This window comes from Cryobacterium sp. SO1 (genome assembly GCF_004210215.2).
GTDB lineage: Bacteria > Actinomycetota > Actinomycetes > Actinomycetales > Microbacteriaceae > Cryobacterium.
The window spans coordinates 2160772-2217906 of record NZ_CP067394.1 but is presented as its reverse complement, the minus strand read 5'-3'; the positions used below and the strand labels follow the sequence as shown (position 1 = coordinate 2217906).

The following is a 57135-nucleotide window of genomic DNA, read 5'->3' as shown; positions in this document are numbered from 1 at the left end:
CGGTTATCCGCGGGCGGTGAACAACCTCGCCGTTGCCGCTTTGATCGCGACCTACGCCGCCGATAAAGCGATCGTCGACCTGGCCGCCGCGCAATCGGCGATCACCGAGAACAGCGAGTGAGCCCGCGTCACGGCTGACGACCACCACGTCACCATCCTGACGAAAGCCCTGCCGGAATCCTCCGGCGGGGCTTTTTCATGACCCGGCATCGTCACCAGAGATGACGCCGACATCGTCAAATAACGCGACGGGCGACACTGGGGCTTGGTCTCGTGGTGGGAGCATTGATCTACTACGTCACTGCCGTGGCGGCGACCGTGCAGTTCCCAGGCAACTTTACGATTAACCCTCTGACGTTGGCCATGACCGCTATCGTCGTTGCACTCGCGGTCGCCGTCGGATGGCACTGGCCGATTGTGGGCCTGACTGCCGGAATCGTCATCATCACGGTCGTCGCGTGGGCCGTTACGTGGGTCTTAACCGGACGAGCCGTGTACTCTCCGGCCAATGCCAGTGGGATGAGTCCTTTAAACGCAGTGGCATTCGGCGCGGTGAGCGTTGCACCGATAATCGTCGGGGCCACGATGGTCACCGTTTCCGCCCTGAGATTGCGCTCTCGCCGGACCAGCTAGTGAGGGGAGTATCTGCGAAGTCCGCCGAGCTTCGGCGCCCGTAAGCCGGACGGCCACCGGGACATGTGCACGGTCGATCAACGGCTCTCACTCCGTTCCGCAGAGGGAACGGTGAACGGGCGGTATCGGGGGCGCTGCAAGCCGCACCGCGGGAAATCGCCCATAAGCCAGTGATCGTTTTAAGCCTGGCTCTACTGTTGATAGAGAGCATTCGAAGACGACGACGATGTATTTGCCGTCCTCGACGGCCAGTGACCTGAACTATCCACAGTTTCTTGGGCGCAAGGAAAATGCTCTGCTCAAGAGGAAGTCGGCGGGCAACAGCCCGCGCATTCTGCACCGGCAGCTGGAGGCTGTCACGAATTCTCGCGATATGCGAGATGGCGCAGGGAACAAGGCCTGCCCGATTTAGGAATGAGGGGGAGCTGTGATTAAGACGCTGTCGAGCCGAGAGGCATACCGTAACGCTTGGATGACTGTGCGTGAAGACGTGGTCCTTAGGGCCAACGGCCTTGAGGGCATTTATGGCTATATCGAGAAGCCAGATTTCGCTCTGGTAATTCCGCATTGTGACGACGGGTTCTGGCTCGTGGAGCAGTACCGCTATCCAGTGGCTAGACGTGCCTGGGAGTTCCCACAGGGGTCTTGGGGTACCCAGAAGGAGGGAAGTCAACTCGACTTAGCCCGGACAGAGCTGCAAGAAGAGACCGGGATAGAAGCACACACGATCCGTCATCTTGGGCACCTATATGGGGCATATGGCATGAGTAGTCAAGGCTGTGACGTGTACGTCGCAACATCTCTGACCCAGGGCGTTCCGCAGCGCGAGGATACGGAGCAGGACATGGTCCATAGCTGGTTCAGTGAGATCGACTTCGTGCTGATGATCCAGAGGGGAGACGTCGTTGACGCAGCGACGATAGCGGCCTTTGCCTATTTCACAATTGACAGAAGTAGTCGCCTATCCGTGGAGCGACTGTCGCGCGCCGAGTAAATAGCCCCTGTGTCCTCTTTCCGGATGGCTCGACCTCGTGAGCGAATCGCACGACATCGCCGGCTGGCAGGTCGGGAGCCACCACAACGCCGATCGGCAGGGTCATCTGGTCTCTCCAGACCGGAGGAGCGGTGGAGGGTTCCTGGTGGAAGTTCGGACGACCACAGACCAGTCGTGGGTGCCGGCTTCAGCCCGGTCGCCGAGTGCTAGTCGCGCAGCTGATGCCCCCTGGGCTCGCAGGTCCTGGGCCACGGAGCTCAAGTCATTCTCAGAGGCCGCTTTCGAATCGTCCCATCCGCTAATGGAGAGCGTTTCGGGGATACGGAGAAGCGCGCTGGTCGCAGCCTTCAAGACACCAACTGCCTGTTCGTCGCTCATCGCGGCGATGGCGTCGACCTGATGATCGAGGGTGAGCATCCGTTGGGCGAGCGAGCGGGCTTCGCCCTCATCGTTGGTTGCGGTGGCACCGACAACCACGTCTTTCCAATCGAGCCCCAACGCCTCAACGGCATCTCGATACCCGAGGAGGCGCTGCCGCGTCACGGGGAATTGCACGGTGTCGGGGTCGATACCCGTGACCAGCACCGTCGTGCGCGCAGCGTTGAGGGGGAAGCTGAGGATTGCGGGTCGACGGGCGCCGGCAAAGGTCTTCATGCCCATCGCGCGGGCGGCCGCGCGGTTGTCGATGCTCACAAGCTTGAATCCAGCGCGAGCGGGCCCGCCATGGATGACGGCAGTTCGACCGGTTGCGGAAACCGCGTCGAGCACGGGGCTATCGTCAGTCGTTGTCCAGACGATGAACGCATCGACGGCGGCCCCGGCGACTCTGTGGCTGTCCTCGTCGGTTCCGGTCATAGGCACGATCAAGAGCCCGTAGCCGCGATCCGCACACACATCCGCGATTCCCGCCAGGAACGCTACTGCCTGCGGATTGTCGAACGCGTAGGTGAGGTGCTCACCCAGGATGACCCCGAGGGTGCGGGTGCTGCCATAACGCAGGGACCGTGCCGCGGGGTCAGGTCCCGCGTATCCCAGCTCGGCGGCCGCCTGAAGGACCTTCTCCCGGCTTTCGACCGACACGCGGTCAGCGCGGCTGTAGGTATAGGAAACCGTCATGACCGACACTCCGGCACGCGTCGCAACCTGACTCATTGTGGGACGCCTCGGCGGGTTCGATTGCATAACTCCACTCTACTTGTGTAACGTCACACACATGCCATCTGAAACGCTGTCCATACGAAAGCTGGTGTCGGCCGCCTATCTCGTCGCCGCGTCCTTCGGCTCCTTTTGGGGGGCTTGGGGGGCGAGTATCCCTCGCCTCCGGGTGCAGGCAGGCATCGACGATGGTCAACTGGGCATTGCGCTGCTCTTCGTCGGCGCCGGCGCCCTGCCGGCCATGCTGCTCACCGGCCGGGCGTTGGACAGGTGGGGGCTTCGGTTCGCTGCGGCGGCGATCCTTGCGCTCGGTGTGGCTGGATTCCAAGTGGCGATAATCGCGCACGGGTTCGCGTCCCTCTGCGTGGGGCTCGTCGTCGTCGGTCTGGCCAGTGGAGCCACGGATGTGGCCATGAATTCGATCGCGGGCCGGGCCGAGCAGGCGTCAGGAGTCTCGATCATCATCCGCTCGGGCGGCGTGTTCTCCAGCTTTGTCGTCCTGTCCAGCATTGCAACCGGCCTCTCGTCCTGGATCGGCGCACCAGCCTTCATGCCCTTCCTCGTTGTGGCTGCCTTGTCTCTTGCCGCCAGCGCGAGCGTTCTACGGTCACTTTCGACGCAGATCACTGGGGGCCAGGCGAAGCAGAGGCCCCGGTTGCCTGACGTCAATGCACGACTCCGATACATCCCACTTTTGCTGGTTGGTGTGCTGGGTGCACTCGCGTTTGCGAGCGAGAACGCCCACCAGAGCTGGGGTGCGGTCTTCCTCGAGGATGAGCTCGGTGCCGGCCCAGGCTTCAGCTCAGTAGGGCCAGCCGTCTTCGCTGGTGTCGTCGCCATCGCCCGGTTCTCTGTGGGACGAATTCAACAGGGCAACGAGAGGCCCATCTTGATACTTGGATCGATTACGGCGGCCGTGGGCGCTCTCGTCATCGCGATGTCCCCGACCCTCCCGATCGCCATCCTTGGCCTCATCGTCGCTGCGGCCGGCACCGCAGCGCTGTATCCAACGATGCTCAGCCTCATCTCCCGCGGAGTGGACGAGGCCTATCGCGGCAGGGCCACCGCGATCGTGACCACGGTCTCGTACATCGGTTTTCTCCTCGGGCCGGTCTACGTTGGTCTCTGGTCAGAGGCGACGGGCTTGCGAGGAGCCCTCGTGGCTGTCGCCGGACTCGGAGTTGTCTTGTCCGTTGTGGCGCTGCCTCTCCTGCGCCTGTCGGGGTACACCCACTACCAGGGGGCCAGGGCTCTTATCAAGAGTTAGGCCCGAGTGGCTGGGATCATCGTGCAGCCTCACGCAAGAGGAACCCTCAACGGGCACAATCTGTCAGGGAATGATGCGCTGGTCTCGGAGATCGGTGAAGATTTTCATGAACATGCTCTCCGTTTCGACGTATTCGTGGAATCCCGCGCGCCGAGCCTTTGACCCGTCGGCGAGAACGTCGTAATCCCACGCGAAGACGAAGTCGCCGAACGGCCAGGATGAGACATCGGCGTAGGGCGTCGTCTGGAGTCCGTGCCGGGTGACCATTCGATCCCAGAGGTCCTGTTTGTCGGCCATGATGTCAGTCAAGGACATGGGTAGAGGCGGTGCCACCTCGATGCCGAAGAACGCTGCGATCTTCGGCCACATGCTGCTCCATCGGAAGATGTCGCCGTTCGTGATGTTGAACGCCTGGTTGACCGTGTCGGGGTTGGTGGCCGCCCACACGGTCGCCTTCGCGAGCACTCCGGCGTCGGTCATTTCGATCAGACTGTTATACGCGGCGGGCTTTCCGGGGAAGCGCAGCGGGATGCCGAGTTCTTTACTGATTGAGGCGTAGATGGCGATCACCATTGCCAGGTTCATCGGGTTGCCCAACCCGATCCCGCACACAACGGAGGGGCGCAAGGCGGACCAGGTCCACGCCTTGCCGTTCTGACGGGATTCGAGGAACTGTTGCTGATCCACGTTGAATTCGGGCGGCATGTGGGGCGGATCGTTTTCCTTCGCCGGCGAGGAGAACGGGCCCAGGTGCGCACCGTACACCTTGTACCCCTGCATCAGGCTGACGTGTTCGAGTCCGGTCGCGACCGGTTCGATCGCATCAATCGTGTTGACGAGCATGGCGAGGTTGGGCGGCACAAGTTCCGCCCAGCTCGGACGATCCTGATACGCCGCATAGAACACGTGAGTCACGTCCGAAAGGGTGCTGAGTTTGTCGGTGGTGTCCTGCCTGTTGAGAAGGTCGACAGCGATATGTCTGACTCTGCCGGAGTCGTCACCGCCGCGTCGTGACAGTCCGATGATGTTCCAGCCGCCCTCCGCCTGGAGGTGTTTGATGAGGTTTCCCCCGATCACGCCACGTGCCCCTGCCACCAATGCAGTTCGTGTACTCATGCCCACCCCTATCGTCATATCGTGGTTTTACGATTTAGAGAATATCCTAACATCGGGAAATCGCAAATTTACGATATGCTGAGCCGCATGGACGTGCTATCCGAAGACGATGTCGTGCAGGCGTTCAAAGCGCTGAGCCACCCGACGCGGCTGGCTATCCTGCGATGGTTGAAAGAACCGCAGTCATTCCCGCCGCAAGACCAGCCGGCGGAAGAAGTCGGAGTGTGCCTGAAGCACATCCAGGCGCGGGCAAATGTGTCGCAGTCGACGGCGTCTCAGTTCATGGCGGTTCTCCAGCGCGCGGGACTCGTGACCAGTATCCGAATCGGTCCCTGGACGCACTACAGCCGTAATGAACCACGCATCGCGGCCCTCGGCAGCGTTATGACGAGCCAGCTCTAACCATCCAGGGAAGGCTGAGAAGGCGTTCTTCCGAGTCAGGCCGAGTTCTTTGTGTGGATGGAGGTAGGCGTCGTCCGGGATACGGCGAGGTTGGGGTGAGCGACAATGACGAGAACGCGCATCCTCTCAACAGGCCAGATATTTGTTCGAGTTTTATCGTACTGATGGTAGACTGCGGCCATGTCACGTGTGTCGTCCACATTCCCAGCGGATGTCTTCGGAGAGCCCGATTTTCTGCCTGAGCCTCTCCCCGAACCGGCGACCCAGTCGATCCGGCTGGAGGCCGTCTTTGGTGCTCTCGCCGAACCGCTTCGGTTGACGATCATCCAGCGTCTGCTGCTGGAGTCCGAGTCCTTTGATCACACGTGTGGCTGGTTTGGATTCGATCGGCCCAAGTCATCGCTCACCCACCACTTCAAGGCGCTGCGCGCGGCCGGGCTCATTCGCCAGCGCCAGTACGGGCTCGAGCGTCGCAGCCGAGTTCGCACCGACGACCTCAACGCCCGCTTTCCCGGTCTGCTCGAGCTCGTCGTCGCCTGGACTCCCTGACCCACGCGCACGCTAGTCGCGCTCGAGCCGGCGGTGAACATAGACGAGAGCGGTCGTAGCGGTCGCGACCAGAATGATCGCGAAACCGGAGGCCGCGCGGGCGAGACCGATGGCGTCCACCAGAAAGCCGGTCGCCACCGGAATCAACCCGGCCGGGATGTACCCGCCGATGTTGAGCACGGAGTTCGCCTCGGCCCGCAGATGCCCGGGAATGTGCGCACCGATCAGGGTGAGCCCGCCGAGTTGGCCGAGCCCCTGCCCGGCGCCGGCCAGCAACGCGGCAGCGATCAGAAACCCCGATAGTGAAGCGTTGACCGCCACGGCCAGGGAAAGCATCGAGGCGATTGTGGCGACGCTGCCCAGCATGAAGATTGTGCGCACCCGCAGCCGACCGACCGCCAACTGAACACCGGTCGCGGCCAGGAACATCGCGCAGGCCATGCCGCCGGCGATAAGGGGGCTGGTGATGTTCAGCAGCGTTGACAGCAATGAGGGGCCGAGTGAGAGCACGAATGACGTTGCGGTGATTCCCGGGGCGAACACGGCGATGCCGAGGCCCACATGCATCCGGTATTCACGGGGAACCCGGGGGAGCCGCCAGGTGCGCCCCTCCCGGGTGGCTTCGCTGGCGCGCACATGGTGCTGTTTGAGGGGCAGTGCGATGGCCACGATGAGGGCGGCCACCAAGATGACCAGCTCGGTCAGAAAGAGCGGCACGATTGGTGCTGCCAGAATCTGAGCGAACAGCCCGCCGAGCAGCGGGCCGAGGCCGGCGCCCAGCACCATGGCCACCGACGCGGTCAGCGATGCTTGACGCCGGCGAGTGGGTCCACCCAGGTCGACCACGGCGGCGATTCCGGCCGAGACGATGACGCCGACGGAGATACCGGTCAGAAACCGCGCAAGGACCAGGACCGTGACGGTGTCGGCGACAGCGAACAGAGTGCACGCCGCAATCGCCAGCGTTAGGCCGGGGATGAGCACAGGTTTGCGTCCAAACCGGTCGGCCAGTTGACCGGCGACCAGCAGGGTCAAGAGCAGTCCGGCAATGTACGCGGCAAAGATCAGCGTCAGGGTGCCGTCCGAGAATCCGAGCTGCGCCTGCCACCGCACGTAGAGCGGGGTCGGTGAATTCGAGAGCGCAAAGACCGCGGTAACCAGTGATGCCGCCAGCAGCATCCGCAGCTGCGGCCAGTTGTCTGTGAGCCCGGGGGCGGAGGCAGGTGATTCTTCCTCGATGATGTTCATTAGGGCCTCAGATCCGTTGTACGAGTTTTATCGAACATAGCATGCGAAAAAACTCGAACCGGTACGCTCGAATGCGTACTGTTGCCCAAAATGGCGAGAAACACTGCGGCGCAAGTACGTGAATCTCGGCGCCGGCGAGCTGACTGCGACCGCAACCGTGGCCGTCGTCGCCGCGGCTGTCGCCATGCCGCGTCTGGAGGACCGCCAGGATTCCGTGGCCCTGTGGGCGGCACTTGTCCCGGTGCTCACGGTTCTGGTGCCAGCCGGCGCCTACTGGTTGCTCGCGCGCAATTGGGCCGAACCGATATCGATGCCTCGCCCCCGCGAGTACCCCGCGGACTCGGACGGACTGGCTCTCGACATTGGCTTGGTCGACACGGCGGATACTTGACGTCATGGGATTCAATGAACGCCACCGGGAGATGTACCTGGGCGGCCGACCCGGAGCATCCGCCATGCGAGCCAATCGCACGATGGCCCGCCTCGCGGCGTCCGGACTTACGGGATGGTGGTTGATTCGCCTTGACACCGTCAACCCCAAGTCCGGCACCAGGCTCGCCCTTCCCCTCGTGACGGCCAAAGTCGACGGTCGGCGCTACGTCGTCTCAATGCTCGGCCACGGCGCCCGCTGGGTGCGCAACGTGCTCGCCGCAGATGGCCACGCTGTCATTCGTGCGGGCAGAAGGCGGGACGTCGTTCTGACCATGGTGGACGTGAATCTCCGGGCGCCCATCATCAAGAACTACCTTCGGCGCGCACCAGGGGGACGGCCACATATCCCGGTCGACAAGGACGCCCCGCTCGCGGACTTCGAAGCTGTAGCGGCCGCATACCCGGTATTCGAAATTCGCCCAGCCGAACGGCGGCGCACATCGCGGTGGCGATGACACAGTGTGACCGTAAGCCGGACGGTCAGCGACGCAGGTCGAGCGCGAAAGTCGCCATCCCAGGGTGGAGCTCGTCGAGTGTCACAAGGGAGCCCGTAACGGATCGTCTTCAGCGGTTGAGAAGTTCGTGCGAGAGGACGACGGTGGCGAACTCGTCGTGAAGATTGATAGCGGTGATTCGGGAAAGTTCCGCCGCGCTGATCGTTCCACCTTCGAGGTCTGGCCTGTCAAATGTGTGAGTCGCATCTACAGCAAAGTAGACGGTGTATCCCAGGTTTCCGCCAATGCGTGCTGTTGTTTCGCAGCAGTGATTGGTGGTGATGCCGCAGATCACAATGGTCGAGATAGCGTTTTCTCGAAGCCAGGAGTCAAGGTCGGGTGTGCCGTGAAAACTTGAGTTGACCGTTTTCTGGACCAATAGGTCCGGAGTGCCGGACATGTAGCTTTTCAACGCGTGGCCGAGGTGGCTGGGGTGCAGGGGGGAGAGCGGATTGGAGGAATTATGCTGCACGAAGACGACCGGTCGCGAAAGCCTGTGCCACTCGTTCACTAACGCTGCGATGTTCTGATCACAGTCGGCGTTGTTTCGGGGTCCCCACCATTCGCCTTGGTCAAATCCTTGCTGAGCGTCAACGACGATCAGGGCGGTGTGATCATCGATCGAGGGTAGTTGGATCACGATTTGGGCTCCAAATTAATTTCAGGTCAACGACCAAAATGGTTGGTACAAGACGCTCTCTGGGACTGGGACCGATTCAGACACCATTCAGCATCCCATGACGGCGGCATCGCGCCTCTTTGCGGCCAGCAGATGGGCGCAGACGCTATTTCCAAAACCGGAACTCCAATGTTCCAGAGCAATTGACACGGCCGGCGGCACGCTGGTCTCTCAAAGCTCCCGATGGGGAGCGTCTAACGGGAGGGTTCCGCGACAGACCCTTCGGTAGCCGGGACAGGTTTCGCGGATTTGGAGACGATGACGGCAGAAATCGAGCCCAGCACGATAACGATTCCAGCCACCTGTATGGAGCTGAGACTCTCTCGGGCGATAGTCCAACCAAGGAGTATCGCCACTACTGGGCTGAGTAAGCCGAGAAAAGCTGTGGTGCTTGCGGGAAGTCGAGCGATTCCGCGGAACCACACGACGTAGGCAAATGCGGTGCCGGCCACAGAAAGATAGGCGTAACCGACGATGTTCGTCGTTGTCAGGGGTGTAGCGGGGAGTCCCTCGATCATGAGCAGGACGGGCAGGAGGGTGAGCCCTCCAGCGATGAGCTGCCATGCGGTTGTGGCAAGTGGCGGCGCAGGCTGCCCCCACTTCTTAGAGAGCACGATCCCGGATGCCATGGAGAGGGTGCCGGCGACGGCGGCGAGGATGCCGATGGCGTCAAGTCGTGCTTGCGCCTGAAGCACTATGAGGCAGACACCGAACGATCCAGCCGCACCGGCTGCCAGCACGCGCCCGGTCAGCCGTTCGTGGAGGACACGACTGGCGAGGAGTGCGACAACGAGGGGCTGAAGGCCACCAACGATGGCGGCCACACCGCCAGGGAGCCTGTAGGCCGCGATGAAGAGCAACGCAAAGAACGCCCCAATGTTGAGTACTCCGAGGACCCAGGACTTCCACCACCACTCGCCGCGAGGCAGCCGGCGGCAGAGTATTAGGAGCAGGGCGCCCGCAGGAAGCGCGCGCAAAGTTCCGGCGAGCAGAGGTTGATCCTCGGGTAGGAACAATGTGGTCGTCAGGTATGTGGTGCCCCAGAGTGTGGGAGCCAAAGCGGTGGTTGCCAAAAGATAGGTTCGATTACTAAGCACTTAGGCATCATACCTAAGTGCTTAGCAATTGATAGGTTAGGAAGCATGGAAAACCAGGTGGATCGAATCCTCGAGCAATGGCACGCTGAGAAGCCCAACCTCGATGTCTCGCCAATGGCGATCATCGGGCGGTTGAGTCGCGCGGCCCTCGCAGTCGAATCACGGCTATCAAGGACATTCGCGCGAAATGGCCTGGACGCTTCATCTTTCGACGTGCTCGCCACGCTCCTGCGTAGCGGCAGCCCCTATCGGATCGCCCCGGCAGAACTAGCACGCGATGCCATGATCTCGACGAGCGCGGTGGCACAGCGGCTCAACAAGTTGGAAACCCGTGGGCTAATCAGGCGAGAGTCAAATCCCGATGATGGCCGCGGAACACTCGTCGCGCTCACCGACAACGGAAGACAGCTGATCGAGACTGCCCTCCCGCCCCATCTCGAGACTGAGCGTGCCATCACCTCGGCCCTCAACGCGGAGGAACAGAAGCTTCTCGCGGGGCTCCTTCAACGGATCTACGAAGCGGCCAGGCCCTGAAAGAACCGCGCCAGCTGCGTCAAGCCGCGCACCACTTCTCGCTCAGGGACGGTCAGCGACGCTGGTCGAGAGCGAAAGTCGCCATCCCAGGGTGGAGCTCGTCGAGTGTCACAAGGGGACCTGTTCGGACATCAAAAGGCGTGGGTCTCAGCGATGTCCACAGAGGCAATAGATCGGTGGCGTACTGGGTCAGACACGGATAGCGGCCATGGTCGTGCATGATGGGCGAATGGCCCATGAAGGATTCTTTACCGATAAGTCCACTCTCGTGGGAGAGCGCGTTGTCTTGCGCTCGTTCGAGGCCGGAGATATTGACGCCATGGGCACCATCCTTGCCGACCCCGAAGTGCTCACTCTTACGGGAAGCGTTCACACCACAGCCGAAGCGCACGGTCGTGAGGCCATCCTCGACTCGGCAACTCGCCAGTGGTATGAAACGAGAGCCGAGCAACCCGATCGTCTGGATTTCGCGATCATCGAGCAGGCGTCGGCGGCTTGCGTAGGTGAAGTGGTGCTGAATGAACTCAGCCCGGAGAATGACAGCTGCAACTTTCGCATTCTCATCGGTCCTTCGGGGCGTGACCGCGGGCTCGGTACCGAGGCTACGCGGCTGATCATCGGGCATGCGTTTCGAACCACGACACTGCACCGCATCGAGCTTGAGGTCTTCGCTTTCAATCCCCGTGCCCAGCACGTGTATGAACGCAGTGGTTTCGCACTCGAGGGCAGGCGGCGCGATGCGCACAGATTCGACGGCCAGTACGTCGACGCCCTCACGATGTCGATCATCAGGTCTGGGCGCCTCGACGCAGACGGTCTCAAGTAGAAGTCCCGCATGCAAGGCAGCTCGGGCCACAAAGCGCCCGCAAGTCGGACGGCCAAGGGTAGGCCCACTGCCCCGGGGTACAGAGTGCGTTCCACATCAAGGGTGGGGGTCTGACGATTCCCGTTATGCCTGCCCGAGAAAAGGAGCGGTCAGCGTGGGCCAACCGGGCACTTCACGCCCGTGACCATGATGCTCAGCGGCGATACTCGCAGCACCTTGTCGATTCGTGCACGCACTGGTCAAGAGTCGATTTCCTTGATCCCCAAGAAAACGAGTCCTTGAATCAAGGAGATTCGGCGCGTGCATAGAAAGCCGCCTCGGCCGCGCGGCGCCTGGCGACGTCATCGACGACGAACTGCACGAAGTCCTCGTCGCGATCGCTGATCACGATGTCATCGACAGCATCCGCCGGCGGCTCTCCTGGCCACGAAGCTTGGCGCGTCGGACGGTCGCGATCGAGGCGCGTCCCCGATGTCGCAACCCAGTCGTGGAGGCGCTGGCGAGCATCCGCGAAGTCGCGGTGCCATCCGAATGGGGCCGAGCCGTGCTGGTCGGGGTCGTAGGCGCAGAGCCAGTGCAGGTGCAGTGCTGAGAGTTCCCAGACGAGTTCGGGGTGGCGGTGCCAGAAGGGTGGCACGACGGATGCCGGAAGCCCGTAGGTCCGTCGTAGCCAGTTCACCCAACGGTTGAGTTCGATCCACTCCGTTTCGGCGTCGTCTGCGCTGAGGAGATTCCAGTTGATGGGATGCGGCGGCTCTGCCGAGAGTGGCCCGTCGAGTTCGTCTTCGCCCAATGAGGCTCCCTGGTCGCTGGACGCCCAGTCGACCAGGGACGCTGTCATCGTTGGCCTCACATTCCGAGCACGGCTGAGCCGGCGCGAGCGTGCTCCGCCTCGAGCAAAACTGCCTTCTGGGCGGCTAGAGCATCCCGTTCGGTGCCTGCAACTGCGCGGCGGGTCCGGTCGACGTCGTAGTTGGTGCGTGCGAGGTCGTGGCCGATCTTCTTCGCGACGAACTCCTCGCGATTGACGACCTCACCGTCGCGCTCAAACTGAAAGTTACGCACGTAGCCCTCGGCGACGAAGCTGTCGCCCTTTGCGAACCGTGTCAGTGCCCGGTCGGCGGTGGCGCGGTAGGCGACGAGATCATGGAAACTCGGCTCGAGAACGGTGAAGCTGCCGCTGTCTTCGCGACGGAAGTGCGGTTGACCGACGCGCACGTAGAAACGGGTTTCGCCGTTCTCGGTCACCGATTGCTGCGGGTCTGAGGCAATGAAACCGGAAAGTGATTGCTGGGTGTGAAGTGTCATGGGACTCAACCTCCTGTGATCTGGGCGGATCGTTGTGATCCGCGTTCACTAGGAGGTGCGCCAAGCGCCCCACACAGCCGCGACATAGCGGTCTGGTCGGGACCCGGGTCTCATTCCGTGGGGCTGACCGGGTGCTCCGCAGGCTCGGCGTGCGTCGGCGTGCGCATCAACGCTTCGATGTTCGCCCGGTCTTCCCGCAGCGTCTTGGCGTCGGGGCGTGAGGTCCACATTCTCAGACTCGCGACGACGGGCGGGGCAGCGCGGAGCATGATCAGGCCCGTGCCGAAGGGGAGGGTGCGGATCGTGTCCGGCGGCATGATCGCGACGCGGCGGATCGAGCGCTGCGCTGAGCGTGAACCGCGATCGCCGATCGTCGTGGAGTCGGTCGACTCGTCGCGGTCGCCGATGAGCGTCGAGAGGTCCTGCAGGTCTCGGGAATTGGATGCGCCGCCGAGCACGATCTTCACGATCGAGGAGTCCCAAATGGTGCCGGCTGCGTTTTCGCTCCACTTTGTGCGTGCCTGCGCGAGCGATTGCAGCACCGGCATGGTCGTGATGCCGGTGCCGCCGCCCTCCGCCATCAGAGTGGGAAGGGACGGGAGTGGCGCGAGGTTGCCGATCTCGTCGAGCGCGAGCAGCAGGGGCGGGTCGAGCCTGGCGCCCGCGCTTCGCGCGGCGATACGGCGGGCGGTCTCGACGAGGTCCTCGACAAGCGCCGACACGAGTGCGGCGGAGTTGTTCGAGCCGGCGCCGGTCGCCAGAAGGTACAGGGTGCCGTTGTTGCGCAAGAATCCTTCCGGGTCGAACTCCTCGCCCTCGCTCGGCGAGACGGCATCCAGTACTCGGGGGTCAGCCAGTGCACCCAACGAGAGGGAGACTCCCTGCCAGATGGAGTCGCGGGTCCTAGGATCGGCCTCGAGCATGGCTTGCAGGGAGTCGCCCCAGCCGGTGGCCGCGTCTGGGGTGCTCAGCAGGATGGAGACCGCGTCGTGGGCGGCCGCCGGGTCGAGGGTCCAGCGAAAGAGCTCGGCGGGCGAGCAGCCGTCGAGCGCCGCCGCATGGAGGAGGGATTGCAGGGCCGTGCGGGTCTTGGCCTCCCAGAACCCGCCGCCGTCGACGCCGCCTGCGGCCAGTCCGGTTCCGGCTGCCAGCCCCGCTGCGCGGATCATCGCCGTGAGCGGGTCCTCGCAGCCGCGGATTGGAGACCAGCGCAGTCCCACCGGAATTCCCGGGGCAAGCTGCTGGGGATCGAATACCGCCACGGGCCCCAGTCGTTGCCGGGCGCGCAGCGTGGTGGTGAGGTTATCGGGGCGTGTGGATGTGGTCACGACGGGGCCGGGCGCGTCAAGGATGGCGTTAATGACAATGTGCGCCCCCTTTCCCGAGCGCGGTGGGCCGATGACCAGGATCGAGTCCTCGACGCTCGCCCAGACCGTGGCGTTGTGGGAGCGGCCGATGCGATAACCGACCTCACTGGGAGTGGCGCTCGTGAGCGAAGGCCGAAGGTGCGCTGCGCGCTTCAGGAGTGCCTGGTGCGATGCGGCTCGGGTTACTTCGGCGCGCGTGGCGATGCCGGGGATCCGGTGCGGGTCGACTTTGGCTGCGCGGCCCGTGCCCCTGAACATCCGCCACAACCAGATGGCCGCAGCGACGGCGACACTGAGCAGCAGGATCGTCGTGAGCCAGTATGCAACCGGGTTCAGGCCCGGTGCTTGCAGGGCCGCCGACGGGTTGCCTGGGTTGAGGAGCACGGCGAGTCCGGCTTCGGGTCCGCCGGCTGGTTGTTCCTGGCTCGTCGCCCAGGCCGCGACAGCACCCGCGGCTCGGAGCAGGAGGGCAACCACGGACACACCGATCAGGATGCCGATGCCGAGGTTGGCCAGCTCGTCGCCGAGCGTGGCCTGCGGTCGTGGTGTGCTCATCGATACTGTCCGTTCGGTGGAGATCGGTTAGAACCGAAGATCCGGACCAGTCCGGCTGAAGCGTCGCGTGGGGGAGTACGCGAACGTCCGGTCACCGGAGAAGCCGGCCGTCGAGTCGAGCAGGTCGGTGACATCTTGCGCGTCGATGACGAGGCTCGCGATTCCCTCTTGGACCAGCCGATGGCATCCTGCGCTGGCCGGGCTCGTCACCGGTCCCGGAACGGCGCCGACCGGCCGCCCCAGGGAGTGGGCCTGCCCGGCGACGTTCAACGAGCCGGATCGATGCCCTGCCTCGACGATGACCGTTGCGGCGGACAGGGTCGCCAGAATCCGGTTCCGTTGGAGGAAGCGCCACCTTGTGGGGGTGGAGCCGGGCGGTAGTTCGCTCACGAGCAGTCCGCCGCTCTGTTCAATGCGCTCGAAGAGTTGTTCGTGGCCGACCGGGTAGACCCGGTCGAGCCCTCCGGCGAGCACGGCGACCGTTGAACCGGGATGGGAGACGGTGGCTGCTCGATGTGCTGATCCGTCGATGCCGTAGGCGCCTCCGGAGAGGATCACGCGGCCCTGCGAGGCGAGTTCTGAGGCGAGCTCGGTAGCCACCTGGCTGCCGTACGCCGTCGAGGCTCGGGCGCCGACGATGGTGACTCGACCGGGGAGAGGAACCGAGAGGCGACTTGGGTCGCCCTTGAGCCAGAGCGCGATCGGCGCGCTCGTGCCCAGCTGTTGCAGTTCGCCGGGCCAGTCGATGTCTTCTGGTGTCAGCAGTCTCAGGTCGTGGCGTTCCATATCGGCCTGGATCCGTTCGATCTGACCGGGGTTGATTCGCGGTGCTAAACGTCGTCGCCACAGCTCGCCCTCAGCGGGGTCGACGCCGTTCGGCAGCCGAACGCCTGAGGTGATGAGTCGCACGGTCTCCGCCGCGCCGAGCCTTGAGACCAATGTTCCCGTGATGATGTCGCCCGGCTCGGACAGCGCCGCGAGGGTCATCCTGGCTTCTCGTTCCTCGCTCATACTCTCGGCCATCACAAGGCCTCCTCGCTCTAAATGGTTGGTGCGCTCCGGGTCACGCATCTCGGCTACTGACCTGACGTCATCCGTGCGGTCGTGTCGAAAGTCTGGAGCTCGTCGGGGTGCAGCTGGTGCTGCACGACGAAGCTGCGATCCTTGATTCGCCAGAGGCCCTGTCCGGTGCCCAGTGCGGGCAGCAACTTCTGCTCGGTTCGGCTGAGCCCGAGTGCACTTGCCGTGGACCCGAGTTGGTCCGGTTCCTGGCGGTAGACGATGCGAGTCTCCGCGTTCGCCAGCAGCGACGATGCGAGTGCGCGCATCGCGGACCCTGAGTCGCCGACGTTGTCGAGGTCGCTGAGCTTGTGGAAGACGAGCATGTTCGCAATGCCGAAGTGCCGGGCCAGGCGCCACTGGGCATCCATGCGGCGCAAGAGCGCCGGATAGGCCATGAGCCGCCAGGCTTCGTCGTAGATGACCCACCGCTGGCCGCCGGCCGGGTCGGCGAGGGCGGACTCCATCCAGGCGGATGAGCAGGTCATCAGCACGGAGATAAGCGTGGAGTTCTCGGCCACGCGCGACAGGTCGAGAGAGACCATGGGCAGGGAGGGGTCGAAGCGCACGGTGGACGGTCCGTCGAAGAGGCCGGCGAGGTCCCCGGCAACCAGGCGTCGCAGCGCATGGCCGACGAGACGCCCATCCTCCGCGAGCCGGCCCTCGTCGTCCTCGGGGTTCGGGGCGAGGATGCGATCGACCACCATGGGCAGGATCGGCACTTGAGCGCTCCGAACGGTATCGGCCAGGGCGAGGTCGATCGCCGTGTGCTCGAGCGGACTGAGGGTTCTATCGAGCACGGTCTCGGCGAGTGCGCCGATCAGGTCGCGACGCCGCGAGGCGAGCTGTGCCGACCACTCGGCATCCGACGCGGATGCCGCCCGGTGCCCCTCATCGAGCGGGTTCAGTCGGTTGCGTAGTCCATGGCCAAGGATGATCGCCTTGCCGCCGACGGCCTCGGCGACAGCGGTGTGCTCGCCCTTCGGGTCGCCAGGAACGTAGACGCGTCGGCCGAAGGGGAGTGAGCGGGTGTAGAGCGACTTCGCCAGTGAGGACTTGCCGGAGCCGACGATGCCGGCGAGCACGATGTTGGGGGCGGTGATCATCCCCTGTTGGTAGAGCACCCACGGGTCATAGACGAAGGACCCACCCGAATAGAGGTCCTGCCCGACGAAGACGCCGGCCGAGCCGAGTCCGGCCTCAGCGAGAAACGGGTAATGGCCGGACAGCGTCGCGGAGGTGTCCTGGTGCTTGGGAAGCCGGAGGCGTCCGGGCATCCGCAGCTGGGCTGGACCCGACCCGCCACCGGCCGCGAGGTAGGCCCCTGATCGCGCCTCGTCCCGCTCGGCCAGCCATCGCGTGCGCGCCTCGAGATGCTTCGCCTTCTGAGCATCCGCTTCGATCTTCGCGGCAGCTCGCCGGCGAGCTCGGCGGTCGCGGTGCAGCTCGTCGTGAGGCTCGACAAGCGTCGTCGTGTGCAGCCGCTCGTTCACCCCGGCGTTGTTCACAATGCCACCCCGTGCCTGGCGCGACTTGCTGACCGGTCGCGCGTGGCGACCCAGGTGTCGGCAACGCCCGGACGCGCCCGAGCAGTCTGCATGGCTGACGCCCGGGACGCCGGTACGAGTTCTGATTCTGAATCGGCCGGATGCCGACGCAACAGCGATACGTACCCGAACGTCGTGCTGTACGTAAGCGCGTAGGTCGAGCCGTCGCTCTCGATGGTTCGGTCGGTCGATCCCGCCGGGATGCGTTCGTAGACGTACCCGTTTTCGAGCGCGGCACCGGTTGTCTCCTCGCCGTAGTCCCAGTGCCGCAGGTGCTCGATTGCCGCGGTGGTTCCGTCACGGTCGATCAGGGCGAGCACCTCATCGGCTTCGTCTCCCTGCAGGAAAGTGACGCTGATCCATCGGGATGCTGGTGGGTTCGGGTGTGTGTAGAACATGTCGGCTCCAATCGGGGTGCTGTTAAGGACAGGTGCGCACCGCTCACACGCTGCGACACAGAGGCAGCGCCGCAGCGGTGAAAGCCTGTGCCTGCTGACCAACGAGCCGTCGCGTTTCGCACGAGCTCTGGATGGCGGCTTGCTCAATCGACGCCACCGCGGCATCGAGCTCGTCGACGGTCGGCGCGGTCACGCACACGAGACCGGTCGCGCGCAAAACGCCGTGACCGGCCGTGAGGTCTGCCTCCTGATGCATCAGGTCCTCGTACTCAGCCGTCGCGCCGGCATCCTCGATCTGACCGATACGCCTGCGCTGGTGGGCGTCGCTGATCAGCTCGGTCTTCTTCTTGCGGAGGTCGCGCGCTGCTTGATCTGCGCGCACGGGCAGGTAGTGCAGCGACACAGTGCGAAGGATGCCGTTGGTGAAGACGAGGGGCAGCAGGAAGCCGGGGTAGACCTGGGATCTGGGCCATTCGCTGATCCAGAGCACCGCGTGGAAGGCGCTGTCGGTGCGGAGACGATCCCAGCTCTCGGCGACGGAGACCGGGCCGGCGGTGTCGAGTGCGCGGCCGATGTCGGGATGTCGTTCCAGGTCGACGCCGACGGCGGGGTCGTAAGCAGTTCGGAGAGTCATCGCGAGCTCGTCAGCGGTCAACCACCCGCCGACAGTGAGGTCTGCTGCCCGCAGCGCCTGGGTCAGGGCGGTCATTTCCTGGCGGAGCACCGCCGCACCGCCGCGCATCCCACCGCCCTGCGTGCGGACCTGACGAGAGGCGGCAGCGAGGTCGAGGGAAAGCGCGATCGTTGTCGCATGACGTTCACCGGCGGGCCCGGCACGTTCGATGAGTTCCCGGTAGGTGGATGCTGCCCAGCTGTCGTCATTGATGCCGTGCCGCTCCCACCACTCGGCGAGCCCGGTGCCGGAATCGGGTAGGGTGCGCTCCGAGACCTGTAGCCGCGCGATTCGCCCCGACCGGCATGCTCCGGCCAATACCCGCCCCCACCCCGCCACCCGCCGATGCTGCTCACCAGGGTCAAGCAACGCGAATGCCGGGTGCGACACCGCCACAACCGCAGTAAGCGTCTTCGCGTGTGGGTCGTGAATCATGACCGCCCCTGACTCGGGATCATTCCACTCGCGCAGCGCGGCCGCGTCGCCCGGAAGCGACAGGGTCCCGATCGGACGCGGGCGCACAATTTGGCGCCGATAGGTTAGCTGCTCATGGGCGGCACGCCATGCCCAACGACTGACAATCGGCACCCATTCGACGATCTTTCGGCCACCGATCGGGATGCTGGCAGTCAACACCGCGGTGCCCCAAACAGGGCTCGCCCAGGCGACGCCGACGGCGCCCGCCGTGTAAAGCGCGGTGACGATGGTGAGCGTCCCGATCGACAGGGCAACCAGTTGAGGCACCGAAAGACCGAGAAGGATGCCCCGCTTGGTCAGTCGCGAGAACTGCACCGGCGCCAGTTGGTACTCGGCGTGATTCTTGTCAGCGTCCATGACTACACGTCCTTCTTTGTTGATCAGACTGTGGGGGAGGCAGAATCCTGTGCCGACGCGGGCCCCCGTGGTCGCGGTGGCCTGGGTGCTGGGGGAGAGGCGCTCGGTAGGGCCGACTCACCGGTGGACTGCATATGAGCGTCTGCCGTCTGCCCGACCGCAGCACCGGCCTTGGGGCCGGCCGTGGCAACAGTCGCGCTGGCTGCAACACCCGCGGCTGCCACACCCGCTCCGGCACCCGCGCCCCCGCTGGCGGTTCCGGCCTTGGCGGATGCGCCCGTGCTCGAGGCTGACGTGGGGCCAGGCCCTCCGCCGTTCGGTGCGGTTGTCGCTGAAGGACCACCTGGTGCCGACTTCCCGCTCCCGCCGTCGCCACTTGGTCCAAGGATCTTCTTCGCGCCTTCCGCCATCGGTGCGTTCGGCACCGGGACGGGCCGGTTCAGCGCCGACTTCGCTTCCTGCTCGCTCGACATGGCGTGGTACATGTCGAGCCCAACAAAGCTCAGGAACTTGTACGTGATGTAAGGCGCAAAGGCGGCGATGAACATCAATGCGATCCCGGCGATCGGATCGCTGACGGATGCCAGATCCGCGTCGATCGGTGCCGCGACCTGGGCGACCGCTACCAGAAAGATCACGACGAGTACCAGTTTCGACAGGATCAGGGCGATCACGAATGCAACCCATTTCGTGAACCAGCCCTTGGCGGCATCCCAGGTCGCGCCCGCCAGCGCTATCGGTCCGAAGACGATCGCCACCAGCAGCAGTGCCTTGCGGATGAGGAGCGAGAACCAGACGATCGCCGCGGCGCTGATTGCGAGCGCGGACAGAAAGATTGTCACGATGGCACCGACACCGGGGGCACCGACGTTGAGTGCGGCGAGGCCCGCAGGTAGGAGCGCGATCCGGTTGCCCATCCCCTCCATCGTGTTGCCGCTGGCGTGGACGATCCCGATCGTCAACTGATCGGTGATCTCCAGGAGAAGGCCTGTGATAGCGATGATCACGAACGATCCGAGCACCGACTTGGCGACACCGATCGCGGCTCGGGAGAGCGCCGTTGGGTCGCGGTGAACGAGCCCAGTGATGAGTTGCAGGCAGAAGAACACCAGGGTGACGAAGACGGCGACGCCAAAGAGCACGTTGTAGACGTCGATGTACGCCGGATCGGTGAGGTCTACGAGCGTTGTCGAGTCGAAGGCAGCCCAGACGGATTCGAAGAGCCAGGCCGCGGCGGAGCCCATTGCGTTCGCAAGCCAATCAAACGGCGCCGCGACCAACGATGCGGCGCCTTCCCCGACCGTGTTGCAGACCTCCGCGATCACCGGCACATCGCACACGCTCATCTGGTGGCCCCGCTCACGTAGGAATCGGGGTCAGACGGCTTGGCCGACGTTCCAGAAAAAGTTGACCAGAGTGACGGATGCGCCGGCGATGATCGCGGCGCCACACGACACGAGCACGCCGAGCTTGCCTCGGGATGCGAGATGCGGGTTGGAAGAGTTGGCCCCGAAGCCCCACACGATTGCCGAGATGATCAAGGCAAGCACGCTCAGGATGAGGCCAACGGTCATCACCGCGCCGACGATGATTCGCAACTGCTCGATGCCGGGAAGCCCCGTGCCGTTCGGATTGATGTCGATCACAGTTGGCTCCCTCGGTCGTTTCATGCCTACGAGAGGGAGGAGTGCACAGCATCCCCACGTTCGCATAGACGGATCGCCTGACGGACAGCACGTTGCAACATAACAGCCGGCCGATTGCCGTGACCCGGCATGATGGAGTCATGCCGTTGACGCCGAACGACCTAGCGAACTTAGTCGCTATCCGATCACTTCGAGATCTCGCAGCCGGTCAAGCCAGAGCGCCCGGAGCGGTGCACCGTCAAGCGGCGGTGATTCTCCTTGACGCTGCCATTGAGCGCACCGTATTCACCGCGGCCGAGTACCTTCTTGGAACCTTCACCGACCGCGATCTTGTCGAGAAGCCCTTGCAAGCTCTCCGCGGTCATGGCTGGATACCTGCTGCCGGTGTTGAAACGTCCCGGCGGCGGCTGCACCGAGTTCGCAACGTTGTCCAGCACGCCGGCACCGGTGTCGACCGCGACGAACTTCCGCAATGGGTCATCGCCACCGAGCGGGTAATCGCCAGTGTCGTGACTTTCGCCTATGGTGTTGATCTCGATGACGTGCTTTACTCGAGCGCGGTCGAAGACGAAAAGATCCGGGAGCATCTCGATTTTGCGGAGGCGCTCATGCGGAGCAGCGACTCGGCCGCTGCGATGGCCTCGGTTGTCAAGGCTTACGACGTTGTCGCTGGGATTTGGGGCAGCTTCGTGGTGTCGTCTAACTCAAAGTTGGCACCCCGTCACGCTCGCTATGAGCCAGGGTTCGGGTCCATTGGCGGCGACGACCCCAAAGTGGTCGCGCTTCAGGAGGTCGCGCTGCTGACTGCCATCGCCCCGGAACCGAGCGAGGCAATATGGTTCCTCGAAGCAAAACAGCGTCCCGAGCTGCTCAATCTTGAGGAAGTGCAGCGTGCCCTCGTGTTCGTCTTCACCTTCGCCACAGCCGTTGAGGCAAGCCCAGCTGCTCGGCAGGAGGATCGGCGACGCCGCCGAAACAAGGCGCGACGGCACGAGCGGCGATTCGACGATGCTCACGCTAAGATTCGCAGCTATCGAGCCGAGCTGACCGGCGACCGCACGACGGTTACCCTCACTCTGGAAGATGTGCCGTCGCAATCGGAATACAACGAATGGGCTGGCGCGATTTCCGAGGAACTTAACGGGCCATGGCCGGGCAACCGCCGGTTCTTGATCCACGAGGATGGCGAACTCGTCATTGCTGAGATCGAGGGTGACTTTGCTACTGATATGACTCGCATCGAGATAGCTCTTGCTGGTGCGGAATCCGCCGTCCTGGCTCGACGCGCGACGGTTGCCTCCGAACGCGCTGAAGAACAGCAAGCGGAGGACGAATTCCGAGCTCGAGTAATCGCGGCGACTCCGCCAGTTCTACCGTCGTGGTTGCGAATTGGGATGGTCGGGGACGCCCACGGTCCCAGGCAGTTCGCAGTGCAGGTGCAGATCGATCGCGAGGCCGTGGGCTCGTACAGCGACGATATGCGTCAGATGTTCGAGGAAGCTGGCGCCCCGGCCTACGTAGCGAGGGGCGGCTGGGTGGTCAGCACTATGGAGCCTGAGGAGATTCCCGAATTCGTGGTCAAGTTCGTACCTGGCGTAGATGCAATCATCGCGAAACGAAACGATGCAGAAGCCGAGCGAGAACAGCAGCTGCGCCCCGTCCTCGAAGAACTCACGCGGCGCGGCTACCCCCGCGATGTCGGCTAAAGGGCTCGGCGCTGCGTAGCTAACGTCCGCCGGAGGATCCCTGACCGTACGCACCGATGTCCCGCTGACGGTTCCTCATTCGAAACGCGGCGTCTCGTCTATTGGCTGAGGCCTTCCCACGAAAGGTGTGATTCGCGCGTTATCCGGTCCGGACCGGATGGCCGGATTGGCACCCGACATTTGCTTCGCACTCGGCAAACACGCGCCCTTCGCCCGTAGATAGGCTTCGCACATGACCCTTCCTCTTTGGATCCAAATCCTCACGATTGCGCTTCCGGCGGTAGTGAGTGTCTTTGCAGGCATCTGGGCGGCGCGTTCTGCTGGTCGAGCAAAGGCGGCGGAACATGAGGCGGCGCGATTACGGGCTCTCGAAGAGCGCATAGCTCAGAAGAAGTTTGAGCTCTACCAGCCGATGCTTGAAGTGCTCGGGGACATGATGACACCGGGCAAGACGGAAGCGGCGCTCGCTGGGGCGGGGGAGGTCATGTCCGACTTCCAGACGTTTGTTTCGGTATGGGGTTCCGACGACGCGGTGCGGGCGTTCTACAGATTCCGGGTTGCATCGAGCACCAACCCGCCGTCAATGATCATCATCCGACTCGTCTCTGATTTCATGATCGAAGCGCGGCGAGATCTTGCGTGGCCCAATACAAAGCTGACCGGCCGAGAAGTGATGGGAATGCGCATTAACGAAACTACCCCTCAGCTCGAGGAAGCGCTGACCTTGGATTTCGACGCTTTAGCAAGGAAGTACGAGTGGCACGCACCCTGGCACCCGGCGTCCACGACGAGCAATTCAGCCGCAAGCGGGTCGCCGTGAGAGTTAGCCTTCTGGGCAATCCGGAGCGTCACTCTGCCTCATAACCACAGGGCGGTACTCACCGTTACTTATGAGAAACCCCAAATCGGGATTACGGATTGGCGAGGATTCTCAGTTTCTCGTGCCTCGGCGTGAGGTTTGCCCGTTAAAGCGTTGAGCCAACGTCGAGTAGGAAGTTGACCCATGCGACGCCGCTGCCCGCAAGGGCTGCTGCGCCGCAAGCTACTAACAGTCCCATCCGAGCCCGGGTGGCGGTCTGGAAGTTGCCGTTCGCCGAGGCGAGAGCCCAGGTGACCCCGCTGATGATCATCATGAGCACAGCCATGATGAGCACGAATGTCAGCAGCGCGCCGACGATGCTCTGCAATTCCGCAGCGCCGCCGACGGCGCCGAAGTCGGGAAAGATGTCCATCTCATTGCGCCTTTCCTGGTCTGCATCCGGCTGTGGCGACCTCGTACTCCTGCCCGCACCGGTGACAACCGCGATCGCCGATCGCCGGCAACGGGTCGTCGGTGTCGTCTTGAACACCATCGACGACGCCCTCGCCAAGCACGATCCGGGCGGAACGCGCTGGACACTTCCACAGATACAACACCTGCGTGCACTACTCAATGAGGCGGCCCTGGCCGGCCGTGTCGTGATCCTGACCTCTGACCATGGCCATGTCATTGAACGAGGTGGCGAGCCCCGCCCGGTCGCGGGCGCCGGCGCGCGCTGGCGCAGTGTTGATAGTGGCGCCCTGGCGAGTGATGAAGTTATGGTTACCGGTTCGCGGGTGCTCACCGCGGGCGGCAGCGCCATCCTCGCCCGTGCAGAAGGCCTGCGGTACACCGCGAAGGCCGCCGGGTACCACGGCGGGGCGAGCCTGGCCGAACTCACCATTCCCGTGCTCGTCTTCCGGCGGCAGGAGCAGCCCAGTGTCACCGGCTGGGTCGATGCTGTGCCGCAGACCCCCGTGTGGTGGAACGAGGCCAGCCGAACGGTTTCATCCGTGCCGCTCACGTCTGTCGCAACCAAGCCAGCGAAGAAGACCGTTGAGGCACCCTCCCAGATGGCCTTTGACCTTGAGGTACCGGCTGATAACACCCCCGTCGGATTGTCGTTGACTCGGCGCGTCATCGAGAGCGAAATTTTCGTGGGACAACAGCTTCGGGCGGGGCGCGGCGCTCTCAATTCCGCCGTCGTCGCGGCGATGCTCGACCTATTACTCAGCCACGACGGTCGGGTTCACAAAGATACGCTCGCGGCCACCGCCGGCATTGCGGCAAACGCTATTGAGCCGACACTGGCCATGTTGCGACGCCTGCTGAACGTCGAGGGCTATGAAGTGGTCGCCACCGACACCGACGGGAAGACCGTCCTGCTCGATAGCTCCCTGCTGCGCGAACAGTTCGGGCTCGGTCAGAGCGCATGACCGTGGCGCTGAGCCCCCGGAGACGCCGGGACATCATCGACGCCTTGCGTCGCGGAACGGTGCCCCAACGTGGTCTCGACGTGATGGCGGTGGGCCTGGAACGCTTCGAGGCCACCATCAACGCCGAGCTGGAGTCCACGGCTGCCGGCGGTGCCCAGTTCAAGGCGATCCGTGGCGAGTACGGTTCGGGCAAGACCTTCTTCGCCCGATGGCTGAGTGAGACTGCCAAGCGCAAAGGCTTCGCCACCACCGAAGTGCAGATCTCCGAAACGGAGACGCCGCTGCACCGGCTGGAAACGATCTACCGACGCATCATCGAGAACCTCACCACCTCGGAGGCCCAACCCAGCGCGTTCCGGGAGATCATCGACGGTTGGCTGCACGTCCTCGAATCCGACGTGATTGAAGCCGGAACGGACGCGGCAGATTCGGCCGCCGTCGCCGCCGCCACGGATGCGCTCCTCGAGCGCCGACTCGTCGCCGTCAGCAAGGCCGCCCCAGCTTTTGCTACCGCGCTCCGCGGCTATCGGGCCGCGACACTGAACGGTGATATCACCCAGGCCGACGGTCTGTTGTCTTGGCTGGGTGGCCAACCGCACGTCGCGGCATCCGTTCGGCGCCTTGCAGGGGTCAGAGGGGAGCTCGACCACTTTGGTGCCCTCGGGTTTCTGCAGGGATTGCTCACGGTGCTGCGAGACTCCGACTATTGCGGCCTGATCGTGATTCTCGACGAGGTCGAGACTCTCCAGCGTGTCCGATCCGACGTGCGCGAGAAGTCGCTGAATGCGTTGCGGCAGTTGGTGGACGAGATTGACTCGGGACGTTTCCCCGGGCTGTATCTCGTGATCACGGGAACCCCGGCCTTCTTCGATGGCCAGCAGGGCCTGCAGCGACTCCCGCCGTTGGCGCAGAGAATATCGGCAGATTTCTCGGGGACCCTCGGTTCGACAACCCCCGGGCTCCTCAGCTCAGGCTGACGGGTTTCACCCAGGATTCGCTACGCGAACTGGGTATCCGCGTGCGCAATATCTACGCGGCTGGAGCTGACGCTAACGACCGTGTGAGCACGCTCGTCGATGATGACTACGTCGCTGAGCTGGCACAGGCCGTGGCGGGGCAACTGGGTGGCCGCGTGGGAGTGGCACCGCGCCTGTATCTCCGCAAACTGATCGACGTGATGGATCGCGTCGACCAGTTCGACGACTACCGGCCGCGGCGGGACTACCCACTGACCGTGTCGGCCAACGAACTGAATGACCTGGAGCGCGAAGCAGCGCACCTGGGCGACCTTCGGGGTGCCTCCTCGGTCGATGACGTCGACCTGGATCTCTGAGCTTGGCCGCCGGTACCGGTCTCAATCCCGCGCTTGAGTACCACATCGTCAATTCGCTGGGGTGGCAGAACCTGCGCCCGCTGCAGCAGTCCGCGGTAGCGCCGATTCGGTCCGGCGCCGACTGCCTACTCGTCGCTCCGACCGCCGGCGGCAAGACGGAAGCGGCGATCTTTCCGCTCCTGTCGGAGATGGTGGAATCGAATTGGAGCGGGCTGTCCGTGCTCTACGTGACGCCGTTGCGCGCTCTCTTGAACAACCTCAAGCCACGTCTGGACGGCTACGGCCATTGGTTGGGGCGCACGGTCGGGCTGTGGCACGGCGACGTGTCGGACGGTGAGCGGCGACGGATGCTCGCGGACCCGCCGGACATCCTGCTCACCACGCCGGAATCGTTGGAGGCCATGCTCGTGTCCCGGCGCGTCGATCACCATGCGCTCTTCCGTGGCGTGCGTTCGATCGTGATTGATGAGCTCCACGCTTTCGCCGGCGCCGACCGCGGCTGGCACCTCTTGGCGGTGCTCGAGCGCATTCAGCGGCTCGCGAATCAGCCGATCCAGCGCGTCGGGCTGTCGGCCACGGTCGGGAACCCCGACCAGATGCTCCACTGGATGCAGGGCTCGGGCGCTGCAGCGGAGCGGCCATCTCGCGTGCTCCTGGACGAAGTGGCGGCGAACAGCGCCCCGCCCGAGGTCACGCTCGACTACGTCGGGTCAGTGGCAAACGCCGCATTGGTGATCTCACGCCTGCATCGCGGCGAAAAGCGACTGGTCTTCTGCGAGGCGCGGGCGCAGGCCGAGGAGCTTGCGTTCGAATTGCGCCAGCGCGGCGTGACCACCTTCGTGTCGCACTCGTCGTTGTCGGCCGATGAGCGCCGCCAGAGCGAGCGCGCATTCGCGGAGGCTCGCGACTGCGTCATCGTCGCCACATCCACTCTCGAACTCGGCATCGACATCGGCGATCTCGACCGGATGATCCAGATTGACGCACCGCGATCGGTCGCTTCGTTCTTGCAGCGGCTGGGGCGTACTGGCCGACGGCCGGGGACGGCTCGCAACGCGCTCTTCCTCGCGACAGAGCCGGCAACCTTCCTGAGGGCGTCGGGCCTCCTCGTCCTCTGGGGTCGCGGGTTCGTCGAGCCCGTGGTTCCGCCGCCGTCACCCCGTCACATTGCAGCCCAGCAGCTGCTGGCGCTGGCCTTGCAGGAAGGACGCTTCGGCGCCGGCACCTGGCCCGAATGGTGGTCAGGTTTGGGTGTCATGGACGATGCCGCGATGGTTCTGGACCACCTGCGCGCTCATGACTTCTTGACGGAAGACTCTGGCATGCTCTTCATCGGGCCCGAGGCCGAACGCGAATTTGGGCGGCGCTACTTCATGGATCTGCTGACGTCGTTCATCGCCGACCTGGAACTGAAGGTTGTCGCCGGTCGGCGCGAGATCGGATCAGTCTCACCGCTCTCCCTCGCGGGGCACCGCACCGATTCGCCGAAGCCGCTACTCCTGGCGGGGCGCGCGTGGAAGGTCGAATCGGTGGACTGGGAGCGCCATGAGGTGCTCGTAAGCGAGCAGCCCGAGAAGGGCAAGGTTCGGTGGCCGAGCGCGCCCATCGCCGAGGGGTTCGAGATGGTGCGGGCCAGCCGTGATGTGCTTCTCGGTGCGAATCCTGACGTCACACTGTCCAAACGCGGAGTCGACCGGATGGCGGGCTTGCGCGACGACCTCGCGGACGCCGTCGACCACGACGGGCTCGTCCTCTCACGCGGGGCGAAGGAGCTGACGCTGTGGACCTGGTCGGGACTGCGAGCGAACGAGACTCTGCTTAGCGCTCTGGGGTATCCCGATGATGCAGGGGCCGACAACCTCAATATCCGTTTGCCGCTGCACTTTGGCATCGACGACATCCGCCGGGCCGATGTTGAGACGGCGCTTCCGGTAATCAGCCCCGAGGCGGTGGAGGGGCTGAAGTTCTCGGCGGCGTTGCCTCCGGGGCTGGCGAGCGCGACGCTCGCCGAGCGGTTCGTGGACCGTACGGGCGCGCGGGACATCGTGGCGCAGAAGATCGTGATTGCGGCGGCCCGTGAATGACAGTTCCAGAGAAGGTATTGCTCGCAATCCTGGCGACGCCACCGGAGACCTCTGGAGAGCGCACGCTCAAACGGCTTGAGCTGGCTCGGGAGATACTCGGCTTTCAGCGCGTGGCTGTCGTGAATGTCTTGAACGTCCCAACGTTCAGGACCAACGGCATGACCACGGCCGGCGCAGACCCTGAACCGTGGCTCGAGTCGCGGCCAGCAATTAGCAAGGGCCTCGATGCGTGTCACGGTGTGGTCCTCGGCTATGGGGTCAGCGAACCGTCCGGACCAGCGAGGGGCCACTACCGCGACCAGATCGACTGGCTCTGGGGCGAGCTGCGGGGGAGGGAGTCACCGATCTGGAGTGTCGAACTCCCGCCGCGGCATCCGTCCCGGTGGCACAGGCTCACCTTCAAGAGCGTCCCGGGCTCTGTCTTTGCCGATGTGCTCGCGACGGTGCTGCTGCCCGTCGAACTCTGCGGGGAGTCTTCAAGGGCGGTCCGGGACATCGCGTCCTAATCGACAGTCAATGGCGTGCTGCCCTAGCGGCACTCGAGAAGACACACCGGGCAGGTGCGCAGCGCTCATCACGTTTGGTCTTACCGTCAGGTAGGCATTCGTTCACATTTGAGCCCAGAAATCGGTATCAAAAATACGACACGTACGATACAGTTACAGCAGTTAGTCACTATTGCAGCGATGGAGGCGATATGTCTGAGTACAAAGAAAACGCGACCGACGCGCTGCGCAGTGCGCTCCAAGGATCAAGCGATCCCGTGGCTGTAACGCTCACAATCTCGCGCGCGACCGCTGAGAATGTCCTGCGGCTCCTTGAGGCAGAGCGCGGGGCCGGTGCCGTGGTCGTTCCTGTCAAAGAGCTCTACACAACTACAGAAGCCTCGGCCATGCTCGGCATCTCTCGTGCGACGCTGATGAAACTGATCGACGCAGGCAACATCGGAGCGGTGAGAGTCGGTACACATAGCCGCATACCTGCTGATGAACTGGTTGCCTTTCAGCGTGCTCGCCAGGTGAGCCAGGCAAGGGCGGCAGAACTGCTCACCGAGTTCTCCTCTCGTTCGGCCGCGAGCTTCCATAGCAACGTTTCTTTCCGCACTAGCGGTCAAAAGGAGGAGTGAAGTGGCGAATCCACGTGTCCATGAGATTGCATGCGAGCTTGGTGTAGACACGAGTGTCGCGCTCACGAGACTCAAGGAAATGGGTGAGTTTGTGAAGGGGCCGTCTTCGTCGATCAGTCCGCCTGTGGCACGAAGGCTGCGTATCGCCCTGGCCGCTGAGGGCGGCGCGTCAACTGCTCCAGCGCCACGCATGCCAACAGTTCCCGCGGCAGGACCTGCGCCAGCAGCGCGCCCGCCGATCGGCGTAATTCCGACTGGGCGCTACGCAGATCCCCTCGTAGCAACCGTCCTTGCGCCAGAGGATTTCGTCGCGACCGGCCATCGGCTCTTCATCGATACGAACGTCTTCATGGATACCGATACTGAACGCTCAGCAGGTCTCAAGAGGCTTTTCGGGCGTTGTAAGGATGTCGCCATCAGAAACGGCAATGGGATCGTGGTCCCGTCCAAGGTCGTCGATGAGCTCTATAAGCAGAGCAGCCTGGATGCGTCCCTGTTCACTGAGGAACGTGCGGCTGCAGTGCATCGTGCTGGCCAGTGGCTTACGGCTTTGGAGTCTGGCGCCGCCCACGGGCTCATCCGCAAGGACCTTGGCGATGGGTCGAACCCTTACGCAGACGACTTGTTCGTCGATCTCTTCACCCATTTCAGCGACCAATACGACATGTGCTTGTTGACCAACGACATCACGTTGCGCCTTCGCATCAGGTTGCTCGCGTCCGAAGCGAAGCATCAACTTGTGGCAGGCACCGTATGTGCTGATGGTCGGATCGCACTGGATGCCGATAGGGACTTGTACGAACGTGCTGCTAGGAAGCTCGCCCGGATCACCCGGCACATCGAGGAGGGGCTCGCAAAGCCCAAAGACTACGCCGAGGTGCAGACGCTAGCGCCCCTGCTAGAAACGTTCAGGCACACATTCGGCGTCACCGACATCGTTCCGAAGCTTGGTGGCCGGCGCGACGCGAGAGTAGAAACGAGTTCCGCTCCACAACCAGCGGACGGGGCCTTCAAGCGTGTTATGGCGCTCAAGCCGAAGGACCAGCTGCTTCTAGCCGCTGTCATCCCCAGCGCCGGTGCCAGTGTGATCGCAGAGTCACAACACTCCCGACACGCGCTTGTCCTGGGTGACCTGATCGGCGAGGGGGGCGAGGGGTCCGTCTATGCTGTCCAGGGCGATAAAAGCCAGGTCGTCAAGATCTTTGACAAGGATCACCGAACCGAACACCGAAAGGCAAAGCTCGAACTTCTGATTTCGCACGAACTTGGATCGCAAGGCATCGGGTTCCCGACGAACATTGTCACGAACAGCGACGGCAACTTCGTCGGATACGCAATGCCGCGGGCCTCTGGGAAGGAGCTCCAGGCGACGATCATGCGCCCAGCTCGCTTCAGACGGGTGTACCCGACCTGGACCAAAGCGGATCTCGTGGATGTTTGCGTTTCTTTTCTGGAGAAGGTCGCCTACCTTCACTCGTTGAACATCCTCCTCGGCGACATCAATCCGAAGAATCTAATGGTCGATGAGCACAAGAACGTTTGGATCATCGATGCCGATTCGTGGCAGGTGGAGGGATACCCCTGCCCCGTGGGTACGGCCATGTTTACGGCGTCCTCAATCACAGGTGATTACGCAGATGTGCTGCGCACCGTCGAGGAGGAACGGTTCGCTGTTGCAACAATGCTCTTCATGATTCTCATCACGGGTCAGTTCCCCTATGCACGTGCCGGAGCCGATGGTGGCGATTTCGCAGCCTTGATCAAAGAAGGAAAGTTTGCGTTTCAGTTCCAGGGACCGTCCGACCAGGATCAGCCTGAGGGAAGCTGGAAGTTCATGTGGAGCCACATTCCGGTCCAAGTGAAGCGGCTGTTCTGGAACACTTTCCAGCGTCAGGGTGGCTCGCGCTACGATCGTCGCCCGACCGCAAGTGAGTGGCTCGCGGCCTTCCGCGAGTACCGCAACTTCTTTGGTGGCAATGACGACTTCGACCCGATGTCGAACGATGTCTACCCGTTTCGATTCCGTGCGTACCGTCCGGACACGCCTATCCGCGACTGCCAGCAGTGTAAGCGGCCGAACGCAATCGTCGGCAGGTGGGACGACGAGAACCACTCCTACTACGAACCCAGCGTTTGCTATGACTGCAACCAGAGCAAATCAAGATGCACGGACTGCGGCAAGCCAAAATCTGCCGACGCGCTCACGGATGGTCGTTGCCACGACTGCAACCGCATACGCAACTTTGCGACGTGCGATAGTTGCAGTAGGGAAGTTGCTCGGATCTATCTGGTCGATGGCCAATGCTCAAACTGTCAGCCGGTTCCGTGCAAGGACTGCAAGACGCCGTCGGCGAAAACCGAACTGACCTATGGACGCTGCGGTGCGTGCGTCAAGAAGGCTGCGGAGCTCAACCCCAAAAGGCTCTGCCTCGAGTGTCGCCAGCCATTCATCACTTTTGATCATGAGCGGTGGTTCATCTCCAAGGGGCTTGATATCCCGAAGTCTCACCAGACTGCGACAAAGAAACCTTGTCCACCGCGACCAACTACCGCGCGCTCATCGCGCACTGCCACGAGGTCGGCGACCGCATCCACGACCCCAGCTGCGCCGGCCAAGAAGAGCTCCTGGCAGCGCTTTGTCACATGGCTGAGCTCCTGATCCACACGAAGCATCAAACATCAGCAGGAAGGTAATCCCATGGCACTCAATATTGGCGCCGACGACCTCGTCGAGAACCCAACCCCGCGCGTCCCCGTAGCGCTCTGCCTCGACACGAGCGGATCGATGATGGGAGAGAAGATTCGCGAACTCGTCCAGGGCGTCAACCTGTTCTACGATGCGATCGACGAAGATGACGACGCGCACGATGCCGCCGAGGTAAGCATTGTCGAGTTCAACTCCGCGGCGAGTCTGATTCAAGACTTCGCGAGCGTCGAGCGCCTGAGTCGCATCGATGCCATCGATGCGACTGGCGGCACAGCCCTCGGTGACGGTGTGAACCTCGCGCTCGACACCCTCGAGAAGCGCAAGTCCACATACTCCAACGCGGGCGTCCTGTACTACCAGCCCTGGCTCGTTCTGATGACCGACGGCCAACCGAACGGGCGTTCCGATGAGCTCGAACGCGCAGTCCGTCGCGTGACCGAACTCGTCGCTCAGAAGAAACTCACGGTCTTCCCGATCGGGATCGGCGCGGATGCTGACATGGACGTACTCGCGCGATTCAGCCCGAACCGACCTCCGCTTCGCCTCCGAGGCCTGAGCTTCAAAGAGTTCTTCGAGTGGCTATCGAAGTCTGTTTCCCGAGTCTCGCGGTCCACGCCCGGCGACGCCGTCAAGCTTGATCTTGAGGGCTTAGCAGGCTGGGCGGATTTGTAAATGTTCAACGAGTTCCACCATCAAGCTCGTGGTCGAGGGCACGAGCTCGACGGAACGCGCGGACAGGATCGGACGCAATATCTTTCGCGGGGTGACGTCCAGGCGATCTGTCTCGCTGACGGCGCAGGGTCTGCCTCTCACTCCGAATTCGGTGCGCAAGCAGTAGTAGACGAGGGATGCGTCGCGCTGGTCGAGCAGTTCGACCAGCTTGTGGCGCGCATCGACGGTGGACAAGTCAAGATCGAGCTTCTAGAGCGGCTTCTCGCCAAGGTCACCACAGTCGCCGAGCGTCACGGTCGTGACGTGCAAGACTTCGCCTCTACCTTTCTCGGCGTTGCGGTCTCTGGCGATCAGTTCCTCGGCGCACATGTGGGTGACGGGGTTATTGGATACCTCAAGAACGGGGAACTGCATGTCTGCTCCGCTCCAGACAACAGCGAGTTCGCGAATCAAACAACCTTCGTGACCTCTTCGGGAGCCGCCGGGTCGATGCGACTGTTTCGAGGCTCGCTGCAAGGGGTGACCGGGTTCATCCTTATGAGCGACGGCGCTGGGGAAAGCCTGTTCAACGCTCGCACGCGTCAGCTGGCGGCCGCATGCACCAAGATCATCGTGGCCGTTGGGGCTACGCCCACCAGACTGAGCAGGAACTCGAAGCCCAAGAAACAGTTGCGGAAGCTCGTAGACGTCAGAGTGCGCAACGCGACCAAGGACGACTGTTCCATAGGCGTCCTAGGTCGGCCGTAATTGGTGTACGCCCGAGCGATTAAGACTTGCGAAGCTGTCAATCATCGCGGAGAGTGCGGCGACCGTGAATCATGCGGCTCGTCGTATCGAAGAGTTCCAGCTCACCTGGGTGGAGCTGGTGCTGGCAGACGAATGGCCAGATAGAGCCAGGAAGCGCGAGCGGCTCGCTCTAAGCGATGGAATTTGACCGTACATTCACGGTACCTAACGGAATCTGATGAGAGTGATTGGCAGAGACAAGCTTCTTGATCAGTTGTATCGGATCTAGCAAGGCAGCGCCGGCAGCCCGATACTTCCAAATGCCCAGGTGGTTGAACCAACGGTGTCATGCCCGGCGCGTGGTGGACTTCGTCGTCACCGTGCCGGTCCCGCACGTGTCAGGGTGAGTTGAGGCCAGTAGCTCAGAGCAAGTCCGCCGTTTGACGTGGGGCGAGAATCAGGATGTCCCACCAAATGTCCAGCCCATCGTTGATCGCCGTGCGCGACGATAGTCCCATGAATAACAGCAGTCCCGGCCCCCCGCGCAGGCGGCCCCACGCCCCGGCGGTCGTTCACCCCGAAGCAGAAACTTGACCACCTCACCGCCTACAAGGTCGCCATCTCGCGGAACGGGCGCGGCGCGTATCTGCGGGAGCAGGGCATCTATGAATATTGGCTTCGGTGGGCACCACCTGGGGTGCGCTTGAGCACCACTGTTCAGGTCCGTGATTCGCACTGTTCAGCACCACTGTCGGCGTGGTTGAGCCCCACCTGAAAAGCTCCTTCCACCGTGTGATGGCCACACGGTGGAAGGAGTACCGGTAATGGTACGGAAGATCAAAGCGAAGCTGGTGTTGCAGCTGCGTAATCAGGGCTTGTCGCGGCGGGCGATCGAGTCGGCTCAGGGGATGTCCCGGCACAGCATTCAGGCGGTCCTCGACGCGGCCGAGCTGGCAGGTCTCGGCTGGGCTGACATCGCTGAGCTGTCGGAGGCTGAGGTGTATTCGGCGTTGTTTCCCGGTCGCGGGGTCCGCGAGAGCGTGTTCGCGCAGCCGGACTGGGCTCGGGTGCACACCGAGCTGGCCCGGGTCGGGGTGACGTTGAAGCTGCTCCACCAGGAGTATGTCGACGCGTCTTCTCGCGCCGGGCAGGCAACGATGAGTTACGACCGGTTCTGCCGGCTCTATGGCGAGCACGCCGCCGTGACCGGGGCGTCGTCTCGCGTGGGCCACAAGGCCGGCCGCAGCATCGAGGTCGACTGGTCCGGGCCCACGATGCAGCTGTTGGATCCGACGACCGGTGAGATCTCGAAGGTGTATTTGTTCGTCGCGTGCCTGCCCTTCAGCCGGTATGCGTTCGTGGAAGCGAGCCTGGGTATGCGCCAGGATTCGTGGCTGCGCGCCCATGCGGCGATGTTCGCCTTCTTCGGCGGCAGCGCCCCGCGCCTGGTGCCCGACAACCTGAAGACCGGGGTGATCTCGCACCCTCGGGAGGGAGAGGTCGTTCTCAACGACGCCTACCGGGAGATGGCGGGGCACTATTCGGCCGCGGTATTGCCGGGCAGGGTGCGTGCGCCCAAAGACTATCCCGAGGATTCTGTTATCCCGAGTATCGGCCGCGATGCCTGTGCGGTGGCGGCCTGAGGGCTGATTTCCTCGGGATAATCGCGGCCCGCCTACGCTGGCTCATCTCTTTCGATTTCACTGGAGGTGAGCTTCGAGATGAATGTTTCTATTGGCGAGCTGATCGTGCAGGCGGATGCTGCCATGAGTGGACTGCAGCATGCGCCATCGACGACGATGCAGTACCGGTGGGCGTGGTCCCAGTTCGCGAGGTTCTGTTCCCGCGACGGTATCGATGAGTTCAGAGAGGAGGCCGTCGCCGCGTTTATTGAATTCGTCGCCGCGGAGTATCGGGACGGCCGGTTCAAAGGGTGGAAAAGCAAGCTGCTGCGCAAGGCCGCTCTGGTGCTGTCGGAGGTGGCACGGACCGGGTCCTATGAGTGGTGTCTGGCTCGCCCGGCGCATCCGAATGATGCGCTGGACGTGGTCTTCCGCCCGGTCCAGGAGCAGTTCGAGCGCTGGCTGCAGGGCCGGTCGTTGGCCGTCAGCACCCAGAATCTGTATGCGACGGTGTCGCGCGCCGCGTTGGCGTGGCTGCCCGACCGCGGCGTGGCCGATGCTCGGGCGCTGTCCAGAATGGACGTGTCGGCAATGGTGGTGTTTCTCGGCAGCCGGTACCAGCCGGGGAGCATGAGGACAGTGCTGTCGGCGCTGCGCGTGCTGTGTCGCTTCTGGGAGGAATCCGGCTACGGCGTCGGACTCTCGCAGGCGGTCCCGGCTCAGAGGGTGCGGCGTGTCCGCTCGGTGGGAGTCATCTCGGCCGACGGAGTCGACGCGCTGGTGAACTCCGCGGCGGTGTCCACACCGATGGGCTTACGGGACAGAGCAATGCTGCTGGTTGGCGCCCGGACGGGGCTGCGGCCGGTGGACATCGCAGGGTTGCGGTTGCGCGATATCGACTGGCCGCACGCACGAATCACTCTCACCCAGCACAAGACGGGGGCGTCGGTGACGTTGCCGCTGCTGGCCGAGGTCGGTGAGGCGATTGCGGAGTATCTGTTGCATGGCAGACCCGTCGACGGGGACGACGACCATGTTTTCCTGCGCTCCCATGCCCCCTACGTGGGCCTGACCCTATCCCACAGTTTGTATTGGGTGGCCGCGCGGGCCTTCGCCCGCTCCGGCACTGTCACCCAGAACGGCACCGGCCGCGGCTTCCGGGTGTTGCGGGCCTCGTTCGCCACCCGGCTGCTGGCGGACGGCACACCGCTGCCGGTGATCTCCGGCGCCCTCGGGCACCGGGGGATCACCTCGGCGAAACACTACCTCTCGGCCGACGACGAGCGCATGCGGGAGTGCTGCCTCGACTTCGCCGGTATCGAGCCGAGAGGAGCACTCTGATGAGCGGCTTCGTCAGCGGCCTGGCCGCTCCGCTGCAGTCCCTGCTGGAGCTCAAGCACGCGATCGGGTTGCCCTACGTGAACTCCGAGTCGCATCTGCGCCGCTTCGACAGGATGTGTGCTGAGACTTACCCGGGCGAGGTGACGCTGACGAAGGAGATGGCCATGTCCTGGGCCGTCGCCCGCCCGGATGAGCACGTCAACGGGCAGATGCGGCGGATCACCCCGATCCGGCAACTGGCCAAACATATGGGCGCCCTCGGCCTGAGCGCCTTCGTCATCCCGCCGGGCATCCCCGGCAAACAAATTCGTTACCGCCCGCACATCTACTCCCACGCGCAGCTACGGTCCCTCTTCGACGCCGCCGACGACATCAAGGCCACCGGCTATGGCGGCAGACGGGAGGTGATCATCCCGGTGATCTTCCGGATGATCTACTGCCTGGGGCTGCGGCCGAGCGAAGCCCGCACGCTGCACCGCAACGACGTCGACCTGGCCCGCGGCACGGTGAGCATCCGGCAGTCCAAAGGGCACAAGGACCGCATCGTCTTCCTCTCACCAGACCTGCACGAATACTGCCGCAACTATGACGCGACGATCAGCGTCCACCATCCGGACCGGGTCCCGTTCTTCCCGAATCGCTACGGAGGTTTCTATAGCGACTGCACGATCGACTACTGGTTCCAGCAGCTGCTGGCCGCCGCCGACCCGCCCGTCGTGTCCAGCCCGGGTTCGCCGCCGCGCGTCTACGACCTCCGCCATGCCCATGTGGTCGAGAACATCAACCGGTGGGTCCTCGCCGGGAAGGACCCGGAAGCGTTGGTGGCCTATTTGAGCCTGCATCTCGGACACGCCAACACGGAGGACACCTGGTACTACTTCCACCTTGCCGCGGACTTCCACGTCGACCTGCGCCGGATCGCCAACACCGGAATCGAATCCGCACTCCTGGAGGCCCCCGATGGCCTCCGATGACTTCTTCCGACTGGTCCGATCCTGGCTGACGGTCCACCTGCCCCGGTCGCGGCGGCTCAGTCCGCACACCATCCGCTCCTACAGAACCGCGCTGAACGCCCTGCTCGACTTCCTGCGCGAGTCGCAGCACCTCGCCCTGGCCGAGGTCTCCTTCGAGGTCATCGACCGCTCCACCATCACTGCCTTCCTCACCTGGCTGTTGGAGACCCGGCATCTCGCAGCTTCCTCCGCGAACCAGCGCCTGGCCGCGGTCAAGTCGTTCCTGTCGTATTGCGCCGGCGAGGATCCGGCACTGGTGTCGATCTGGCTGGAGGTCACCCAGGTCAGACCCGCCCGGACGCCGACGCGAGCCCCGGACGGGTTGAGCATGCCCGCCGTCGACGCGCTGATCCGCGCCCCCGGACAGCACACCGGCCGCGGGCGCCGGGACACCACCCTCATCCTGCTCACCTTCGACGCCGCCGCGCGAATCCAGGAGATTTTGGACCTGACCCCAGCGGATATCGACACCACGATCGGTGCCGCGCGGGTGACGCTCACCGGCAAAGGCCGCAAGAGCAGGACCGTCCCGCTGATGGACAAGACCGCCCGCCACCTCGACCAGTATCTGGCCGAGCTGCATCCCGGCGCGGCGAATTCGGCTGCCTTGTTGTTCTTCACTGTCCGGGCGGGTCGCCGGCACCCGATGAGCCAGGACAACATCTCCTACCTGCTCAACAAACACGCGACCGCGGCACGGCAACACTGTTCGGAGGTCCCGGAGAAGGTCCATGCCCACCAGCTTCGGCACGCCCGCGCGATGCAGATGCTGCGCGTCGGGGTTCCCCTTCCCCACATCAAGGAATTCCTCGGCCACGCGAACATCTCGACCACGAGCATTTATGCGTCGGCCGACAACCAGATGGTCCGTGAGGCGATCCAGAAAGCAGGCAGCTCCACACCCGACCTCGCACCGCTCTGGAACGGAGGCGACGACCTCATTCTGCAGCTCGCCGGGCTGAAGTGATTATCCCGAGGAAATCAGCCCTCAGGCCGCCACCGCACAGGCATCGCGGCCGATACTCGGGATAACAGAATCCTCGGGATAGTCGCGCTTATCCCGAATTCGGGATAACAAAGACAAGGCGAGCGTTGAGAACACGGTGTCTCATGTTGCGACCTGGGTCATCGCGGGGCTCAGGCACGAGCAGTTCACCTCGTTGGCGCAGTTGCGGGGACGGATTCGGGAACAGATCGATGCCTATAACCGGCAGCCGTTCCAGAAACGCGAAGGCTCCCGACTGAGCGTGTTCACCACCGAGGAACTCCCGCTGATGCAACCCCTGCCCGCTGTCCCGTTCGAGATCAGCACCTGGTCTTACCGGCGCAAGGTGAACAAAAACGCTCACGTGGTCTGGGCCAAGAACTTCTACTCCGTCCCCTTCAGTCACATCGGCGCTCTCGTTGACCTTCGCGTGACGGACACGATGTTAGAGGTCTATCGGGGTGATGAACGCTTGACTTGCCACCTGTTGCTGCCGGCCAGCACGGTGAATCAGTATCAGACGAACGACGCGGACTTGCCCGAGGGGCGCAGCTGGCAGGCCTGGGACCGGGACCGGATCAACGACTGGGCAGCCCGGACGGGCCCGGCCACGGTGACGGTGATCGGCAAGATCTTCGTAGCAGCCTCCATCGAGGAGGCCGGGTTCGACCCGGCCTTGGCCGTGCTGCGCCTCTCGCGCCGGTTCTCCCCGGCCCGGGTCGAAGCAGCCTGCGCGATGGCGCTTCGAGGGCCGATCCGGTCCCCGCGGTATGCGCACCTGAGACCGATCCTCGATACCGGGCAGGACAAGACCGGCCTCGTCCCGGAGGAGCCTGAGGGCGATGACGGTGGCTACGTCCGCGGCAGCGCCTATTACGCCGGAGGGACGCGTTGAGCCGCCTGGACGGCGAGACCAAGCGCAAGCTCCGCGAGATGAACGCGGGCGAGCTGCTCGAGGCGATCGACACCCAGGACGAAACACTCTCGATCAGCTTGACGTTCGAAGAACGGGTCCGGCTGGTCGTCGATGACGCCTACTCCACCTTCACGCACTCCAAGGTCGCCGGGCTGATCCGCCGGGCGGGGCTGCGCTATCCGAACGCGGACATGCGCCGCATCGACCTGCTCGACGAGCGCGGCCTGAATCGGCCGTTGCTGACTCAGCTCGGCACCTGTTCGTTCGTGACCCGGCAGCAGAACGTCGTCTTTCAGGGGTTCACCGGATCAGGGAAGTCCTATCTGGGCTGCGCGATCGCCAAGCGCGCCTGCGAGCACCGCATCCGCGCGCACTACGTCCGCATGCCCGACCTCGAGGAAGCCTGGGTCGCCGCCCAAGACAGCTCCGGCGGGTCCGGGAAGTTCCTCCGCAAATACGCCGCGTTCACCCTGCTCGTCATTGACGAGTGGTTACTGGACCGGCCGACGGAGTCGATGCGCGGCATGCTGCTGGAGCTAATGGAGCGCCGCTACGGCGAAACGTCGACGGTGTTCTGCACCCAGTATTCGCAGAAGGACTGGCACCAGCGCCTCGGCTCCGGTGTTCACGCCGACGCGATCATGGACCGGATCATCCACAACACCGTCTGGGTTGAAACGGGCAACTACAACATGCGCGAGCACACGGCCCTCACCACCGCGTAATCCGTGAAGAGGAGCACCAGTGGTGCCAGGCCACACCACCACTGGTGCTCTCCCGCACGATCGGTGGTGCTGAACGGCACGATTGGGTGGTGCTCAACGCCTCAAATACTCAATCTATTCCTCGCCGATCACGGAGTGGCGAAAACTGCGCGATGCGGCCTGCTGCAGGGCAAGTACTTCGACGCCTACTTGATTATCGATATCTACTCCCCGTTACATCGACCGCGTGAAGGTCCCTCCGGTCGAGGACGCGGTCCTCGCCGCGGAGATGATGACGGAACCTTCTCCAATCATGGCAACCACGCAGGTCGTCCACGCCGGCCTGTCGAGCTCGCAACTGAACGGAAGTGCCGAACTTACGGAATGCGAACACAGCAACCCTGCTGAGCGGTCGACACTTATTCGACACTTCAGCGACGTCGAAGGTGGTCTAAATTGCCCAATGGAGATAAGATCAAAGATCGCAAGAAGAAGATTCGGTTTTGGAAAAGACCAATTGACCAGTACTTCGTCCAAGGAAAGTCGAATCGACGACTCAGAAGAGACGAATCTCGAACCCGCTGAGAACTACAGGGGGTCAGGGGTTCGAATCCCCTCGGATCCACCAAGCACAAGAAAACCCCCTGATGACATAGGTCATCGGGGGTTTTTTACGATCTCCTGATCGGGCCGGGTGGGGAACGCTTCAGAATTCTCGACGAATTTCCCGGTCGGTTCACGGGCCGAAAGTCCGCCGGCATCCGGGCCCGCACAGCGACGGATCCGGCCGAACCGTCAGGGGGACTGCGGGCCGTCGCCGATGCGCAGCCAGTCCTCCGGTTCGCTGCCGCCAGACCCGGCCGGTCGGCCGGACCGGGCCGCCCTGGCTTCTTTCAACGCCCGCAACTGCCGGTCGACCTCGGCCGCGGTCGTTCCGGACGACAACTGCCGGGTGAGATCGGCATCCGGTGGAGCGGTGAGGTCGCTCAGGGCGCCGCTGGCCAGAAGATCGTCGGTGGCGGCGGCGCGGGCCTGCATCTGCATGATCCGGTCCTTGGCCCGCTCCAGGGTGACGCCGACATCACTCATCTGAGACCCCAGGCCGGCCGCGGCCTCGTTGGCCTTCACCTGCGCCTCGGAAGCGGCATAGCTGGCCTTGATGCTCTCCTTCTCGGTGCGGAACGCGGCAACCCGCTCGGCCAGGCGCCGTTCGTTGTCCTGCAACTGGGCCTGTTGCTTCTGCAGAGTGGTGTACTGGTCCCGAAGCGAGGCCACCTGGCCCTCGAGGAGGGAGCGCCGCTCAAGGGCGGTCCTGGCGAGGTCCTCCCGGCCCTGGTTCAGGGCCTCGTTCGCCTGGTCGGCCAGTCGCTGATGGCGGGCACCCATCTCCTCGCCCTGTAACTCGATGCGCTTCTTCGCCGTCGCCACTTCGGCCAGGCCCACCCTGACCTCCTGCAGCATCCGCACCAGCTGCTCGTAGCTGTCGTCGAGGGCTTCGCGGGGGTCCTCCAGCCGGTCCAGGGTGCGGGACGCCTTGCTGCGGAAGATGACGCGCAAGCGGGAGGAGAAGGTCATGGTGCGCTCCGTCCGGGGAGGGGACTATCGGCATTCAGGGCGTGCAGCTCGCGCACGCCGGCGTCCAGGGCGGCGACCTCACGGTCCACGTCGGCGGTCAGCCCGGTCAACGCGTCATCAGTGGCTCCGATGAGGCCCGTGGACACGGCGGTACGCAGCCGGCGCACCAGGGTGTGGATCTGCTCGACGCGGACCCCGGCAGTGGGGAGGGCGTCCGCGAGCGCCCTGGCGTCTCGCTCGCTGGACAACAGGATCAACTGGGCGTCGACGGCGGCGGCTTCCCCGCGAATGCGTTCGAAGAGCCGGTGCAGGTCGCCACGCGGACGGCCAGTGCGGTCTGCCAGGTTCAGGGCTTCGCGGCCGCTGGCGAGGGTGTCGGAGAGGCGTACCCGCAGCCTGAGGACCTCATGCTGCCTGCCGAAAGTCAACGTCGCGCGAGCGCGCAGGAGGGACGCGCCCACGACCCGGCTGCGGCGGACGCGGGTGTAGACCACCCGGGCGGTCACGACGACGACCGCCGTGGACACGAGCATCAGGGCGGCCAGGGCGAGCAGCACCTCGGCGAGCACGCTCACAGCGGCCCCTGTCCCGGTGCCCGAGTGGTGCACGCTGGGCGGGCGAGTCCGACGCCGGCGCCGTGTGCGGTCACGATCGAGGAATTCTGGATCATGGCGCACACGGTACGCTCGTTAGCCGGAATTTTCCTCAATATTTTCTGCGATTCGCGCCACGGGGTCCCCGGCGAATGCGGGTGCGATCCGCCGGTACCCCCTGGTGCGTACGATGGGGGTGTGAATGAGACCCTGCCCCCGTGCCCGGAATGCTCCAGCGACATGACCTACGAGATGGGGTCGTTACTGGTCTGCCCGCTCTGCGCACACGAATGGTCCGCAGAGGCCGCCGACTCCGGTGAGCCGGCTGCCGCCACCGTCATCACCGACGCCCACGGCAGTGTGCTGGCCGACGGCGACTCCGTCACCATCATCAAGGGGCTGAAGGTCAAGGGCGGAACCAATGTGCTCAAGGTCGGCACCAAGGTACGCGACATCCGCCTGCGCCAGGGTGTGGGCGACCACGACATCGAGGCGCGCATCGAAGGCGTCACCACGCAACTGAAGTCCAGCGTCGTCAAGAAGGCCTGACCGGATCCCGTCCGCCCAGGAGGCGGCCCGCCACCCCCGAGTAGGGGGAAAGGATTACACTGCCCGGTATGACCGCGCAGCAGCCCTACACGGTGGTTCGGGCGTTTCCCAGCTTCGACGTCCGTCGATATCCGGACTGTGTCGTCGTTCAGGTACCGGTCGACGGCGACTCCGTCCGAGCGGCCGGCCGGGGGGTCCGTCAGCTGCTTGACTACCTCGGCGGCCGCAACCGGTCGGGTGCCTCGCTGCCCGTGACCACCCCGGTGCTGCAGGAACTGGCGGGGGAGTCCCGGCACCTGGTCAGCCTCGTGCTGCAGGGGCAGCAGGATCCGGACCTGGCCCCTGGCCCCCTCGATGAGCATCTGCGGGTGCGTTTCGTCCCGGCCCACGAGGCCGCGGTCTTGCGTTTCGGGGGAGGCTGGAGCACGAGGAGATTCTCCGACCGTGGCCGAGCGCTGCTCGGCTGGTTGCCGGCGGCCGACCTCCTGCCGGACGGACCGGTATACTTCGCGCGCTTCGGGCCCACATTACGGACCAGATACCTCGCTACTAACGAGGCCCTGGTTCGGGTGATCTCCGCCTAAGCCCGCGAACCTCGATAATGGCTGGATGTCCAATCCAGATTCCGCCGGAGAAGTAGCGGGCGCCCCCGCAGCCGAAGGCTCCGTCGGGTGTCCCTGCCTCAGCGGCAACACCTATGACGCCTGCTGTGGGCGCCTGCACCGCGGCGACGCGGCGGCTGCCACGGCCGAGGAGCTCATGCGGTCGCGTTATGCGGCCTTCGCTGTCGGTGATGGTGCCTATCTGCTGCGGACGTGGCATCCGCTCACCCGGCCGGCCGCCCTCGAGCTCGACCCGGCGGTTCGGTGGACGCGGTTGGACATCGACCGGACGGTGCGGGGCAGAATGTTCGACACCGAGGGTGTTGTCGAGTTCACCGCATACTCCCGACACAACGGGCGACGCACCCGGCAGCACGAGATCAGCCGGTTTCTGAAGGTGTCCGGCGCCTGGCTGTACCTGGACGCGGAAGGCTGAGCCGAGTCCGCTGCGCGGCCGTCGCGGCCGTCGGAGATCCGGGCCCCGCAGGGGCTCTACGGCAGGAACAGAGCGGTCAGCAGGGCGATGTAGACGACCACGAAGATCGCCGGGGTGACCAGCCGCACCACAATGATCCACGGGGCTGAGGCTATGACCCGCCGGCTCAGTGTCGACGGTGCGTCGAGACGTTGCAGGTCGCCGATGACCGCGGTGGCCTCGTTGGCTGCGGCGATCTGCGCCAGCGCTCCAAGGATGCCCGACGCCAGCAGCACGCCGGCGGCAGCGATGCGGACGCTCAGCGGGGTGTCGGCCAAGCCGAGGGCGGCGAATCCGATCAGCGCAGTGAGGAGCAGGGTCGGCGCGACCTGGGAAACGATGATGTGCCATCGTGCGCTGGCCCAGTGGCCCAGCAGGTCTGATTCGCTCATGGTTCCGTTCCGTTCCGCAGGCCCGGTGGTGCTGCCCGCACGCTAGGAGGAGGTGTCGTGGTGTCGACGCTGGTGTGTCCATTGTGGCGGATACGTAGCGCCCCGCCCTGCGCGGTCAGCGGAAAGTCTCATCCAACGCTGCGGAGAGGTCCCCGATCAGGTCCTCGGCGTCCTCCAGGCCCACCGAGAGGCGCAGGTGGCCGAGGCGCTGGAACTCGGCTGGGTAGTACGCGGCGCGGGGGCCATCGCCCGAGACGTGCACGATCAGGCTCTCGTCATGGCCGAGCGACACCGCCGAGGTGATCACGCGCAGCTCCGAGACGAATCGGTTCTGGGCGGCCGGGTCGCCGGCGACGGCGAAGGCGAGCATGCCGCCGAAACCGTGCCGGAACTGCCTGAGTGCCACGGCGTGCTGCGAATGCCCCGGCAGGCCCGGGTAGGCGACGTACGCCACCCGGGGATCAGCCGCGAGGAACTCGGCGACCCGCTGGGCCGACTCGGTGTGCTGCCGCATCCGCAGTGGCAGGGTGACCGAGCCGCGCATGATCAGCCAGGCGTTGAATGGACTGATCACGCCGCCCACGTCGACCATGGCCTCCGATTTGATGCGCTGGATCAGCTCGCCCGAGCCGATGACGGCGCCGCCCATCGCGTCGCCGTGGCCGTTGATGTACTTGGTGAGCGAATGCACCACGAGATCCGCCCCGAGCTCGAGCGGACGGAGCACAGGGGGCGGGGTGAACGTGGAATCCACCGACAGGAGCACCCCGGCCGCGCGGGTGATGTCGGCGATCGCGGCGATGTCGGCCACCCGGGTGGTGGGATTGGCGATGGCCTCGACATGCACCAACCGGGTCTCCGGGCGGATCGCCGCCGCCACCGCCGCCGGGTCGCTGGTGTCGACGAAGGTCGCCAGGATGCCGTACTTGTCGGGCAGGAGCTCACGGAAGAGCTTGAAGGTGGCCTCGTAGGCGACATCGGATACCACGACGTGATCGCCGGTGCGTAGGAAGGTGAAGAACACTGCGTGCAGCGCGGCCACCCCGCTGGCCAGTGTCACGGCGTCCTCGCCACGCTCGAGCAAGGCCAGCTTCTGCTGCAATCCCAGCTGATTGACTCCGCTATTGCGCGTGTAGAGCGGCACATCGGTGCCAGACCAGCTGATCGACGACGGATCCTCCGGCAGGGCGTAGGAGTTCGCCATCACGATCGGGGTGCGCACTGAATGGGTCCCCGGATCGATGTGATTGCCGGCGTGCACGGCCTGGCTGAACTCGGCGAGGGATTCCGGCACCTGTTTGTCTGGACGAACCGTCATGGGCCCAGCGTAACGATCGGCCCCGGCGCCGGCACCGGTGTGACGCTTCGCGACGGCGGCGGGTAACGCGGGCAGCGAGCATCCGGTGTGGGAATCGAATGGGAAACTAGGACCATGACCGCAACACTCGTCGCCAAGGACCTCGCCGGCGGCTACGCCCACCGCACCCTGTTCGATTCCCTCGACCTCACGGTGACGCCCGGTGACGTCGTCGGGATCGTCGGTGTGAACGGTGCGGGCAAGTCCACCCTGCTCCGCCTTCTCGCGGGCCTCGACGAGCCGCAGGGCGGCACCGTCACCCTCGCGCCGGCGGATGCGTTCGTGGGCTGGTTGCCGCAGGAACACGAGCGGATGCCCGGCGAGACCGTCTCGGCGTACATCGGTCGACGTACCGGTTGTGCCCAGGCCACCCGGGAGATGGATGCCGCCGCCGCCGCCCTGGCCGAGCCTGCCGTGGCCGGCGGAGCGGACCCGGCCGAGGCCTACTCCGTCGCCCTCGACCGCTGGCTGGCCAGCGGCGCGGCCGACCTCGACGACAGGCTGCCCGGCGTGTTGCACGACCTCGGTCTCACCCTCGACGCCGATGTGGCCGCGGATGCCCTGATGACCTCGCTCTCCGGCGGCCAGGCCGCCAGGGTCGGCCTGGCCGCACTGCTGCTGTCAAGGTTCGACATCGTGCTGCTCGACGAACCCACCAACGACCTCGACCTCGACGGCCTCGAGCGCCTGGAGGCGTTTGTGTCGGGCCTCCGCGGCGGAGCCGTGCTGGTCAGCCACGACAGGGAGTTCCTGGCCCGCTCGGTCACCCGGATCCTCGAACTCGACCTTGCCCAGGGCGCCAACCGGGTCTTCGGCGGCGGCTACGAGTCCTACCTCGAGGAACGCGCCACGGCCAGGCGGCAGAAGCGCGCCGCCTACGACGAGTTCGCCGACAAGAAGGCCGACCTGGTCGGCCGCGCCCGCACCCAACGGGAGTGGTCCAGCCAGGGGGTGCGGAACGCCATGAAGAAGTCCCCGGACAACGACAAGCTCCGTCGCAAGGCCGCCACGGAGTCCAGCGAGAAGCAGGCGCAGAAGGTGCGGCAGATGGAAAGCCGCATCAGCCGTCTCGACGAGGTCGACGAACCGCGCAAGGAATGGCAGCTCGAGTTCACCATCGGCGCCGCTCCGCGCTCCAGCACCGTGGTCTCGACCCTGAACGACGCTCTGATCCGGCAGGGCGACTTCGTCTTCGGCCCGGTCTCCCTGCAGGTCAATGCGGGAGAGCGGATCGGCATCACCGGCCCGAACGGGGCCGGCAAGACCACCCTGCTGCGTGCGCTGCTCGGCCGCCGGTCTCCCGATGAGGGATCGGCGAGTCTGGGCGCGAGCGTGGCCGTCGGCGAGATCGACCAGGCCAGGGCCAGCGTGACCGGCGAGCAGACCCTGGTGACCATTTTCGAACAACGCCTGCCCGACCTGGCCGCGGGCGAGATCCGCACCCTCCTGGCCAAATTCTCCCTCACGGCGGAGCACGTCAACCGGCCCGCCGACGCATTGTCGCCCGGCGAACGAACCCGCGCGGGCCTCGCGCTGCTGCAGGCCATCGGGGTCAACCTGTTGGTGCTCGACGAACCCACCAATCACCTCGACCTCGCCGCAATCGAACAGCTCGAACAGGCCCTCGAGTCCTACACGGGCACCCTGCTGCTGGTCACGCACGACCGGCGGATGCTGTCTACCGTTCGACTCGACCGGCACTGGACGGTCGACGCCGGCCGGGTCACCGAGACGACGACGGGCGTTTTCGTGCGGCACTGACGGTACCGGCTGGTCGCATCCGGAATAGGACAGGGGTGCCGGCAGTTGACCCCTCATATGCGTATGCATGCAAACTGAGGGGAAAGGCGCACCACACATGGCACCGACACTGGAACTGGGTCTCGACACGTTCGGCGACGTCACCTACGCCGCGGACGGGAGCCTGCTCGGACACGCCCAGGTGCTACGCAACGTCGTCGCAGAGGCGGTGCTGGCCGACGAGGTCGGCCTGAGCTTCTTCGGCATCGGCGAACACCACCGGGAGGACTTCGCCGTCTCCGCTCCCGAGGTCGTCCTGGCGGCGATCGCCGGACAGACCAGCACCATCAGGCTCGGCTCCGCCGTCACCGTGCTGAGCTCCGACGACCCGGTACGGGTGTTCCAGCGCTTCGCCACCCTCGACGCCGTCTCCAACGGCCGTGCGGAGGTCATCCTCGGCCGTGGTTCGTTCACCGAGTCCTTTCCCCTGTTCGGCCTCGAGCTCAGCGACTACGAGCAGCTGTTCGAGGAGAAGCTCGAACTCTTCAGCGAACTGCTCAAGGAGGAACCGGTGACCTGGTCGGGGAAGACCCGCAGCGCGCTGGCCGACCAGCGGGTGTTCCCGCCCACCGAATCCGGCACTATCCGCACCTGGATCGGCGTGGGCGGCAGCCCGCAGTCCGTGGTACGCGCCGCCCATTACGGCCTGCCCCTGATGCTCGCCATCATCGGTGGGGAACCGTTGGCGTTCGCCCAATTCACCGACCTCTACCACCGTGCACTCGACCAGTTCGGCCGTGACCGCCTGCCGATCGGCGAGCACTCGCCCGGTTACATCGCCGCCACCGACGAGCAGGCCCGCGAGGAGATGTGGCCGCACTACCGCGCCATGCAGGACCGTATCGGCCGGGAACGCGGGTGGGGTCCGGCCACCAAGGCCCGGTTCGAACAGGATGCCGGGCCCGACGGCGCCCTGTTCGTCGGCTCCCCGCAGACCGTCGCCACCAAGATCGCCAAGATGGCCACCGGGCTCTCGCTGTCCCGCTTCGACCTCAAATACAGCCTGGGCACCCTCTCGCACGAGAAGCTGATGAACAGTATCCAGCTGTACGGCACCGAGGTGGCACCCATGGTGCACGAACTCATGGCCTGACGGGAATTCGGTGGGCCCCGGACGGGGTAGCGTGAACATGTGGGTTGGGCGCAGGCACATCACTCACCATCATCCTTTCGCTCTCACCTTCCTCGAGGAGTACACCGTGGAAACCTGGCCCGGAACTGCCTACCCGCTCGGCGCAACCTATGACGGCAGCGGCACCAACTTCGCTCTCTTCAGTGAGGCCGCCGAGCGGGTAGAGCTCTGCCTGTTCGACGAGAACGGCGCCGAGACGCCCGTGGAGGTGCGCGAATCCAGCGCTTTCGTCTGGCACTGCTACCTACCGGAGGTACAGCCGGGCCAGCGCTACGGCTACCGGGTGCACGGCGAGTACAACCCGAGCGAGGGCAAGCGCGCCAACCCGAACAAGCTGCTGCTCGACCCGTATGCCAAGGCCACCTGCGGTGTCATGGACTGGGACCAGGCCCTGTTCTCCTACAATTTCGGCGAGCCGGATTCCCGTAACGACGAGGACTCCGCCCCGCACATGATGCTCGGCGTCGTTGTCAACCCATTCTTCGACTGGACCGGCGACCGGTCGCCTCGCACCCCATACAGCGAATCGGTGATCTACGAGGCCCACGTCAAGGGGCTCACCCAGCTGCAGACCGAGGTGCCGGAGTCCCAGCGCGGCACCTACGCGGCCGTGGCGCATCCGTCGGTCATCGAGCACCTGCAGAAGCTCGGCGTCACCGCGATCGAGCTGATGCCGGTGCACCAGTTCGTCAACGACTCCACCCTGCAGGACCAGGGCCTGAGCAACTACTGGGGCTACAACACCATCGGCTTCTTCGCCCCGCACAACGCCTACTCCTCCAGCGGCGACCTCGGCCAGCAGGTGCAGGAATTCAAGGGCATGGTCAAGAACCTGCACGCCGCCGGCATCGAGGTCATCCTCGACGTGGTCTACAACCACACCGCTGAGGGCAACCACCTCGGCCCGACCATCTCCTTCAAGGGCATCGACAACGCCGCCTACTACCGGCTGATGGACGACGACGGTCGCTATTACATGGACTACACCGGCACCGGAAACACCCTCAACGTGCGGCACCCGCACTCGCTGCAGCTGATCATGGACTCACTGCGCTACTGGGCCATCGAGATGCACGTGGACGGTTTCAGGTTCGACCTCGCGAGTGCCCTGGCCCGCGACCTGTACGACGTCGACAAGCTCTCCACCTTCTTCGAGCTCGTGCAGCAGGACCCGATCGTCTCCCAGGTCAAGCTCATCGCCGAGCCCTGGGACGTCGGCCCCGGCGGCTACCAGGTTGGCAACTTCCCGCCGCAGTGGACGGAGTGGAACGGCAAGTATCGCGACACCGTGCGCGACTTCTGGCGCGGCGAACCGTCGACCCTGGGCGAATTCGCCTCCCGCATCTCCGGATCCGCCGACCTTTACGAGCACTCGGGGCGCCGCCCGGTCGCTTCGATCAACTTCGTCACCGCTCACGACGGTTTCACCCTCAACGATTTGGTCTCGTACAACGAGAAGCACAACGACGCTAACGGCGAGGGCAACAACGACGGCGAGAGCCACAACCGGTCCTGGAACTCGGGTGTCGAGGGGCCCACCGACGACGACGCCATCCGAACCCTCCGCGGCCGTCAGCAACGCAACTTCATCGCCACGATGCTGCTCTCCCAGGGCGTGCCGATGATTCTGCACGGCGACGAACTCGGTCGCACCCAGAAGGGCAACAACAACACCTACGCGCAGGACTCCGAGCTCAGCTGGATCCACTGGGACGAAGCCGATGCGCCCCTGATCGAATTCACCGCAGCCGTCGTACGCCTTCGCAAGGAACACCCCACCTTCCGCCGCAGCCGTTTCTTCGACGGCCACCCCGGCAAGCGCGGAGCCGGCGACCCGCTGGCCGACATCGTCTGGCTGAACACCGACGGTGAAGAGATGCGGGCCGAAGACTGGGACGAAAGCCGGGCCCGAACCGTGAGCATGTTCCTGAACGGCCAGGGCATCCGGGAGCGCGACTCCCGCGGCCGCGAAGTCACCGACGTCAACTTCATCCTGCTGTTCAACGCGGATGCCGAGGACGTCGAATTCACCCTGCCGAGCGCCGAGTACTCCCCGGCCTGGGAGATCGTGATCGACACCGGGGGAGTGGGCGCCGACTCGCTGCCCCGCCCGGCCGGCGCCATCCACACGGCGAAGGGCCGGTCGCTCGTCGTGCTGCGCGAGTACCACGAACCCGAGGTCGTCCCCGACTACTCCGTCGCCGCGTCCCTGGCCAGCCACCCGTCGCCGCCGACCACCCCACTGACGCTGCCGGTGCTGCCGGACCCGTACTCCTCGACCGAAGGACACGCGTAACCGACATGAGCCTCCCCGTCTCCACCTATCGCCTGCAGATCACATCGGCCTTCGATCTGGACGCGGCGGCCGACGTGCTCGACTACATCACCCAGCTCGGCGCCGACTGGCTGTACCTCTCGCCGCTGCTGCGGGCAGAGGAAGGGTCAGACCACGGCTACGACGTGATCGATCACGGCACCGTCGACCCCGCCCGCGGCGGACCAGAGGCGCTGGCCCGGCTGTCGGAGCGGGCGGTCCTGGCCGGCCGCGGCATCCTGGTGGACATCGTGCCCAACCACGTGGGCGTGAACACGCCGCACAGCAACGCCTGGTGGTGGGACCTGCTGCGCGCCGGGCACGGCTCCCGCTACGCGGAGGCGTTCGACGTGGATTGGCCGGCGGGTAACGGGCGGCTGCTGCTGCCGGTGCTCGGCGACGGTGACAGCGAGCTCGACCAGCTCAGTGTGGTGGGCGACGAACTGCACTACTACGACAACCGGTTCCCGATCGCGCCCGGCACCGCGGACGACGGCGCAACCGCCGCCGAGGTGCACGACCGGCAGCACTACGAGTTGGTCAACTGGCGCCGCGCAGACACCGACCTGAACTACCGTCGCTTCTTCGCCGTGAACACCCTCGCGGGGGTTCGGGTCGAGGTGCCCTGGGTCTTCGACGAATCCCACCGCGAAATCCTGCGCTGGGTGCATTCCGGCCAGGTTCAGGGCCTGCGGGTCGACCACCCCGACGGCCTCGCCGACCCCGGCGGCTATCTCGACCGGCTGCACGCGGCCATGCCGGACGGCTACCTGCTGGTCGAGAAGATCCTCGAGGGCCGCGAACAGCTGCCCAGCAGCTGGTCGACCGACGGCACCACCGGCTATGACGCCCTCGCCGACTTCGACAGGGTCCTCGTCGACCCCGCCGGCCAGGGCTCCCTCGACGCGCTGGAGTCCACCCTGCAGGCCGAGCGCGCCGGCGCGGCCACCGCGACCCCGGTGTCCTGGACCGAGCTGTTGTACAGCGGCAAACGTGCCATCGCCGACGGCATCCTGCAGAGCGAGGTCCGCCGACTCGACCGACTGCTCCCCGAGGTGCCCGACGCTGTCGACGCCCTGTCGGAACTCATCGCCTGGTTCCCGGTATACCGCTCCTACCTGCCCGTCGGCCGGCACGAACTCGACACCGCGGTGCGGCTGGCCCGGCAGCGCCGTCCCGACCTGGACGGCACCATCACCGCACTGCAGCCGTACCTCACCGACCCCACACATCCGGCCGCCGTCCGCTTCCAGCAGACCTCGGGGATGGTGATGGCCAAGGGCGTCGAAGACACCGCCTACTACCGCTACAGCCGGCTCACCTCCCTCAACGAGGTCGGCGCGGACCCGAGCGAGTTCGCGGTTCCGGTCGCCGAGTTCCACCGCCGCCAGCAGACCCGGCTGGCTGTCGCGCCCGCCTCGCAGACCACGCTGTCCACCCACGACACCAAACGCGGCGAAGACGTGCGGGCCCGCATCTCGGTCCTGGCCGAGATTCCAGACGAATGGGCCGCCGTGCTCGCCGAGCTCCGCAGCCTGGCACCGCTGGGCGACGCCCCGTTCGAAAACCTGCTCTGGCAGGCGATCGTCGGGTCCTGGCCGGCTTCGACCGACCGTCTGATCGGCTACGCCGAGAAGGCGTCCAGGGAGGCGAACCTCTCGACCACCTGGACCGCGCCGAACGAGACCTTCGAGAACGCGATGCGGGACCTGGTCCGGCGCCTGGCCGAGCCCGGGCCGCTCCAGAGCACCGTCGCGGCCTTCGTCGACCGGGTGCAACGAGCCGGCTGGAGCAACTCCCTCGCCCTCAAGCTCATCCAGATCACCGCGCCCGGCGTGCCTGACGTGTACCAGGGCAGCGAACTCTGGGAGATGTCCCTGGTCGATCCCGACAACCGGCGCCCGGTGGACTACGTCGTGCGGCGGGACTACCTGGACCGTGTGACCGACGGCTGGCTCCCGCCGATCGACGAGACCGGCGCCGCGAAGCTCCTCGTCACCACCCGGGCGCTCCGGCTCCGACGGGAACGGCCGGAGTTGTTCACCCGCCACGCGCCCATCGAGGCGTTCGGGCCGGCCGCCGCGCACGTGGTGGCCTACGACCGCGGCGGCGCCGTGACCGTGGCGACCCGGTTGCCGGACGCACTGGCCCGCACCGGTTGGGGTGACACCACGATCATGCTCGCCGGGCACTTCTGGCAGGACACGCTCACCGGCACTCGCCACCCCGGCGGCGAAGTGCGCCTGACCGAGCTGCTGGCGCGCTACCCGGTCGCGCTGCTCGTCCCCGCAGCCACCGCTACCGCGGAGGTCGCTCAGTGACCGATCACAGCACCAGCGCCGTGACCGCTCCGGCCGCACCCGTCGAGGCCATTCCCCTCGAGGTCTGGGCGCCGAGCGCGGCCACCGTGCAGCTGGTCAGCCCAACCGGCACGGCCGCCATGACGCCTGGCGATTCGGGCTGGTGGCACGGTAGCCTGCCCGGCGACCCGGCCGGGGTCGACTACGGCTTCACGGTGGACGGCTCCGGCCCGTTCCCCGACCCGAGGTCCCGTCGGCAGCCGAACGGCGTGCACGAGCTCTCCCGCACTTTCGACGCCCGGGCACACGCCTGGCAGGATGGCGCCTGGAGGGGACGACAGCTGGCCGGTGCCACCATCTACGAGCTGCACATCGGTACCTTCACCCCGGAGGGCACCCTGGACGCCGCGGCCGGCCGACTCGACCACCTGGTCTCGCTCGGCGTCGACTTCGTCGAACTCTTGCCGGTGAACGGCTTCAACGGCACACACAACTGGGGCTACGACGGCGTGCTCTGGTACGCCGTGCACGAGGGCTACGGCGGCCCGGCCGCCTACCAGCGCTTCGTCGACGCCTGCCATGCGGCCGGCATCGGCGTGATCCAGGACGTCGTGCACAACCACCTGGGCCCCAGCGGCAACTACCTGCCCAACTTCGGCCCCTACCTCAGCGACGCCGAGGGCAACACCTGGGGTGCCTCGGTCAACCTCGACGGGCAGGACTCCGACGAGGTGCGCGGGTACATCATCGACAGCGCGCTGATGTGGTTGCGTGACTACCACGTGGATGGCCTGCGCCTGGATGCAGTGCACGCCCTCAAAGACCACTCCGCCGTGCACCTGCTCGAGCAGCTGGCCGGCGAGGTCGCGGCGCTCAGCGCCGCCGTCGGCCGCCCCCTCACCCTCATCGCCGAGTCCGACCTCAACGATCCGCGCCTGATCACCCCGCGCGAGTCGAACGGCTACGGCCTGGATGCCCAGTGGAGCGACGACTTCCACCACGCCGTGCACGTCGCGCTCACCGGCGAGACCGTGGGCTACTACGCCGACTTCGCCCCGCTCGGCGCCCTGGCGAAGGTGCTCACGCGAGGCTTCTTCCACGACGGCACCCTCTCCACCTTCCGCGGCCGGCACCACGGCCGCCCCATCGATGTCGAACGGATGCCGGCCTGGCGCCTCGTCGTCGCCTCACAGAATCACGACCAAATCGGCAACCGGGCCATCGGTGACAGACTCAGCGCGCAGCTCGACACCGGCCAGCTGGGCATCGCCGCGGCCCTGACCCTGCTCGGCCCGTTCACGCCGATGTTGTTCATGGGCGAGGAATGGGGGGCGCGCACACCGTGGCAGTTCTTCACCTCCCACCCGGAACCTGACCTCGGACTGGCCACCGCCGAGGGCCGCATCGGGGAGTTCGCCCGGATGGGCTGGGATCCGGCCGTCGTGCCGGACCCCCAGGACTCGGCGACCTTCGAGAGGTCCAAACTGGACTGGACCGAGCTGCACCGTCCGGATGCCGGACGGCTGCTGGCCCTGTACCAGGATTTGGCCGGCCTGCGTCGCCGGCTCGAGGATCTGACCGATCCGCGCTTCACCCGCCTCGCGGTGGCTTTCGACGAAGCGGACGGCTGGCTGGCCTTGACCCGTGGGACCACCGAGATCGTGATCAACCTCTCAACGAGCGGCCGCTGGATTCCGGTGACGGGGGACAGCGTCCTGCTCGGCTTCGCCGACAACGCCGATGCCATGCCCACGCTGGACGGCGGACGGGTGCTGCTGCCGCCGCACTCTGTCGCGGTCCTCGGCTGACCCGGCCAGGCTGCAGCAACCGCTCCTGCACCACCTGCTCCTGCACCACCTGTTCCTGCAGCGACCGCTCCCGCATCGACCATCCCTGCAACAACCATCCGAGCACCGAGCACCGAGGAGAATCCATGGGCTACTTCCTGTCGCCCCAGACGGCTGTTGCGCTGGCCCGGCTGACGGCGCTGGATGCTGACAGCCAAGCGCCGGCCCTCGAACGGATGCGTGCCATCCGCGCCGTCCTGCAGCTGCTAGACGCCGACCCGGCCGCTCTCGCGAGCGTGCGCGACGCCCTGGACGACGGCGTCGTCTGGCCGGAGATCGCCCAGGCAGCCGGCCTCAAGCCCACGGCGGCCAAGTGGCGCTGGCAGGGCACAGACGCCGAGATCGCGGCCCGCCTGGATGCCGGTCGAAAGCGCAGCAGCCGGCCGAGCAGTGTCCCCACGGACCTGCCCGGACGCTCGGTGGCCGAGGCGGCCGGCACACTCGGCGTGAGCGTGCAGGCGGTGTACCTGCAGGTGAGCAGGGGTAAACTGATCAGCCGCACGGTCGAGCTGGCGGACGGGCGCAGTTACAAACGCGTCTTCCTCCCGGGGGACGCGCTACCCTCGACGACAGAACCGTCGCCCATCCAACCGTCGCAACCGTCGACCCAAGAGCCTTGAGACATCAGCTGAGCTACCGATCCCCACAAACGGAGTGACCATGACCAATCAGAGCTACGACCCGTACGACCGCACGTTCCCCCTCGACACCTCGAACACCACCGAGCGCCTGCAGATGCCGGGTACCGAGCCCCGCACCGACCGGCCGGCAGACACCGCGCCGGCGCAGACCGGTGAGTCCGTGACACCGGCCCCGGCCAAACCCCGCAACCGCACCCTGCTTTCCGACCTGAAGACCGGCCCGCCCCAGCGCGCCGCCCTGGTGGTGCTGGTGGGCATCGCCGTACTCACGCTCGCGTTCATCATCATGATTTTCGTCAACGTCTCGAACGAGAGCATCATCGCTCTGGCCGTCATCGCCACCCCGATCGCCTCGATGGTGGCGGCCTACTACGCCGTCACCCTGAGCATCCAGCAGGTCAAGACCGAGCGTGCCGACAAGGAGAAGGCCCTGGGCAAGCTCGCGGCCGTCGAGGCCGGCGCGCGGGAGACCGAGGTCTGGGCCTCTCAGATGGAATCCGGGCTCCGGGTCGCGATGGCCAAACTAGACGGTGCGGGGGTGTCCACCGTCGCGGTCACCCGTGCGGCCGGAACCCCGGACGACTTCTTCTAAGGGGACCTCTGCGCACTAGCGCCCGAAGCTGCCGGGGTCGGCCGCCGCGTGTTGCCGGGCGGCGAGTGCCCGGCCGGCGCGCAGTGACCGTCGCATCGGCGCGTGCCGGAGTCGCGTCGGCAGACGTGGATAGACCGCCCGGACGACGCCGATGACAGCGCCGAACGCGCGTTCGCGGCCGGCGGACCAGGGCAGGTTGAAGAGCGCCCGCTCGGCCGGTTCCAGGAGCCCGGTCGTGACGAGCCGGGCAAGGGGCATGGCCAGGCGCAGCCAGACCGGGCCGGTCGTGGGGTGCAGCAACCGTCTGGCGACCGAGCGCGTCGTCTCATCCGTCGAGAGATCCGCCACCGCCTGGTCCCAGTACACGGCGAAAGCCGCACGATCCGCCGGCCAGAGCCCCGCCGGCACCTGCAGGGCGATGCCAAGCACACCGTAATCGCGATACACCGACTCCGCGTCGGCATCGGCGAGAGGCCCGTAGATCAGGTCGTGCATCCGCGTCGCCGACTCGTAGAGGGTTGCGGCCACCCAGAGCTGCAGCTCTGGGTCGAAGGCGTTGTACGACGGCGGGCCCTTGGCCGGTTCGGCGGCGGGCTGGGCGCCCGCGGTTCGAGCGCCCGTGGTCCGTTCACTGTGCACCGGACGGTGGGCGAGCGACACCCGGCGCACGGCCGCGGCTCGGTCGATGGGCGTGCCGCAGGTCACGGCATAGACGTAGGAGAGCGTGCCGATCAGCCGGTCCAACGGCCTGGCGGCGAAGTCGCTGTGCCGGGCGACGCCGTGCCCGACGGCGGGGTTCGCGAGCTGCAGCAGGATCGCGCGGCCGCCGCCGAGCACCAGGACGCTCTCCGGGGCGAGATCGCGGATGCCCACGGCGGTGCCGGGTGTGGACTCTGTCGTCAACGTGGGCTCCTCTCGACACGCTGAGCCTAGTTGCCTTGTCCGGGTTCGGTCGCCGGCCGTTCCCGAACCGTTCACATTTC

At 65.1% G+C, this 57135-nt stretch carries 53 protein-coding genes and 3 pseudogenes (1 of these 56 only partly in view); 36 read left to right on the top strand and 20 right to left on the bottom strand.

Annotated elements, in window-relative coordinates; translation table 11 throughout:
- From BJQ95_RS10445 to BJQ95_RS10435, 3 genes are all read left to right on the top strand, one after another.
- On the top strand, nucleotides 1–121 hold the 3' end of the coding sequence (locus BJQ95_RS10445; protein WP_130176659.1) for an ExeA family protein. 692 nt of this gene lie to the left of the window's left edge; only the last 121 of its 813 coding nucleotides appear in the window; its start codon lies off the left edge, out of view; the stop codon is at nucleotides 119–121.
- A 155-nt stretch (nucleotides 122–276) separates the two neighbouring features.
- Complete coding sequence (locus BJQ95_RS10440) at nucleotides 277–633, top strand: hypothetical protein (protein WP_240694620.1); 357 nt, start codon at nucleotides 277–279, stop codon at nucleotides 631–633.
- Between the two features lie 427 nt (nucleotides 634–1060).
- Nucleotides 1061–1627 carry an NUDIX hydrolase gene (locus tag BJQ95_RS10435; protein WP_240694619.1) on the top strand — a complete coding sequence of 189 codons (567 nt, stop codon included), beginning with the start codon at nucleotides 1061–1063 and terminating at the stop codon, nucleotides 1625–1627.
- A 102-nt stretch (nucleotides 1628–1729) separates the two neighbouring features.
- Here BJQ95_RS10435 and BJQ95_RS10430 read toward each other — a convergent pair whose 3' ends face one another.
- A complete protein-coding gene (locus BJQ95_RS10430) occupies nucleotides 1730–2743 on the bottom strand; it encodes a LacI family DNA-binding transcriptional regulator (protein ID WP_205750039.1) in 1014 nt (337 codons plus the stop codon).
- Nucleotides 2744–2840: 97 nt separating this feature from the next.
- Here BJQ95_RS10430 and BJQ95_RS10425 point away from each other — a divergent pair, with 97 nt between their 5' ends.
- Nucleotides 2841–4049, top strand: coding sequence for an MFS transporter (locus BJQ95_RS10425; RefSeq protein ID WP_130176555.1), 1209 nt, complete (start codon nucleotides 2841–2843; stop codon nucleotides 4047–4049).
- Between the two features lie 63 nt (nucleotides 4050–4112).
- Here the strand turns inward: BJQ95_RS10425 and BJQ95_RS10420 are convergent, their stop codons facing one another.
- On the bottom strand, nucleotides 4113–5183 hold the full coding sequence (locus BJQ95_RS10420) for an SDR family oxidoreductase (RefSeq protein WP_240694618.1): 1071 nt from the start codon (nucleotides 5181–5183) through the stop codon (nucleotides 4113–4115).
- Between the two features lie 69 nt (nucleotides 5184–5252).
- Here BJQ95_RS10420 and BJQ95_RS10415 point away from each other — a divergent pair, with 69 nt between their 5' ends.
- Complete coding sequence (locus BJQ95_RS10415) at nucleotides 5253–5567, top strand: helix-turn-helix transcriptional regulator (RefSeq protein ID WP_130176554.1); 315 nt, start codon at nucleotides 5253–5255, stop codon at nucleotides 5565–5567.
- 180 nt (nucleotides 5568–5747) lie between these two features.
- The gene (locus tag BJQ95_RS10410; RefSeq protein ID WP_130176553.1) at nucleotides 5748–6116 is read left to right on the top strand and encodes a helix-turn-helix transcriptional regulator; all 369 of its coding nucleotides are present in this window, start codon (nucleotides 5748–5750) and stop codon (nucleotides 6114–6116) included.
- Nucleotides 6117–6128: 12 nt separating this feature from the next.
- On the opposite strand, the gene BJQ95_RS10405 is transcribed toward BJQ95_RS10410, so the two are convergent.
- Nucleotides 6129–7364, bottom strand: coding sequence for an MFS transporter (locus tag BJQ95_RS10405; protein ID WP_130176552.1), 1236 nt, complete (start codon nucleotides 7362–7364; stop codon nucleotides 6129–6131).
- 118 nt (nucleotides 7365–7482) lie between these two features.
- Between BJQ95_RS10405 and BJQ95_RS10400 the strand changes: the two genes are divergently transcribed.
- A complete protein-coding gene (locus BJQ95_RS10400; protein WP_130176551.1) occupies nucleotides 7483–7755 on the top strand; it encodes a hypothetical protein in 273 nt (90 codons plus the stop codon).
- A gap of 4 nt (nucleotides 7756–7759) precedes the next feature.
- Nucleotides 7760–8251 carry a nitroreductase family deazaflavin-dependent oxidoreductase gene (locus tag BJQ95_RS10395; RefSeq protein WP_130176550.1) on the top strand — a complete coding sequence of 164 codons (492 nt, stop codon included), beginning with the start codon at nucleotides 7760–7762 and terminating at the stop codon, nucleotides 8249–8251.
- Between the two features lie 109 nt (nucleotides 8252–8360).
- Here BJQ95_RS10395 and BJQ95_RS10390 read toward each other — a convergent pair whose 3' ends face one another.
- Both BJQ95_RS10390 and BJQ95_RS10385 read right to left on the bottom strand, forming a co-directional pair.
- Nucleotides 8361–8930: a cysteine hydrolase family protein gene (locus BJQ95_RS10390; protein WP_240694617.1), complete on the bottom strand. Its 570-nt coding sequence runs from the start codon at nucleotides 8928–8930 to the stop codon at nucleotides 8361–8363.
- Nucleotides 8931–9163: 233 nt separating this feature from the next.
- Nucleotides 9164–10066, bottom strand: coding sequence for an EamA family transporter (locus BJQ95_RS10385; RefSeq protein ID WP_130176549.1), 903 nt, complete (start codon nucleotides 10064–10066; stop codon nucleotides 9164–9166).
- Between the two features lie 45 nt (nucleotides 10067–10111).
- Between BJQ95_RS10385 and BJQ95_RS10380 the strand changes: the two genes are divergently transcribed.
- Together BJQ95_RS10380 and BJQ95_RS10375 are read left to right on the top strand one after the other, a co-directional pair.
- Nucleotides 10112–10600: a MarR family winged helix-turn-helix transcriptional regulator gene (locus tag BJQ95_RS10380; protein ID WP_130176548.1), complete on the top strand. Its 489-nt coding sequence runs from the start codon at nucleotides 10112–10114 to the stop codon at nucleotides 10598–10600.
- A 208-nt stretch (nucleotides 10601–10808) separates the two neighbouring features.
- The gene (locus BJQ95_RS10375; protein ID WP_240694616.1) at nucleotides 10809–11426 is read left to right on the top strand and encodes a GNAT family N-acetyltransferase; all 618 of its coding nucleotides are present in this window, start codon (nucleotides 10809–10811) and stop codon (nucleotides 11424–11426) included.
- A gap of 283 nt (nucleotides 11427–11709) precedes the next feature.
- Here BJQ95_RS10375 and BJQ95_RS10370 read toward each other — a convergent pair whose 3' ends face one another.
- The 9 genes from BJQ95_RS10370 to BJQ95_RS10330 all read right to left on the bottom strand — a co-directional run bounded on the left by BJQ95_RS10370 (nucleotide 11710) and on the right by BJQ95_RS10330 (nucleotide 20837).
- A complete protein-coding gene (locus BJQ95_RS10370; protein ID WP_130176547.1) occupies nucleotides 11710–12267 on the bottom strand; it encodes a hypothetical protein in 558 nt (185 codons plus the stop codon).
- An 8-nt stretch (nucleotides 12268–12275) separates the two neighbouring features.
- The gene (locus tag BJQ95_RS10365; RefSeq protein ID WP_130176546.1) at nucleotides 12276–12734 is read right to left on the bottom strand and encodes a single-stranded DNA-binding protein; all 459 of its coding nucleotides are present in this window, start codon (nucleotides 12732–12734) and stop codon (nucleotides 12276–12278) included.
- Between the two features lie 110 nt (nucleotides 12735–12844).
- On the bottom strand, nucleotides 12845–14656 hold the full coding sequence (locus tag BJQ95_RS10360) for a type IV secretory system conjugative DNA transfer family protein (RefSeq protein ID WP_130176545.1): 1812 nt from the start codon (nucleotides 14654–14656) through the stop codon (nucleotides 12845–12847).
- A gap of 27 nt (nucleotides 14657–14683) precedes the next feature.
- A complete protein-coding gene (dprA, locus tag BJQ95_RS10355) occupies nucleotides 14684–15679 on the bottom strand; it encodes a DNA-processing protein DprA (protein WP_240694615.1) in 996 nt (331 codons plus the stop codon).
- A gap of 53 nt (nucleotides 15680–15732) precedes the next feature.
- A complete protein-coding gene (locus tag BJQ95_RS10350; RefSeq protein ID WP_205750036.1) occupies nucleotides 15733–17223 on the bottom strand; it encodes an ATP-binding protein in 1491 nt (496 codons plus the stop codon).
- Nucleotides 17220–17660: a hypothetical protein gene (locus BJQ95_RS10345; RefSeq protein WP_240694614.1), complete on the bottom strand. Its 441-nt coding sequence runs from the start codon at nucleotides 17658–17660 to the stop codon at nucleotides 17220–17222. The genes BJQ95_RS10350 and BJQ95_RS10345 overlap by 4 nt, the downstream gene beginning before the upstream one ends.
- 43 nt (nucleotides 17661–17703) lie before the next feature.
- Nucleotides 17704–19167, bottom strand: coding sequence for an SCO6880 family protein (locus BJQ95_RS10340; protein ID WP_256041346.1), 1464 nt, complete (start codon nucleotides 19165–19167; stop codon nucleotides 17704–17706).
- Nucleotides 19168–19190: 23 nt separating this feature from the next.
- Entirely contained in the window at nucleotides 19191–20513 is a 1323-nt protein-coding gene (locus BJQ95_RS10335) for a conjugal transfer protein TrbL (protein ID WP_205750107.1), read from the bottom strand.
- Nucleotides 20514–20543: 30 nt separating this feature from the next.
- Nucleotides 20544–20837, bottom strand: a complete 294-nt coding sequence (locus BJQ95_RS10330) for a DUF6112 family protein (protein ID WP_130177580.1) — start codon at nucleotides 20835–20837, stop codon at nucleotides 20544–20546.
- A 224-nt stretch (nucleotides 20838–21061) separates the two neighbouring features.
- On the opposite strand from BJQ95_RS10330, the gene BJQ95_RS10325 reads away from it, so the two are divergent.
- The gene (locus BJQ95_RS10325) at nucleotides 21062–22519 is read left to right on the top strand and encodes a hypothetical protein (RefSeq protein WP_130177581.1); all 1458 of its coding nucleotides are present in this window, start codon (nucleotides 21062–21064) and stop codon (nucleotides 22517–22519) included.
- Nucleotides 22520–22751: 232 nt separating this feature from the next.
- A complete protein-coding gene (locus BJQ95_RS10320) occupies nucleotides 22752–23339 on the top strand; it encodes a hypothetical protein (RefSeq protein WP_130177582.1) in 588 nt (195 codons plus the stop codon).
- Nucleotides 23340–23484: 145 nt separating this feature from the next.
- Here BJQ95_RS10320 and BJQ95_RS10315 read toward each other — a convergent pair whose 3' ends face one another.
- Nucleotides 23485–23751, bottom strand: coding sequence for a DUF6112 family protein (locus BJQ95_RS10315; protein ID WP_130177583.1), 267 nt, complete (start codon nucleotides 23749–23751; stop codon nucleotides 23485–23487).
- Between BJQ95_RS10315 and pglZ the strand changes: the two genes are divergently transcribed.
- From pglZ to BJQ95_RS10240, 14 genes and pseudogenes are all read left to right on the top strand, one after another.
- Entirely contained in the window at nucleotides 23744–24754 is a 1011-nt protein-coding gene (gene pglZ / locus BJQ95_RS10310; RefSeq protein ID WP_256041345.1) for a BREX-2 system phosphatase PglZ, read from the top strand. The genes BJQ95_RS10315 and pglZ overlap by 8 nt on opposite strands.
- Nucleotides 24751–26087: pseudogene (gene brxD, locus BJQ95_RS10305) on the top strand (BREX system ATP-binding protein BrxD). The gene pglZ and the pseudogene brxD overlap by 4 nt, the downstream one beginning before the upstream one ends.
- A 2-nt stretch (nucleotides 26088–26089) precedes the next feature.
- A complete protein-coding gene (locus BJQ95_RS10295; RefSeq protein ID WP_130177586.1) occupies nucleotides 26090–28171 on the top strand; it encodes a DEAD/DEAH box helicase in 2082 nt (693 codons plus the stop codon).
- Nucleotides 28168–28677, top strand: a complete 510-nt coding sequence (locus BJQ95_RS10290) for a hypothetical protein (RefSeq protein WP_130177587.1) — start codon at nucleotides 28168–28170, stop codon at nucleotides 28675–28677. Before BJQ95_RS10295 ends, BJQ95_RS10290 begins: the two co-directional genes overlap by 4 nt.
- Before the next feature lie 191 nt (nucleotides 28678–28868).
- Nucleotides 28869–29297 carry a helix-turn-helix domain-containing protein gene (locus BJQ95_RS10285; protein WP_130177588.1) on the top strand — a complete coding sequence of 143 codons (429 nt, stop codon included), beginning with the start codon at nucleotides 28869–28871 and terminating at the stop codon, nucleotides 29295–29297.
- A 349-nt stretch (nucleotides 29298–29646) separates the two neighbouring features.
- Nucleotides 29647–31956, top strand: a complete 2310-nt coding sequence (locus BJQ95_RS10280) for a hypothetical protein (RefSeq protein ID WP_240694724.1) — start codon at nucleotides 29647–29649, stop codon at nucleotides 31954–31956.
- Nucleotides 31957–31995: 39 nt separating this feature from the next.
- Nucleotides 31996–32676, top strand: coding sequence for a VWA domain-containing protein (locus BJQ95_RS10275; protein WP_130177589.1), 681 nt, complete (start codon nucleotides 31996–31998; stop codon nucleotides 32674–32676).
- The gene (locus BJQ95_RS10270; protein ID WP_130177590.1) at nucleotides 32677–33423 is read left to right on the top strand and encodes a PP2C family serine/threonine-protein phosphatase; all 747 of its coding nucleotides are present in this window, start codon (nucleotides 32677–32679) and stop codon (nucleotides 33421–33423) included.
- 803 nt (nucleotides 33424–34226) lie between these two features.
- Nucleotides 34227–35042, top strand: a pseudogene (gene istA, locus BJQ95_RS10265) (IS21 family transposase); the annotation flags it as partial.
- Nucleotides 35043–35123: 81 nt separating this feature from the next.
- Nucleotides 35124–36365, top strand: a complete 1242-nt coding sequence (locus tag BJQ95_RS10260; protein WP_256041343.1) for a tyrosine-type recombinase/integrase — start codon at nucleotides 35124–35126, stop codon at nucleotides 36363–36365.
- The gene (locus BJQ95_RS10255) at nucleotides 36365–37339 is read left to right on the top strand and encodes a tyrosine-type recombinase/integrase (protein ID WP_130177781.1); all 975 of its coding nucleotides are present in this window, start codon (nucleotides 36365–36367) and stop codon (nucleotides 37337–37339) included. The genes BJQ95_RS10260 and BJQ95_RS10255 overlap by 1 nt, the downstream gene beginning before the upstream one ends.
- Entirely contained in the window at nucleotides 37326–38345 is a 1020-nt protein-coding gene (locus tag BJQ95_RS10250) for a tyrosine-type recombinase/integrase (RefSeq protein ID WP_130177780.1), read from the top strand. The genes BJQ95_RS10255 and BJQ95_RS10250 overlap by 14 nt, the downstream gene beginning before the upstream one ends.
- 94 nt (nucleotides 38346–38439) lie before the next feature.
- Nucleotides 38440–39258, top strand: a pseudogene (locus tag BJQ95_RS10245) (IS21 family transposase); the annotation flags it as partial.
- Nucleotides 39255–40004: an ATP-binding protein gene (locus BJQ95_RS10240; RefSeq protein ID WP_130177176.1), complete on the top strand. Its 750-nt coding sequence runs from the start codon at nucleotides 39255–39257 to the stop codon at nucleotides 40002–40004. The pseudogene BJQ95_RS10245 and the gene BJQ95_RS10240, both read left to right, overlap by 4 nt.
- A gap of 774 nt (nucleotides 40005–40778) precedes the next feature.
- On the opposite strand, the gene BJQ95_RS10235 is transcribed toward BJQ95_RS10240, so the two are convergent.
- Nucleotides 40779–41558, bottom strand: a complete 780-nt coding sequence (locus BJQ95_RS10235; RefSeq protein ID WP_130177175.1) for a PspA/IM30 family protein — start codon at nucleotides 41556–41558, stop codon at nucleotides 40779–40781.
- Nucleotides 41555–42133: a hypothetical protein gene (locus tag BJQ95_RS10230; RefSeq protein WP_130177174.1), complete on the bottom strand. Its 579-nt coding sequence runs from the start codon at nucleotides 42131–42133 to the stop codon at nucleotides 41555–41557. The genes BJQ95_RS10235 and BJQ95_RS10230 overlap by 4 nt, the downstream gene beginning before the upstream one ends.
- A 216-nt stretch (nucleotides 42134–42349) precedes the next feature.
- Between BJQ95_RS10230 and BJQ95_RS10225 the strand changes: the two genes are divergently transcribed.
- The 3 genes from BJQ95_RS10225 to BJQ95_RS10215 all read left to right on the top strand — a co-directional run bounded on the left by BJQ95_RS10225 (nucleotide 42350) and on the right by BJQ95_RS10215 (nucleotide 43738).
- Entirely contained in the window at nucleotides 42350–42700 is a 351-nt protein-coding gene (locus BJQ95_RS10225) for a zinc ribbon domain-containing protein YjdM (RefSeq protein WP_256041342.1), read from the top strand.
- A gap of 68 nt (nucleotides 42701–42768) precedes the next feature.
- Nucleotides 42769–43284 carry a heme-binding protein gene (locus BJQ95_RS10220; protein WP_130177172.1) on the top strand — a complete coding sequence of 172 codons (516 nt, stop codon included), beginning with the start codon at nucleotides 42769–42771 and terminating at the stop codon, nucleotides 43282–43284.
- Between the two features lie 25 nt (nucleotides 43285–43309).
- Nucleotides 43310–43738 carry a YchJ family protein gene (locus BJQ95_RS10215; RefSeq protein WP_165384891.1) on the top strand — a complete coding sequence of 143 codons (429 nt, stop codon included), beginning with the start codon at nucleotides 43310–43312 and terminating at the stop codon, nucleotides 43736–43738.
- 56 nt (nucleotides 43739–43794) lie between these two features.
- Here BJQ95_RS10215 and BJQ95_RS10210 read toward each other — a convergent pair whose 3' ends face one another.
- Together BJQ95_RS10210 and BJQ95_RS10205 are read right to left on the bottom strand one after the other, a co-directional pair.
- On the bottom strand, nucleotides 43795–44169 hold the full coding sequence (locus tag BJQ95_RS10210; RefSeq protein ID WP_130177171.1) for a hypothetical protein: 375 nt from the start codon (nucleotides 44167–44169) through the stop codon (nucleotides 43795–43797).
- Between the two features lie 115 nt (nucleotides 44170–44284).
- On the bottom strand, nucleotides 44285–45487 hold the full coding sequence (locus BJQ95_RS10205; RefSeq protein WP_130177170.1) for a PLP-dependent aspartate aminotransferase family protein: 1203 nt from the start codon (nucleotides 45485–45487) through the stop codon (nucleotides 44285–44287).
- Between the two features lie 114 nt (nucleotides 45488–45601).
- Here BJQ95_RS10205 and abc-f point away from each other — a divergent pair, with 114 nt between their 5' ends.
- From abc-f to BJQ95_RS10170, 7 genes are all read left to right on the top strand, one after another.
- The gene (abc-f, locus tag BJQ95_RS10200; RefSeq protein WP_130177169.1) at nucleotides 45602–47287 is read left to right on the top strand and encodes a ribosomal protection-like ABC-F family protein; all 1686 of its coding nucleotides are present in this window, start codon (nucleotides 45602–45604) and stop codon (nucleotides 47285–47287) included.
- Nucleotides 47288–47384: 97 nt separating this feature from the next.
- A complete protein-coding gene (locus tag BJQ95_RS10195; protein ID WP_130177168.1) occupies nucleotides 47385–48419 on the top strand; it encodes an LLM class flavin-dependent oxidoreductase in 1035 nt (344 codons plus the stop codon).
- 106 nt (nucleotides 48420–48525) lie between these two features.
- On the top strand, nucleotides 48526–50754 hold the full coding sequence (glgX, locus tag BJQ95_RS10190; protein WP_130177167.1) for a glycogen debranching protein GlgX: 2229 nt from the start codon (nucleotides 48526–48528) through the stop codon (nucleotides 50752–50754).
- 5 nt (nucleotides 50755–50759) lie between these two features.
- Nucleotides 50760–53093 carry a malto-oligosyltrehalose synthase gene (treY, locus tag BJQ95_RS10185; protein ID WP_130177166.1) on the top strand — a complete coding sequence of 778 codons (2334 nt, stop codon included), beginning with the start codon at nucleotides 50760–50762 and terminating at the stop codon, nucleotides 53091–53093.
- Between the two features lie 20 nt (nucleotides 53094–53113).
- Nucleotides 53114–54880 (top strand): malto-oligosyltrehalose trehalohydrolase, encoded by a 1767-nt coding sequence (treZ, locus tag BJQ95_RS10180; protein ID WP_240694678.1) that lies wholly within the window; start codon nucleotides 53114–53116, stop codon nucleotides 54878–54880.
- Nucleotides 54881–55005: 125 nt separating this feature from the next.
- Nucleotides 55006–55539 (top strand): hypothetical protein, encoded by a 534-nt coding sequence (locus BJQ95_RS10175; RefSeq protein WP_130177165.1) that lies wholly within the window; start codon nucleotides 55006–55008, stop codon nucleotides 55537–55539.
- Between the two features lie 40 nt (nucleotides 55540–55579).
- Nucleotides 55580–56152, top strand: a complete 573-nt coding sequence (locus tag BJQ95_RS10170; RefSeq protein WP_130177164.1) for a hypothetical protein — start codon at nucleotides 55580–55582, stop codon at nucleotides 56150–56152.
- A 15-nt stretch (nucleotides 56153–56167) separates the two neighbouring features.
- Here BJQ95_RS10170 and BJQ95_RS10165 read toward each other — a convergent pair whose 3' ends face one another.
- The gene (locus BJQ95_RS10165) at nucleotides 56168–57055 is read right to left on the bottom strand and encodes an oxygenase MpaB family protein (RefSeq protein WP_130177163.1); all 888 of its coding nucleotides are present in this window, start codon (nucleotides 57053–57055) and stop codon (nucleotides 56168–56170) included.
- Between the last annotated feature and the right edge of the window lie 80 nt (nucleotides 57056–57135).

Bases quoted from the DNA above. Each gene is read 5' to 3' on its own strand.
- BJQ95_RS10430 (WP_205750039.1), bottom strand. From the start codon at position 2,743: ATGACGGTTTCCTATACCTACAGCCGCGCTGACCGCGTGTCGGTCGAA.
- BJQ95_RS10425 (WP_130176555.1), top strand. From the start codon at position 2,841: ATGCCATCTGAAACGCTGTCCATACGAAAGCTGGTGTCGGCCGCCTAT.
- BJQ95_RS10420 (WP_240694618.1), bottom strand. From the start codon at position 5,183: ATGACGATAGGGGTGGGCATGAGTACACGAACTGCATTGGTGGCAGGG.
- BJQ95_RS10415 (WP_130176554.1), top strand. From the start codon at position 5,253: ATGGACGTGCTATCCGAAGACGATGTCGTGCAGGCGTTCAAAGCGCTG.
- BJQ95_RS10410 (WP_130176553.1), top strand. From the start codon at position 5,748: ATGTCACGTGTGTCGTCCACATTCCCAGCGGATGTCTTCGGAGAGCCC.
- BJQ95_RS10405 (WP_130176552.1), bottom strand. From the start codon at position 7,364: ATGAACATCATCGAGGAAGAATCACCTGCCTCCGCCCCCGGGCTCACA.
- BJQ95_RS10395 (WP_130176550.1), top strand. From the start codon at position 7,760: ATGGGATTCAATGAACGCCACCGGGAGATGTACCTGGGCGGCCGACCC.
- BJQ95_RS10380 (WP_130176548.1), top strand. From the start codon at position 10,112: ATGGAAAACCAGGTGGATCGAATCCTCGAGCAATGGCACGCTGAGAAG.
- BJQ95_RS10375 (WP_240694616.1), top strand. From the start codon at position 10,809: ATGGTCGTGCATGATGGGCGAATGGCCCATGAAGGATTCTTTACCGAT.
- BJQ95_RS10370 (WP_130176547.1), bottom strand. From the start codon at position 12,267: ATGACAGCGTCCCTGGTCGACTGGGCGTCCAGCGACCAGGGAGCCTCA.
- BJQ95_RS10365 (WP_130176546.1), bottom strand. From the start codon at position 12,734: ATGACACTTCACACCCAGCAATCACTTTCCGGTTTCATTGCCTCAGAC.
- BJQ95_RS10360 (WP_130176545.1), bottom strand. From the start codon at position 14,656: ATGAGCACACCACGACCGCAGGCCACGCTCGGCGACGAGCTGGCCAAC.
- dprA (WP_240694615.1), bottom strand. From the start codon at position 15,679: ATGGCCGAGAGTATGAGCGAGGAACGAGAAGCCAGGATGACCCTCGCG.
- BJQ95_RS10345 (WP_240694614.1), bottom strand. From the start codon at position 17,660: ATGTTCTACACACACCCGAACCCACCAGCATCCCGATGGATCAGCGTC.
- BJQ95_RS10340 (WP_256041346.1), bottom strand. From the start codon at position 19,167: ATGGACGCTGACAAGAATCACGCCGAGTACCAACTGGCGCCGGTGCAG.
- BJQ95_RS10335 (WP_205750107.1), bottom strand. From the start codon at position 20,513: ATGAGCGTGTGCGATGTGCCGGTGATCGCGGAGGTCTGCAACACGGTC.
- BJQ95_RS10330 (WP_130177580.1), bottom strand. From the start codon at position 20,837: ATGAAACGACCGAGGGAGCCAACTGTGATCGACATCAATCCGAACGGC.
- BJQ95_RS10320 (WP_130177582.1), top strand. From the start codon at position 22,752: ATGACCCTTCCTCTTTGGATCCAAATCCTCACGATTGCGCTTCCGGCG.
- pglZ (WP_256041345.1), top strand. From the start codon at position 23,744: ATGTCCATCTCATTGCGCCTTTCCTGGTCTGCATCCGGCTGTGGCGAC.
- BJQ95_RS10315 (WP_130177583.1), bottom strand. From the start codon at position 23,751: ATGGACATCTTTCCCGACTTCGGCGCCGTCGGCGGCGCTGCGGAATTG.
- BJQ95_RS10290 (WP_130177587.1), top strand. From the start codon at position 28,168: ATGACAGTTCCAGAGAAGGTATTGCTCGCAATCCTGGCGACGCCACCG.
- BJQ95_RS10285 (WP_130177588.1), top strand. From the start codon at position 28,869: ATGTCTGAGTACAAAGAAAACGCGACCGACGCGCTGCGCAGTGCGCTC.
- BJQ95_RS10280 (WP_240694724.1), top strand. From the start codon at position 29,647: ATGGATACCGATACTGAACGCTCAGCAGGTCTCAAGAGGCTTTTCGGG.
- BJQ95_RS10275 (WP_130177589.1), top strand. From the start codon at position 31,996: ATGGCACTCAATATTGGCGCCGACGACCTCGTCGAGAACCCAACCCCG.
- BJQ95_RS10270 (WP_130177590.1), top strand. From the start codon at position 32,677: ATGTTCAACGAGTTCCACCATCAAGCTCGTGGTCGAGGGCACGAGCTC.
- BJQ95_RS10260 (WP_256041343.1), top strand. From the start codon at position 35,124: ATGAATGTTTCTATTGGCGAGCTGATCGTGCAGGCGGATGCTGCCATG.
- BJQ95_RS10255 (WP_130177781.1), top strand. From the start codon at position 36,365: ATGAGCGGCTTCGTCAGCGGCCTGGCCGCTCCGCTGCAGTCCCTGCTG.
- BJQ95_RS10250 (WP_130177780.1), top strand. From the start codon at position 37,326: ATGGCCTCCGATGACTTCTTCCGACTGGTCCGATCCTGGCTGACGGTC.
- BJQ95_RS10235 (WP_130177175.1), bottom strand. From the start codon at position 41,558: ATGACCTTCTCCTCCCGCTTGCGCGTCATCTTCCGCAGCAAGGCGTCC.
- BJQ95_RS10220 (WP_130177172.1), top strand. From the start codon at position 42,769: ATGACCGCGCAGCAGCCCTACACGGTGGTTCGGGCGTTTCCCAGCTTC.
- BJQ95_RS10215 (WP_165384891.1), top strand. From the start codon at position 43,310: ATGTCCAATCCAGATTCCGCCGGAGAAGTAGCGGGCGCCCCCGCAGCC.
- BJQ95_RS10210 (WP_130177171.1), bottom strand. From the start codon at position 44,169: ATGAGCGAATCAGACCTGCTGGGCCACTGGGCCAGCGCACGATGGCAC.
- BJQ95_RS10205 (WP_130177170.1), bottom strand. From the start codon at position 45,487: ATGACGGTTCGTCCAGACAAACAGGTGCCGGAATCCCTCGCCGAGTTC.
- abc-f (WP_130177169.1), top strand. From the start codon at position 45,602: ATGACCGCAACACTCGTCGCCAAGGACCTCGCCGGCGGCTACGCCCAC.
- BJQ95_RS10195 (WP_130177168.1), top strand. From the start codon at position 47,385: ATGGCACCGACACTGGAACTGGGTCTCGACACGTTCGGCGACGTCACC.
- treY (WP_130177166.1), top strand. From the start codon at position 50,760: ATGAGCCTCCCCGTCTCCACCTATCGCCTGCAGATCACATCGGCCTTC.
- BJQ95_RS10175 (WP_130177165.1), top strand. From the start codon at position 55,006: ATGGGCTACTTCCTGTCGCCCCAGACGGCTGTTGCGCTGGCCCGGCTG.
- BJQ95_RS10170 (WP_130177164.1), top strand. From the start codon at position 55,580: ATGACCAATCAGAGCTACGACCCGTACGACCGCACGTTCCCCCTCGAC.